Annotated in this window: 56 protein-coding genes (1 of these 56 running past the window's edge); 14 read left to right on the top strand and 42 right to left on the bottom strand. The window is 67.4% G+C overall.

Annotated features, from left to right (window positions below; all coding sequences use genetic code 11):
• Positions 1-665: the 5' portion of a glutamate racemase gene (locus tag ACGFNJ_RS39220; protein WP_393460712.1), read on the bottom strand. Its footprint begins 124 nt before the window's first position; 665 of the gene's 789 nt are visible here — the first part of the coding sequence; its start codon is at positions 663-665; its stop codon lies off the left edge, out of view.
• Positions 666-777: 112 nt separating this feature from the next.
• On the opposite strand from ACGFNJ_RS39220, the gene ACGFNJ_RS39215 reads away from it, so the two are divergent.
• The 3 genes from ACGFNJ_RS39215 (at position 778) to ACGFNJ_RS39205 (ending at position 2,894) form a co-directional block, all read left to right on the top strand.
• Complete coding sequence (locus ACGFNJ_RS39215) at positions 778-1,443, top strand: class I SAM-dependent methyltransferase (RefSeq protein WP_393460709.1); 666 nt, start codon at positions 778-780, stop codon at positions 1,441-1,443.
• A gap of 414 nt (positions 1,444-1,857) precedes the next feature.
• Positions 1,858-2,100 carry a hypothetical protein gene (locus ACGFNJ_RS39210; protein ID WP_393460706.1) on the top strand — a complete coding sequence of 81 codons (243 nt, stop codon included), beginning with the start codon at positions 1,858-1,860 and terminating at the stop codon, positions 2,098-2,100.
• A 149-nt stretch (positions 2,101-2,249) separates the two neighbouring features.
• Positions 2,250-2,894 (top strand): histone deacetylase, encoded by a 645-nt coding sequence (locus tag ACGFNJ_RS39205; protein ID WP_393460703.1) that lies wholly within the window; start codon positions 2,250-2,252, stop codon positions 2,892-2,894.
• A gap of 1,374 nt (positions 2,895-4,268) precedes the next feature.
• Here ACGFNJ_RS39205 and ACGFNJ_RS39200 read toward each other — a convergent pair.
• Positions 4,269-6,896, bottom strand: coding sequence for an MFS transporter (locus ACGFNJ_RS39200; protein WP_393460700.1), 2,628 nt, complete (start codon positions 6,894-6,896; stop codon positions 4,269-4,271).
• 459 nt (positions 6,897-7,355) lie between these two features.
• On the opposite strand from ACGFNJ_RS39200, the gene ACGFNJ_RS39195 reads away from it, so the two are divergent.
• Genes ACGFNJ_RS39195 through ACGFNJ_RS39185 form a run of 3 tightly spaced genes read left to right on the top strand, consistent with a single transcriptional unit; the run spans position 7,356 to position 10,698 of the window.
• Positions 7,356-8,612, top strand: coding sequence for a PP2C family protein-serine/threonine phosphatase (locus tag ACGFNJ_RS39195; RefSeq protein WP_393460697.1), 1,257 nt, complete (start codon positions 7,356-7,358; stop codon positions 8,610-8,612).
• Positions 8,609-10,258: a CHASE3 domain-containing protein gene (locus tag ACGFNJ_RS39190; protein ID WP_393460694.1), complete on the top strand. Its 1,650-nt coding sequence runs from the start codon at positions 8,609-8,611 to the stop codon at positions 10,256-10,258. Before ACGFNJ_RS39195 ends, ACGFNJ_RS39190 begins: the two co-directional genes overlap by 4 nt.
• Positions 10,255-10,698 carry a response regulator gene (locus ACGFNJ_RS39185; RefSeq protein WP_393460691.1) on the top strand — a complete coding sequence of 148 codons (444 nt, stop codon included), beginning with the start codon at positions 10,255-10,257 and terminating at the stop codon, positions 10,696-10,698. The genes ACGFNJ_RS39190 and ACGFNJ_RS39185 overlap by 4 nt, the downstream gene beginning before the upstream one ends.
• A 1-nt stretch (position 10,699) precedes the next feature.
• On the opposite strand, the gene ACGFNJ_RS39180 is transcribed toward ACGFNJ_RS39185, so the two are convergent.
• The 10 genes from ACGFNJ_RS39180 to ACGFNJ_RS39135 form a co-directional block, all read right to left on the bottom strand.
• Positions 10,700-11,068: an STAS domain-containing protein gene (locus ACGFNJ_RS39180; RefSeq protein WP_393460688.1), complete on the bottom strand. Its 369-nt coding sequence runs from the start codon at positions 11,066-11,068 to the stop codon at positions 10,700-10,702.
• 253 nt (positions 11,069-11,321) lie between these two features.
• The gene (locus ACGFNJ_RS39175; protein WP_393460685.1) at positions 11,322-11,897 is read right to left on the bottom strand and encodes an alkaline shock response membrane anchor protein AmaP; all 576 of its coding nucleotides are present in this window, start codon (positions 11,895-11,897) and stop codon (positions 11,322-11,324) included.
• On the bottom strand, positions 11,894-12,433 hold the full coding sequence (locus ACGFNJ_RS39170) for a DUF6286 domain-containing protein (protein WP_393460682.1): 540 nt from the start codon (positions 12,431-12,433) through the stop codon (positions 11,894-11,896). Before ACGFNJ_RS39170 ends, ACGFNJ_RS39175 begins: the two co-directional genes overlap by 4 nt.
• Positions 12,430-12,750 carry an Asp23/Gls24 family envelope stress response protein gene (locus ACGFNJ_RS39165; protein ID WP_393460679.1) on the bottom strand — a complete coding sequence of 107 codons (321 nt, stop codon included), beginning with the start codon at positions 12,748-12,750 and terminating at the stop codon, positions 12,430-12,432. The genes ACGFNJ_RS39170 and ACGFNJ_RS39165 overlap by 4 nt, the downstream gene beginning before the upstream one ends.
• A complete protein-coding gene (locus ACGFNJ_RS39160; RefSeq protein ID WP_393460676.1) occupies positions 12,747-12,935 on the bottom strand; it encodes a hypothetical protein in 189 nt (62 codons plus the stop codon). The genes ACGFNJ_RS39165 and ACGFNJ_RS39160 overlap by 4 nt, the downstream gene beginning before the upstream one ends.
• Complete coding sequence (locus ACGFNJ_RS39155) at positions 12,936-13,415, bottom strand: Asp23/Gls24 family envelope stress response protein (protein ID WP_393460673.1); 480 nt, start codon at positions 13,413-13,415, stop codon at positions 12,936-12,938. It lies immediately after the preceding gene.
• A 91-nt stretch (positions 13,416-13,506) separates the two neighbouring features.
• On the bottom strand, positions 13,507-13,821 hold the full coding sequence (locus tag ACGFNJ_RS39150; protein ID WP_393460670.1) for a hypothetical protein: 315 nt from the start codon (positions 13,819-13,821) through the stop codon (positions 13,507-13,509).
• Positions 13,818-14,195: an Asp23/Gls24 family envelope stress response protein gene (locus ACGFNJ_RS39145; RefSeq protein WP_393460667.1), complete on the bottom strand. Its 378-nt coding sequence runs from the start codon at positions 14,193-14,195 to the stop codon at positions 13,818-13,820. Before ACGFNJ_RS39145 ends, ACGFNJ_RS39150 begins: the two co-directional genes overlap by 4 nt.
• Positions 14,192-14,788, bottom strand: coding sequence for an Asp23/Gls24 family envelope stress response protein (locus tag ACGFNJ_RS39140; protein WP_393460664.1), 597 nt, complete (start codon positions 14,786-14,788; stop codon positions 14,192-14,194). The genes ACGFNJ_RS39145 and ACGFNJ_RS39140 overlap by 4 nt, the downstream gene beginning before the upstream one ends.
• Positions 14,779-15,345, bottom strand: coding sequence for an RNA polymerase sigma factor (locus ACGFNJ_RS39135; RefSeq protein WP_393460661.1), 567 nt, complete (start codon positions 15,343-15,345; stop codon positions 14,779-14,781). The genes ACGFNJ_RS39140 and ACGFNJ_RS39135 overlap by 10 nt, the downstream gene beginning before the upstream one ends.
• 168 nt (positions 15,346-15,513) lie before the next feature.
• Between ACGFNJ_RS39135 and ACGFNJ_RS39130 the strand changes: the two genes are divergently transcribed.
• Together ACGFNJ_RS39130 and ACGFNJ_RS39125 are read left to right on the top strand one after the other, a co-directional pair.
• Positions 15,514-15,720: a CsbD family protein gene (locus ACGFNJ_RS39130; protein WP_393460658.1), complete on the top strand. Its 207-nt coding sequence runs from the start codon at positions 15,514-15,516 to the stop codon at positions 15,718-15,720.
• A 63-nt stretch (positions 15,721-15,783) separates the two neighbouring features.
• The gene (locus ACGFNJ_RS39125; protein ID WP_393460655.1) at positions 15,784-15,975 is read left to right on the top strand and encodes a hypothetical protein; all 192 of its coding nucleotides are present in this window, start codon (positions 15,784-15,786) and stop codon (positions 15,973-15,975) included.
• Positions 15,976-16,096: 121 nt separating this feature from the next.
• On the opposite strand, the gene ACGFNJ_RS39120 is transcribed toward ACGFNJ_RS39125, so the two are convergent.
• Positions 16,097-16,918 (bottom strand): hypothetical protein, encoded by an 822-nt coding sequence (locus ACGFNJ_RS39120; protein ID WP_393460652.1) that lies wholly within the window; start codon positions 16,916-16,918, stop codon positions 16,097-16,099.
• A 302-nt stretch (positions 16,919-17,220) separates the two neighbouring features.
• On the opposite strand from ACGFNJ_RS39120, the gene ACGFNJ_RS39115 reads away from it, so the two are divergent.
• On the top strand, positions 17,221-17,973 hold the full coding sequence (locus tag ACGFNJ_RS39115) for an IclR family transcriptional regulator (RefSeq protein WP_393460649.1): 753 nt from the start codon (positions 17,221-17,223) through the stop codon (positions 17,971-17,973).
• A gap of 132 nt (positions 17,974-18,105) precedes the next feature.
• Here ACGFNJ_RS39115 and ACGFNJ_RS39110 read toward each other — a convergent pair whose 3' ends face one another.
• The 6 genes from ACGFNJ_RS39110 to ACGFNJ_RS39085 form a co-directional block, all read right to left on the bottom strand.
• Positions 18,106-19,197: an amidohydrolase family protein gene (locus ACGFNJ_RS39110; protein ID WP_393460646.1), complete on the bottom strand. Its 1,092-nt coding sequence runs from the start codon at positions 19,195-19,197 to the stop codon at positions 18,106-18,108.
• 66 nt (positions 19,198-19,263) lie between these two features.
• Positions 19,264-20,400, bottom strand: a complete 1,137-nt coding sequence (locus tag ACGFNJ_RS39105) for an ABC transporter ATP-binding protein (protein ID WP_393460643.1) — start codon at positions 20,398-20,400, stop codon at positions 19,264-19,266.
• A gap of 10 nt (positions 20,401-20,410) precedes the next feature.
• Entirely contained in the window at positions 20,411-21,205 is a 795-nt protein-coding gene (locus tag ACGFNJ_RS39100) for a carbohydrate ABC transporter permease (protein WP_393461112.1), read from the bottom strand.
• Positions 21,206-21,279: 74 nt separating this feature from the next.
• Complete coding sequence (locus ACGFNJ_RS39095) at positions 21,280-22,245, bottom strand: carbohydrate ABC transporter permease (protein ID WP_393460640.1); 966 nt, start codon at positions 22,243-22,245, stop codon at positions 21,280-21,282.
• A gap of 2 nt (positions 22,246-22,247) precedes the next feature.
• Positions 22,248-23,609, bottom strand: a complete 1,362-nt coding sequence (locus tag ACGFNJ_RS39090) for an ABC transporter substrate-binding protein (protein ID WP_393460637.1) — start codon at positions 23,607-23,609, stop codon at positions 22,248-22,250.
• Positions 23,596-24,597 carry a sugar-binding transcriptional regulator gene (locus ACGFNJ_RS39085; protein ID WP_393460634.1) on the bottom strand — a complete coding sequence of 334 codons (1,002 nt, stop codon included), beginning with the start codon at positions 24,595-24,597 and terminating at the stop codon, positions 23,596-23,598. The genes ACGFNJ_RS39090 and ACGFNJ_RS39085 overlap by 14 nt, the downstream gene beginning before the upstream one ends.
• A gap of 130 nt (positions 24,598-24,727) precedes the next feature.
• Between ACGFNJ_RS39085 and ACGFNJ_RS39080 the strand changes: the two genes are divergently transcribed.
• Complete coding sequence (locus ACGFNJ_RS39080; RefSeq protein WP_393461110.1) at positions 24,728-26,197, top strand: mannitol dehydrogenase family protein; 1,470 nt, start codon at positions 24,728-24,730, stop codon at positions 26,195-26,197.
• Positions 26,198-26,201: 4 nt separating this feature from the next.
• Here ACGFNJ_RS39080 and ACGFNJ_RS39075 read toward each other — a convergent pair whose 3' ends face one another.
• The 13 genes from ACGFNJ_RS39075 to steA form a co-directional block, all read right to left on the bottom strand.
• Positions 26,202-26,948: an acyl-[acyl-carrier-protein] thioesterase gene (locus tag ACGFNJ_RS39075; protein ID WP_393460631.1), complete on the bottom strand. Its 747-nt coding sequence runs from the start codon at positions 26,946-26,948 to the stop codon at positions 26,202-26,204.
• A gap of 203 nt (positions 26,949-27,151) precedes the next feature.
• Entirely contained in the window at positions 27,152-28,570 is a 1,419-nt protein-coding gene (gene der / locus ACGFNJ_RS39070) for a ribosome biogenesis GTPase Der (protein WP_393460628.1), read from the bottom strand.
• On the bottom strand, positions 28,567-29,310 hold the full coding sequence (cmk, locus tag ACGFNJ_RS39065; RefSeq protein WP_393460625.1) for a (d)CMP kinase: 744 nt from the start codon (positions 29,308-29,310) through the stop codon (positions 28,567-28,569). The genes der and cmk overlap by 4 nt, the downstream gene beginning before the upstream one ends.
• A complete protein-coding gene (locus ACGFNJ_RS39060; RefSeq protein WP_393460622.1) occupies positions 29,310-30,737 on the bottom strand; it encodes a pseudouridine synthase in 1,428 nt (475 codons plus the stop codon). The genes cmk and ACGFNJ_RS39060 overlap by 1 nt, the downstream gene beginning before the upstream one ends.
• Positions 30,738-30,746: 9 nt before the next feature.
• Positions 30,747-31,472, bottom strand: a complete 726-nt coding sequence (scpB, locus tag ACGFNJ_RS39055; RefSeq protein ID WP_393461108.1) for an SMC-Scp complex subunit ScpB — start codon at positions 31,470-31,472, stop codon at positions 30,747-30,749.
• Between the two features lie 707 nt (positions 31,473-32,179).
• Positions 32,180-32,998: a segregation and condensation protein A gene (locus ACGFNJ_RS39050; RefSeq protein ID WP_393461106.1), complete on the bottom strand. Its 819-nt coding sequence runs from the start codon at positions 32,996-32,998 to the stop codon at positions 32,180-32,182.
• Positions 32,999-33,957: 959 nt separating this feature from the next.
• Positions 33,958-34,890, bottom strand: coding sequence for a ParA family protein (locus ACGFNJ_RS39045; RefSeq protein WP_393461104.1), 933 nt, complete (start codon positions 34,888-34,890; stop codon positions 33,958-33,960).
• Between the two features lie 224 nt (positions 34,891-35,114).
• Positions 35,115-35,579 carry a cupin domain-containing protein gene (locus ACGFNJ_RS39040; RefSeq protein ID WP_393460619.1) on the bottom strand — a complete coding sequence of 155 codons (465 nt, stop codon included), beginning with the start codon at positions 35,577-35,579 and terminating at the stop codon, positions 35,115-35,117.
• A 243-nt stretch (positions 35,580-35,822) separates the two neighbouring features.
• Positions 35,823-36,782 carry a site-specific tyrosine recombinase XerD gene (gene xerD / locus ACGFNJ_RS39035; protein ID WP_393460616.1) on the bottom strand — a complete coding sequence of 320 codons (960 nt, stop codon included), beginning with the start codon at positions 36,780-36,782 and terminating at the stop codon, positions 35,823-35,825.
• Between the two features lie 6 nt (positions 36,783-36,788).
• Positions 36,789-37,448: an NUDIX domain-containing protein gene (locus ACGFNJ_RS39030; RefSeq protein ID WP_393460613.1), complete on the bottom strand. Its 660-nt coding sequence runs from the start codon at positions 37,446-37,448 to the stop codon at positions 36,789-36,791.
• Between the two features lie 4 nt (positions 37,449-37,452).
• On the bottom strand, positions 37,453-39,174 hold the full coding sequence (locus tag ACGFNJ_RS39025; RefSeq protein WP_393460610.1) for a CTP synthase: 1,722 nt from the start codon (positions 39,172-39,174) through the stop codon (positions 37,453-37,455).
• Between the two features lie 77 nt (positions 39,175-39,251).
• A complete protein-coding gene (locus tag ACGFNJ_RS39020) occupies positions 39,252-40,196 on the bottom strand; it encodes a copper transporter (RefSeq protein WP_393460607.1) in 945 nt (314 codons plus the stop codon).
• Between the two features lie 13 nt (positions 40,197-40,209).
• Positions 40,210-41,424, bottom strand: coding sequence for a putative cytokinetic ring protein SteA (steA, locus tag ACGFNJ_RS39015; protein WP_393460604.1), 1,215 nt, complete (start codon positions 41,422-41,424; stop codon positions 40,210-40,212).
• Positions 41,425-42,527: 1,103 nt separating this feature from the next.
• Between steA and ACGFNJ_RS39010 the strand changes: the two genes are divergently transcribed.
• Positions 42,528-43,445, top strand: a complete 918-nt coding sequence (locus ACGFNJ_RS39010; protein ID WP_393461102.1) for a M23 family metallopeptidase — start codon at positions 42,528-42,530, stop codon at positions 43,443-43,445.
• A gap of 159 nt (positions 43,446-43,604) precedes the next feature.
• On the opposite strand, the gene ACGFNJ_RS39005 is transcribed toward ACGFNJ_RS39010, so the two are convergent.
• The 3 genes from ACGFNJ_RS39005 to ACGFNJ_RS38995 form a co-directional block, all read right to left on the bottom strand.
• Positions 43,605-44,984, bottom strand: a complete 1,380-nt coding sequence (locus ACGFNJ_RS39005) for a DHA2 family efflux MFS transporter permease subunit (RefSeq protein WP_393460601.1) — start codon at positions 44,982-44,984, stop codon at positions 43,605-43,607.
• A complete protein-coding gene (locus tag ACGFNJ_RS39000) occupies positions 44,981-45,286 on the bottom strand; it encodes a hypothetical protein (RefSeq protein ID WP_393460598.1) in 306 nt (101 codons plus the stop codon). Before ACGFNJ_RS39000 ends, ACGFNJ_RS39005 begins: the two co-directional genes overlap by 4 nt.
• 64 nt (positions 45,287-45,350) lie before the next feature.
• Positions 45,351-46,757: an amidase gene (locus ACGFNJ_RS38995; RefSeq protein WP_393460595.1), complete on the bottom strand. Its 1,407-nt coding sequence runs from the start codon at positions 46,755-46,757 to the stop codon at positions 45,351-45,353.
• A 77-nt stretch (positions 46,758-46,834) separates the two neighbouring features.
• On the opposite strand from ACGFNJ_RS38995, the gene ACGFNJ_RS38990 reads away from it, so the two are divergent.
• Entirely contained in the window at positions 46,835-47,236 is a 402-nt protein-coding gene (locus ACGFNJ_RS38990) for a MerR family transcriptional regulator (protein WP_393460592.1), read from the top strand.
• Between the two features lie 118 nt (positions 47,237-47,354).
• Positions 47,355-47,774: an SRPBCC family protein gene (locus ACGFNJ_RS38985; RefSeq protein ID WP_069166376.1), complete on the top strand. Its 420-nt coding sequence runs from the start codon at positions 47,355-47,357 to the stop codon at positions 47,772-47,774.
• 88 nt (positions 47,775-47,862) lie between these two features.
• Here ACGFNJ_RS38985 and recN read toward each other — a convergent pair whose 3' ends face one another.
• The 5 genes from recN to ACGFNJ_RS38960 are packed head-to-tail and all read right to left on the bottom strand — an operon-like array spanning position 47,863 to position 52,688.
• Complete coding sequence (gene recN, locus ACGFNJ_RS38980) at positions 47,863-49,638, bottom strand: DNA repair protein RecN (protein ID WP_393460589.1); 1,776 nt, start codon at positions 49,636-49,638, stop codon at positions 47,863-47,865.
• A complete protein-coding gene (locus ACGFNJ_RS38975; RefSeq protein ID WP_069166374.1) occupies positions 49,616-50,650 on the bottom strand; it encodes an NAD kinase in 1,035 nt (344 codons plus the stop codon). The genes recN and ACGFNJ_RS38975 overlap by 23 nt, the downstream gene beginning before the upstream one ends.
• Positions 50,647-51,468: a TlyA family RNA methyltransferase gene (locus tag ACGFNJ_RS38970; protein WP_393460585.1), complete on the bottom strand. Its 822-nt coding sequence runs from the start codon at positions 51,466-51,468 to the stop codon at positions 50,647-50,649. The genes ACGFNJ_RS38975 and ACGFNJ_RS38970 overlap by 4 nt, the downstream gene beginning before the upstream one ends.
• A 1-nt stretch (position 51,469) precedes the next feature.
• On the bottom strand, positions 51,470-51,772 hold the full coding sequence (locus tag ACGFNJ_RS38965) for a hypothetical protein (protein WP_393460582.1): 303 nt from the start codon (positions 51,770-51,772) through the stop codon (positions 51,470-51,472).
• A 25-nt stretch (positions 51,773-51,797) separates the two neighbouring features.
• Positions 51,798-52,688, bottom strand: a complete 891-nt coding sequence (locus tag ACGFNJ_RS38960; protein ID WP_393460580.1) for an HAD-IIA family hydrolase — start codon at positions 52,686-52,688, stop codon at positions 51,798-51,800.
• Positions 52,689-52,998: 310 nt separating this feature from the next.
• Here ACGFNJ_RS38960 and ACGFNJ_RS38955 point away from each other — a divergent pair, with 310 nt between their 5' ends.
• On the top strand, positions 52,999-53,931 hold the full coding sequence (locus tag ACGFNJ_RS38955) for a hypothetical protein (RefSeq protein ID WP_393460577.1): 933 nt from the start codon (positions 52,999-53,001) through the stop codon (positions 53,929-53,931).
• 222 nt (positions 53,932-54,153) lie between these two features.
• Here ACGFNJ_RS38955 and ACGFNJ_RS38950 read toward each other — a convergent pair whose 3' ends face one another.
• Together ACGFNJ_RS38950 and ACGFNJ_RS38945 are read right to left on the bottom strand one after the other, a co-directional pair.
• On the bottom strand, positions 54,154-55,065 hold the full coding sequence (locus ACGFNJ_RS38950) for a tetratricopeptide repeat protein (protein ID WP_393460574.1): 912 nt from the start codon (positions 55,063-55,065) through the stop codon (positions 54,154-54,156).
• Positions 55,062-55,967 (bottom strand): hypothetical protein, encoded by a 906-nt coding sequence (locus ACGFNJ_RS38945; protein WP_393460571.1) that lies wholly within the window; start codon positions 55,965-55,967, stop codon positions 55,062-55,064. The genes ACGFNJ_RS38950 and ACGFNJ_RS38945 overlap by 4 nt, the downstream gene beginning before the upstream one ends.
• Between the last annotated feature and the right edge of the window lie 456 nt (positions 55,968-56,423).

Raw genomic sequence — 56,423 nt, 5'->3', positions numbered from 1 at the left:
GTTGAGAGCGGACGGATTTGGTCTACCACTCCTTCGATGGGGTCGAACAATTGGAGTTCGGGTCGTGCGCGTTCGATGTAGTCGCGCAACCAGGGCAGGTGGGTGCTGGAGAGAGTCACTGCGTTGATCTCGGGGTGGGTCTCGAGCAGCGTGTCGAGGAAGTCGCCGATCACCTGCGCGGTGTGCTCTCGGCGGAACAGGAAATCACCGCTCTCCACCAGTTCCACCAGGGCCGACGCGTTCACCGCGTGCACCCGGCCGAGCTCCGAACCTGCCTCTTGCCGCAGGAATTCGGTCAGCTCCGCGCTCTCGACCAGCGAGCGGACCCCGAGCACCGCGACCTCGCGCGCCACCGCCAACGCTGCCTGCACCGGCGGGCGCACTCCGAAGATCGGCACCGGGCTGCGCAGGTCGTCCAGGATGGTCACCGACGGCGCGTTGGACGCCAACAGGATCGCGCTCGGCTCGTATCCGGCGAGAAAGCGCACCGCACGACCGACCACGGCCAACAGCTCTGCCCGGTCCTTCGCGCCGTAGGGGAAGCTCGCGCGATCGGCCAGGTACACGATGTCGCGGTCGGGCAGTCTCCGATGCAGCAGTTCCACCGCCGAGTAGCTGCCGAGCCCGGCATCGAACACCGCGATCGGGCGACGTACTGAAGTCATGCCGAGGATCATGCCTGGTGCGCTCAGGCGCCAGTATTCGGGCGTGCTCCCCCACAGCGACGTTCCTGACACCGACTGTCCGAACCCGGGGTGCGGCTGACAGACTCGCCGAGTGACCGATTCTCGTGATGCGGACGCGAAGCGACTGTCCGCCGATTCGCTGGCGCAGGGTGATCCGACCGGGTGGTTCGAGCGACTGTATGCGGCGGCCGCCGACGGCGGCGCGGTGGTGCCGTGGGATATCCCCGAACCGAACGCGCTGCTGGTCGACTGGCTCGAGCGGCACGAACGCGCCGACGGTGGAATGCGAGCGCTGGTGGTCGGGTGCGGTTTGGGGCGCGATGCCGAGCACCTGGCGACCCTCGGATTCGAAACGACCGCCTTCGATGTGTCCGAGACCGCGATACGAACTGCGCGAGAACGTTTCCCGACATCCAACGTGGACTACGTGGTCGCCGATCTACTCGCTCCACCCACCGAGTGGGACGGCACCTTCGACCTGGTCGTCGAGTCGATCACAGTGCAGTCTCTCCCAGTCTCGCTGCGCGCCGAGGCAACCGCCCACGTCGCACAAATGGTCGCACCCGGCGGCGACCTACTGGTGATCGCAGGTATCCGCGCAGACGGCGAGGAGGTCGACGGTCCACCGTGGCCACTGACCCGCACCGAGATCGACGCATTCGCAAACAACGGCCTGCACTCAGTGCGAGTCGAGCAGGTGGCGCCAGCAGGCGCGCCCGACTCGGTCCGCTGGCGAGCGGTGTTCCAGCGAAGCTGACAGTGCCGCTGCGCGCCTGGCGTCGGCGGACGATGTTCCCGCGAAGCTGATTGACGCGTTCACAAACAACGACCTCCGCTCAGCGCAGATCGAGCAGGTGCCACCAACGAGCGCGCCCGACTCGGTCCGCTAGCGAGCGGTGTTCCAGCGAAGCTGATCGACGCGTTCATAGACAACGGCCGCCACTCGGTGCAGGTCGAGCAGATGACGCCGGCGAGCGCGCCCGACTCGGTCCGCTGGCAAGCGGTGTTCCAGCGAAGCTGACAGTGCCGCTGCGCGCCTGGTGTCGGAGTCGGCACGCGGCGATGTCGGCGGCACACTCGCGACGTTGTCGGCGCACGCCCGGCGCTATCGGGCACGCGGGCGGTATTGCCGGCACACGCCCGGCGTTATCGGCACACGCTCGGTGTTCCAGTGAAGCCGATCGACGCGTTCCGACTCGGTCCGCTGGCGGGCGGTTTTCCAGCGAAGCTGACGGTGCCGCTGCGCGCCCGGTGTCGGCGGGCGGTGTTCAGCGAAGCTGACGGTGCCGCTGCGCGCCAAGCATCGGCGGACGATGTTCCCGCGAAGCTGATTGACGCGTTCGCAAACAACGACCTCCGCTCAGCGCAGATCGAGCAGGTGCCACCAACGAGCGCGCCCGACTCGGTCCGCTAGCGGGCGGTGTTCCAGCGGAACTGACTGTGTCGCTGCGCGCCCGGTGTCGGCGACAGCACGCGGGCGGCGGCGTCGGCACGCGGGCGGCGTTTCCAGTGAACTGACAGGTGTCGCGGCGCGCCTGGTGTGGTGGCGGCACGATGGTGGGTATGACCGAGAACGGCGAAGACCGCCGCGGCGCGGATCTGGTCTGGTATGCGGCGTACGGGTCGAATATGCATGCGAGCAGGCTGAGGTGTTATCTCACGGGCGGCACGCCGGAGGGTGGCGCGCGATCGGTGCCCGGTTGCCGCGATCGGGCCGAGCCTGCGCGTTCGATGCCGATGATGCTGCCTGGCATCCTGTATTTCGCGACCGAATCGCTGGTGTGGACCGGTGGGCGGGCGTTCTACGATCCGGACGGGCCTGGCGAGACCGCGGCACGCGCCTACCTGCTCACCGTCGCACAGTTTTCCGATATCGCAGCCCAGGAGATGTATCGGGAGCCGGGCGTTGATCTCGATCTGACCGAGGTGATCGCCTGCGGGCGCGTCCCGCTCGGCCCTGGCCGTTACGAAACCCTCTCGTGCGCAGGTTCTTTCGACGGCTACCCGATCCTCACCTGCACCGCACCGTGGAAACACGGCGACCTCCCCGGAAACGCGCCCTCCCCCATCTACTTACGCCACTTGGCCGCCGGACTGATGGAGTCACACGGCTGGTCCATCGACACCACAGCCACCTACCTGGCCACCCGCCCAGGAGCCGAGCTCGGCTGGACCCCGGAAACCGTAGCCGCACTCATCTTCCCGTAACCCGAACCTGCTCTCAGCCAAGCACTTCGGCTACGACCCCCAACACACCGAAATCCGCACCTCTTCCCTGGATCCGCGCTGACTCCGAGGCCCCGCACAGAGCATCGAACAGGCCGAAACCACCGCCACGTCCCACTCGGTGAGATGCGCCCGCACGAGTGGTACATGGTGGAGGCGACACGCCGTAAACGCCTCCACCATGTACCACTCGTGAACCGCTATCCGCGCGAACGGGACATGGCTGCACCAACTCTCGCGCTGGAACCACTTTGAGGTGGTGAGCCTCGCATTGGCGTGAGAGAAGTGGTTGCTGGGCCCGTCGGCGTGAGAGATGTGGTCGCTGGGCCCGTCGGCGTGAGAGAACTGGTCGCTGGGCCCGTCGGCGTGAGAGAACTGGTCGCTGAGCCTGTCGGCGTGAGAGAAGTGGTTGCTGAGCCGCCTTGAGCGGTAGTCGAATGGTTGCCGAGCTTTATTGGCGTGAGAGATGTGGTTGCTGAACCTGATTGGCGTGAGTGAAGGGGTTGCGACGCGTGTCGCGACACGCGCCTTTTCTCTCAGGTCAACGCTTCAAGATCGCTGTGATGTTCGCTGAGCCGGACCAGTGTCCGATGACCGGGGCGGTTGCTGCCCGTGTTGACGGGAGTGGAGTGGTTGTTGACCCGTTGACGGGAGTGAAATGGTTGCTGACCGTCGTTGGCGGGAGTCCTATGGTTGCCGTGCGCCTGAAAACGGCCACCATAGGACTCCCGTCAACCTCCCTCGAGATCACTTCCCCGAAAAGATCTTTGGACCGGACCACAGCCAAGTAACCCGGCTGGGACGAGAGAACGCGTGAGCGACTGCGGAAGGTCAGCCGGGTACGGCACACGACGCCACCACGCTATCCAGTGCAAACCCCGGGACCGTCCCGCTCGCCAGGAAACCGTTCAACCCGCGGATAAACCACCACCCCAAACGCAACACGCCCTACAAAACCCGCACCAACCCCCAAAGCCGCGCCCCTCCAAAGCCGCGCCCGTCCGAGACCGCGCCCCTCCAAAGCCGCGCCCGTCCGAGACCGCGCCCCTCCAAAGCCGCGCCCCTCCAAAGCCGCGCCCGTCCGAGACCGCGCCCGTCCGAGATCGCGCCCGTCCGAGACCGCACCCGCCCAAGACCGCACCCCACGGGCCGGGTTAGATTGCAGCCGTGCCGCTTTGGGCTCGGCGAAGGCAAAGCTCCTTCGGGTCTACGGTCTCCTGACGAGTACGGCAGCCAAGGGTTTGCACCGGATTAGCGTGGTGGCGTCGTCTGCCGTACCCGGCTGACCTCCGCAGTCGATCACGCGTTCTCTCGCCCAGCCGGGTCACTTGGCTGTGCTCCCGTTTCAAGAGTCTTTCAAAGTGAATCGTTGGGCTGGTAGCCGAGTTTCACGTCGTGATTGACCTCGCCGCCTGCGACGGTGACCTGGCTGGTGGCCGGCGGATAGCCGCGGGCGACGACCGTGTATCGGCCTTCAGGAAGGTCGGTGACAACGTAGTGGCCGTTGTCGTCCGTCCGCGCTGACGCCGTCAGGTCGCCGGTCGCGTCCAGGACGCTGATCTGAGCGTCGGGGACCGCGCGTCCGCCGTCGGCCAGCGCCCACCCTGCGAGCACCGCCATCGGCGCCAATTCGATGTCCTGGCGCAATAATCCGCTGTCGGGGACGGTGAGGGTGATCGCACCGGGACGCATGTGCTCGGCCACCGCCACCAGGGTGTAGGTGCCGGAGACGATGCCGTGGCAGGTGTACGCGCCGTCGGCGACCGCGGTCGCGGTGCCGACCACATCGCCATCCGAATCGGTCAGCGTGATCCTCGCACCGGGCAGCGGCGTGCCGCGCACGGACGACCGAACCACACCGGACAACTCACCGGAACCCAACAGCGCCACATCTATTCGGTGCGTCTGCTGTCCAACGGTGACCGTGATGGCTGCCGGTTGGTGGCCCGTCGCCGAGACGATCAGGACATAGCTGCCGGTCTCCGGCACGCGAATGACGTAGCCGCCGTCGGCATCTCCGCCAGACCGTGACACCTGATGCCCGCGCTGGTCGATCAATGTGAGCGCCGCGCCAGGCACCGGATGCCCGTCCTCGCGACGGATGTACCCGCCGATCGAGCGGTCCTCGAGTTCAGCCAAGGCGTCGGGTTCGGCGAAGGTGTCGGGGTCGGCAAAGGCGTCCGTATCGAGCACGGCTACCGCGGAACCGGCTTCCGCCGTAGCGAATTGATACGAACCGTTGCCATGATGCTCGGCCATCCCCTGCCTACTACCCGCGCCGACCAATTCCGGTTCCGGCTCGGAAATCACCTGCGCGGCACCCTCCCAGATCTGGTCCTCGTCCCAGCCCGACTCGGCAGGCGCCTCGTCCGTGGGCGCCGCCGCCTGCGGAACATCCTGCAGCGGAATCTCTTTCATGAACATCAGCACCACACCCGCCAGCACCGCAATCCCGGCGGCGACATAGAACACCCACGCCATCGAGTCGGTGAAACCGGTCAGGATCGGTATCTTCAGCTCCTCGGGCATAGCGGCGACACCGCTCGTATTGCTCTGCATGGCACTGAGCTGCGCCGCATCGAACCCGGCAGGCAACTGCCCGCCGAACGCATCGATGATCTTGCGCGGCAACAGGTTGAACAGGATCGTCAGGAACACCGCGACCCCGAGCGTGCCACCCATCTGCCGGAAGAACGTCGCCGACGCGGTCGACACACCCATGTCCGAGCGTGGACCCGCGTTCTGCGCCGCGATGATCAGCGTCTGCATGCAGCCACCGAGGCCGAGCCCGATGACGCCGCCGTACACCAGCGGCTGCCACAGCGGGCTGTCGTACTGCACCTGCGCGTGCAGCGCCGAGCCTGCCGCGATGATGAACGAGCCTGCCACCGGCAGGATCTTGTAGCGCCCTGTCCATTTGGTGATCCGACCGGCGAGCTGCGAGCCGATCGTGATGCCGACGACGAGCGGCAGCATCAGCAAGCCCGCTTTCGTCGGCGAGAACCCGCGAACCACCTGGAGGTACTGCGGCACCATGGTGATCGCACCGAACATGGCGACACCGATGATGAAGCCGCCGAGAATGGTGACGCTGAACGTCGAACTCTTGAACAGCCGCAACGGAATCAGCGCCGCGTCCTTCATCAGGAATTCGACGAGCAGGAACAACAGCAACCCGCCCGCGCCGATCCCGTAGCAGAGCAGCGACCGATCGGAGCTCCATCCCCAATGCCTGCCCTGCTCGGCAACGATCAGCAACGGCACAACGCAGAGGGTCATGGTTGCCGCGCCGAACCAGTCGATGCGATGGCGTTGCCGCTGGTGCGGCACATTGAGCACCTTGCCGACGACGAGCACCGCGAGCGCCCCGACCGGCACGTTCACCAGGAACACCCACCGCCACCCGTCGATGCCGCCGAGGGTGTCGTAGTCGGAGAAGAATCCGCCGAGCACCGGGCCGAGCACGGTCGCCCCGCCGAAGACCACCATGAAATAGCCCTGGTAGCGCACCCGTTCCCTGGCAGGCACGATGTCGCCGATGATGGTGAACGCCAACGACATCAGTCCACCCGCACCGAGCCCCTGGAACGCGCGGAAACCGGCGAGCTGATACATCGACGTGGCGAACGTGCATGCCACCGAGCCGACGAGGAAGAGCCCGATCGCGATCAGGTAGAACGGCTTTCGCCCGTAGATGTCGGCGAGCTTGCCGTACAGCGGCGTGGTGATGGTCGCGGTGATCAGGTAGGCCGTTGTGGCCCACGCCTGTTCGTCGAATCCGTGCAGGCTGTTGGCGATCCGCACGATCGCGACGCTGACGATGTTCTGGTCGAGGGCGGCCAGGAACATGCCGAGCATCAGCCCGGACAGGATGGTCAGAATCTGCCGGTGCGACAGGGTGGCGGCAGCCTGCGGGGTGGGTGGTCGCAGTGCCTCGCCCGCATCCACGCCCGGCACCGCTGCCTGGGTGGTCGAATTCGTCATGTGCGCCTTATTTCTGGTCGGCTAGCTCTTGTGGAGTTGTCTCGAAGCGGTGTGCACCCCTTCGGCGGTGGCCGCCGGCACCGATGCGGCCGTCGATCGGATCGGCCCGGCGCTCGGCCCGGCCATGTGCCACAAGCGAACTGCTGTCTACTGCTGGTCGATATCTCAGCGTGCAACAGTGCGGCGAGCCTACCGCTGCACCGTAGGCGGTCAGTCCCGAGGCATAACGACGCCGGCCGGACCCACCCACAGACTTAATTGACCCGCGCAACTAGTTGCTGAAGCAAAATATACAGAGCTGGTACGACATTCCCGTGCGCGGGCTGGTGAGGAAGGCGACACCGGTATGGCATCGTGAGACCGACAGATGTCAGGGTGCTCTCCGGAATTCTGGGTATTCCGCGTAAGTCGTGCGTCGCGACAACGAGTAGCTAACGCGGACGAAAGGAGACCGGGTCGATGCTTTCCGGGCAGAGTTGGCCTGCGGGCCTGCTTGGCGGTGGCGCCCATCCGCGCACCAACGCGGTATGGAACTGGCAGGAACTATCGGTCCTGCTCGTCGAGGACGACCAGGCCGACGCGCTGCTCGTCGAGGAACTGATCGCCGACGGCGCCCCCGGTCTGCCGATGCGCTGGGTCCGTTCCGCCGCCGAGGCACGCGAACGACTGGCAACCGGCCTGCCCGACTGTGTGCTGCTCGACCTGCACCTGCCCGACGCGCAAGGCTTGGAGGCGCTCGCACGAGTCCAGGAATACACCGATCAGGTCGCGGTGGTCGTGCTCACCGGCCTCGACCAGGAGCAGACCGGGCTGGCCGCCGTGGCAGCTGGCGCCCAGGACTATCTGGTGAAGGGCCGGGTCGAGCCCGAGTTGTTCGGCCGCGCACTGCGTTACGCGATCCAGCGTAAGCAGGCAGAGCGGGCTGCCGCTGCGCTGCGCGCGAGTCAGATGCGCGCCCAGGAGAACGCCCGCCTCGAACGCGGTCTGCTGCCCACTCCGCTGATGCGCGGTGAGCGCGCCGTCGACATCGTGGCGCGCTACCGCCCAGGCCGCACCAATGCCCTGCTCGGCGGTGACTTCTACGACGTGGTGCAACAGGCCGACGGCACCGTGCACGCATTGATCGGCGACGTCTCTGGCCACGGACCGGACGAGGCCGCGACCGGCGTCGCCTTGCGTCTGGCCTGGCGCACGCTGGTGCTCAGCGACATCTCCGGGGTCCGGCAACTATCGCTGCTGGAAGAGGTGCTGCTCGCCGAACGCAGCGGCAACCAGACCTTCGCCACCCTCACCAGCATGACCTTGCACCCCGACGACCGTCGGGTACTGGTCACCAGGGCCGGGCATCCCGGCATGCTGCTGCGCACCGGTACCAGCGTGGAGTGGGTCGAGGTGCCCGGCGGTCCCGCGCTCGGCTTCTTTCCCGGCCGCGCCGAATGGTCCGCCCACAAGATGACGCTCCCGCTCGACTCCGGGCTGATGCTGTTCACCGACGGCCTGTTCGAAGGGCACACCGCCGAAGGGCCCGACCGTCTCGGCGAAGAGGGCCTGCTCGAGCTGGCCCGCACGATCACGACCCCCACACCGGCGCTGTTCGTCGACGAATTGATCCAGCGCGCCGAGGAACTCGCCGAGGCGCACGGCGGGCTGGCCGACGATGTCGCGGTCATGTATCTGCAGTGGCATCACCGGAACCCCAACCAGGACAACCGATGACGACGTTGCCTCGACGACAGTCCGTGGCCGGTCGGCTGACCGTACAGGGTTGGTTCCTGCTGGTGCTCGCCCTCATGGTGATCCTGGTGCTCGTCGGCGCCCTGCTCGGCGCACACCAGCTCAGCAAGACCAACAGCGTCGCCGACCGGTTGACCGACCGCCTCCAGCCTGCCGTCGCCGAAACCTTCCGGCTGCAAAGCGCGCTGCTCAGCCAGGAGACCGGCATCCGCGGCTACGCGATCAGCGCCGATTCCCAGTTCCTCGCACCGTATTTCGACGGGCAGCAGGACGAGGCGAAGTCCGTGGCCGCGATCCGCGCGCTGCTCGCCGATCGCCCGCCGCTGATCGCCGAGCTGGACGCGGTGGAGCGGGCGGCCGCCGAGTGGCGCAACGGCTATGCCGAGCCGCTGATCGCCGCGGTCTCGGCGCGCGGGACCACCGCCGTCGACGCGGCGGCCGCCGAGCGCGGCAAGACGACCTTCGACCGGCTGCGCACCCTGTTCACCACCCAGAACACCGAACTCGCCGACACGGTCGCCCGGGACCGAGCCGAGCTGAACGATGTTCGCGCGGTGCGCGATTGGGTGCTCGGCAGCATGGTCGCCGCCTTCCTGCTCGCCGCAGTCGCGCTGACCATCCTGGTGCGCAAGCTGGTGGCGCGCCCGCTCGACTACCTGGAGGCCGCCTCCAAGCAGGTGGCCGACGGCGATTTCGACCATCACATCACCGCGCGCGGCCCGACCGATCTGGCCACCGTGGCCGAGGCGGTAGAGGCCATGCGCCGCCGCGTCGTCGCCGAACTGGCGTCCTCCCGAGTCCAGGAGGCGGCACTCGAACAGCAGGCGGCAGAACTGGACGCCCAGACCGTCGAACTGCGCCGCTCCAACGCCGAGCTGGAGCAGTTCGCCTACGTGGCCTCGCACGACCTGCAGGAACCGCTGCGCAAGATCGCCGCGTTCTGCCAGCTGCTGGAGAAGCGCTACGGCGACCAATTGGACGAGCGCGCAGGCCAATACATCGCCTACGCGGTGGACGGCGCCAAGCGCATGCAGGTCCTCATCAACGATCTGCTCACCTTCTCCCGGGTCGGCAGGGTCATCGACGGCAACGTGCCGATCGGCCTCGACCAGACGCTGGACAAGGCGATGGCCAACCTCGCGGCCGCCGCCGAGGACACCGATCTGCGGCTCGAACGTCCCGACACGTTGCCGGAGATCACCGGCGACCCGACGCTGCTGACCATGCTGTGGCAGAACCTGATCGGCAATGCGATCAAGTTCCGTGCCCCCGATCGGGCGCCGATCGTCCGGCTGGACTGCACACCGGACGGCGACACCGGCGGCTGGCGATTCTCGGTGTCCGACAACGGCATCGGCATCGCGCCGGAGTTCGCGGAGAAGGTGTTCGTGATCTTCCAGCGACTGCACAGCCGCGAGGAGTACAGCGGAACCGGGATCGGGCTCGCGCTCTGCAAGAAGATCGTCGAACATCACGGCGGCAAGATCTGGCTTGACACCGAGTACACCGGTGGCACCCGCTTCGTCTTCACTCTCAACGCGCCCGTGGACGATTCACCCGCGGAATCGGACGAGCCGGTCCGCGCATCTCAGCAAAACGAACCACCATCACAAGGAGATCCGGCGTGAGTAATTCTGGTCAGCCCATCGACATCCTGCTCGTGGAGGACGACCCCGGCGACGAGTTGATGACCAGAGAGGCGTTCGAGGACAACAAGATCGGCAACACTTTGCATGTCGCCCACGACGGGCAGGAGGCGCTCGATTTCCTGTACCGGCACGGCGAGCACGCGGACGCGCCGCGGCCGGATCTGATCCTGCTCGACCTGAACCTGCCGAAATACGATGGCCGTCAAGTGCTGGAGAAGATCAAGGCCGATGCGGACCTCGCCCACATTCCCGTAGTCGTGCTCACCACCTCGGCGGCCGAGGAGGACATCCTGCGCAGCTACAAGCTGCATGCCAACGCGTACGTGACCAAGCCGGTCGACCTGGACCAATTCGTCGCCGCCATCAAGCACATCGACGACTTCTTCGTCCAGGTCGTGCGGCTACCTCGGCAGCACTGAATCAGGCAGGCCTGCGCGGCTCCTCGACCGCGAGCGCGTCTGCCAGGCTGTTGAATACGGTGAGCAACTTGTCCAAGCCGGTCACCTCGATCGGCCGCCGCACCGGCGGCGACGCCACCACGCGCAGGCTGCCCGCTGGCACCGACTCCGCGGCGACGAGCAGCACGCTCAGACCGGCGGAGCCGAAGAACTCCACTTGGGACAGGTCGACCACCAGGATCTCCGGCCGATCCTCTGCTGCTTGCGCCACCGCGGCCTGGAACTGCGGGGCCGATGCCATGTCGATCTCGCCGGTGATGGACAGGATGCGGGTGGCGTCCACCGAGCGCACCTCGGCCTCCAACGCCCTTGCCTTCCCCTCCGCGCTCATCGGGCACCCGCCCGAACGCCGATGCCATTCACTGCCAACTCAGGGCTCGGCCGAACCGAGCCCGCTCCACCAAACAGGTTGCCTGGCATCGCCACTTCGCTACCTCCGACGCGTCGACTTCGCCGCACATCCGAGCATTGTCTGCTCGAATCCGGCCACGTTGCTCGAGCCGGCGCGGAGATTCTCCATCGCGACAAACTACCGTAGGCCGCCGACCATTGCCGCGTCCGCCTCCACGCGCGGCGGGTCCGGCTCAGCGCACCCGGGCCGGTCGACGATCCTCGGCGAAATCGAGTTCGAGGGTCACCGGAATGGCATCGACCGCCAAAGCCTCGCGTAGGCGGGGCACGGCGTGGCCGAGGATGCGCCGACGCAGGTCGGCGATGTCGGCGCTCGGTTCGGCGGTGACAACCAGGTGTAGCTCGGGCGCGGTGCGTTCGCCCGACAACCAGGCGGCCGCGGAGCGCACGCCGGGATAGCTCTCGATATCGGCGGCCACCGGTGCGGCGGCGGTGGACGACGCCAACACCGTTGTCCCCGCGGGTTCGCTGCCGCCGGTGCGCCAGGTGCGCGATTTCGGCATCCGGTACACCTGTGCCAGCAGCCAGCGCAGGCACAGCACACCGATCAGCACGGCGGCCGCGACCGCGACCACCAGCACCCAGGTCGGCGGCGCCGCGGTGCCGGGAACCAGGGTGTCGCCTGCGTGGACCCACCGCAGTCGGCCGTAGTGCGCGGCAACGGCAAGCCCGCCTGCTGCGAGCAGCAGCAGTCCGGTCAGACCGAGCACGGTCCGGTTCAGTCCAGCGGGACGGTTGACGCGACTCATGAGGCCTGTCCTGTCTTCGGGCCGTGCAACTTCGCGCGCACATGGCGGACGGGCTGCGGGCCGATCTCCTGCACGCGACGGGTCAGCGTGTCGCAGATCGCCTCGGGCATGCCATCAGCAACGGTTCGATCGGTGCGCGCCGACACCTTGACCGCATTGCGCCGCAGCCGGATTCGAGCCGATCCGACACCGTCCACCGAGCGCGCGGTGCTGTGCAGCGCCGTGCGAAGGCCGCCACGGGTGACCCCTGCGGTCAACCCGTCTTCGGCGGTGAGCGGCAGCACGGCGGGCCTGCCCGGCCACAGCGCGAGGCCGAGCAACGCGAAACCGAGCACCATCGCGGCGATCCCGACAACGAGCACCGGTACCTCGTTCCAGGTCATGCCGTGTAGGTCGGTCGCGACGGTGTCGTAGGCGAGGAACTCGTGTGCCCCGACCAAACGCTGGATCAGCGACACCGCCACCGCGACACACAGCGCCAGGACAAGCACCGCGACCACGATCGCCGGAATCACCCGGCGCGGCCTGCGTTTCATCGAATCCTCCTGCCCGCAACGGTTTCCGCGGTCAGCTCGGTCACCACGATGTCGATCGCGGTGACCGCGAGCCCGGTCAGCTCGCCGGTGCGGCGGACCAGATGCGCGCGACACGCGTTGGCCACCCGATCGACCGGCGACGGATAGGTGATCGGCAGCCGAACCTCCAGTGCCGCACGGTCCCCGAACATCTGGGCGTCGACGCGCACGTCGGCACCGACGCCCGCCACCTCACGGGCCGCCTGCGCCACGATCCGCCGGACCGCGCGCGGCGCGACCGTGGTGGCGCCGGGACAGTCGACCGCGACGGCGGTCATCGCCTGCCCCTGCGCTGCGCCGACTGCAGCAGTCCGGCCAGGTCGAGCTCACCGTCGAGCCATCGGCCGACCACCAAGCCGAGGATCGCGAACAGCAGCACGATGGTGAACGCGCCGAATCCACCGAAGGCGCCCGCGAATCCCAGGGCAATGCCGATCGCGAGGCAGATCGCAGTGGAGTTCATCTACTGCACCCGACTGCTCGGCGCCGGTTCGTCGTCGTCGCCGGGGATGTAGACGTCATTGATGTTGATGTTCACCTCGACCACCACCAGACCGGTCATCTGCTCGATCGCGGTGAGCACGTTGCGGCGCACCGCACGTGCCAATTCGGCGATGGCGACGCCGTATTCGACGACCAGTTCCAGGTCGACGGCCGCCTGTGTCTCGCCGACCTCGACCGAAACCCCCTGGCCGATACTGGCCGACGCGCCGGGAATGCGATCCCGGATAGCGCCGAACGCCCTGGCCGCGCCGCCGCCGAGATCGTGCACGCCACGCACCTCGCGGGCCGCGAGCCCGGCCACCTTCTGCACGACGATATCGGCGATCGTGGTGGTGCCCTGATCACTGGCCAGCTTGCTGTCCTTGTCGACCGCCGCGGTCCCGTTCTTCGGCTGGGTTTTGGTGTCGGTCGTCTTCTCCGTGGTGGTCGTCGCGTTCATCGGCTTCCTCCTGGTTTCCCTTGGGGTACAGCGGATATCTGATGGATAGACACCCGGTCGTGGCAGATCGGCACGGACCGGACGGTGTGAGTCAGGTAACCTCCTCGCCACCGAAGGCGATGGCGTCGAGTTCGACGACCACCAGTCGCAGGCGGGCGTCGGCCCATTCGGTCCCGGCCAACGCGGCACGGACGGCGGCCGTTGCCTTTTCGACCAGCGGCGCCAACGGCAGCGCCGCGGCGGCGACCCGCACCTCGACCAGACCTGATCGCAGGTCGACCGCGAATCCTCGTGCGTCCCACGGAAACCAGGACGCGCTCTCCACACCGAGTGAGGTGGCGGGGCGGATACCGTCGATAGCGTCCAGCGCGCCGAGAATCGCGGCGGTGACGTCGACAGCACTCACCGCCGCTCCGGCTCGATATCGAGAATGGACACCGACACCTCATCGACCTGCTGCCCGGTCTGCTCGAAAACCACCCGCGAAACCTCCTGTTGCACTGCATGACCGACCACCGCCGCCGCGCGGGCGGCCGAAATCACCACATCCACCTGCACACTCAGCTCGCCCGCTGCGTTCTTTCGCACCCGGACGCCCTCCGATGCGGCCGGATCCGCGTTGGTCAGGCGCTGCTTGCCGACCCGCACGAGCGTCGAGACCAGCCCGCGCACACCGGGTTCCAGCCGCACCACCCCCGGCGTCGCGCGCGCCGCCTGTGCGGCCACCGCGGCGATGACCGGGGCCTCGATCACCACCTCGGAGATGGCCTCGGTTGTCATCGGCCGGCGTCCTCCTCGGTGTCGTAAACATCGGCGACTACCAGGTCGAGCGTCGCCAGCTCCAGTCCGGTCTGCGCGTCGAGTGCGGCCATGACCCGTTCCCGCACGATCGGCAGCGCTGCACCGATCGTGGTGTGCCCGAATCCGATCGCGACCGACATCTCGACCTCGACCCGGTTCTCCCCGTCCATGCCCATGCCGACGCTGCGTACTCGGCAGTGCCTGGCGCGGACGCCGGGCACCGAATCCGCGGCATAGCGCAGCACCGCGGCGATGGCCTGTTCGCTGACCTCGACGGTGCCAGGCGCGGCGGTCGGCAGTCGCAAGGTCCGGCCGCGCCTGGCCTCGGCGCGGACCGCGGACATGATCCGGCTGGTCAGATCGAGCGGCGCCGGATCCGGTTCGTCGATCAGCTCCTTGGTCGCATCGCGCAGGGCGAGCAGGCTGCCTCTGGCGGAACGGCAGTGCGGGCAGGTCTTCTCGTGTTCGTCGCCCAGGCCCGCCTCGACGGCGTCGAGCCGATCCCAGACCTGTTCGATTTCGCGGCCGCAGGGCAGCCGGTAGTCCTCTTCGGTCGTGCCGTTCACCGCCATGGATTCATCACCTCGGACAAATGAGCTCGTGCTCGGGCAATGCGGCCGCGCACCGCTGTCGTGTTCACCTCGACGATGTCGCCGATCTCCTCGTAGGACAGCCCGTGCACTTCGCGCAGCAGCCAGCAGGCGCGTTGTTCGGGCGTGAGCAGCTGCAGCGCCGCGGTCAGCGCGGCCAATTGCGTGCTCACCTGCACTGCTTGCTCGGGCTGGGTGTCCGAGCGTCGCGATTCGGTGATCTCGGGATCTACCTCGACCGTCGGGCGGCGGCCCCGGATCACGTTCAAACAGCGATTGGTCGTCATGCGATACAGCCAGCCGACAAAGGCGGCGTCATCGTTGAGCTGAGGTAGTCGGCGCCACGCACCGAGGAACACCTCCTGGACCACATCCTCGGCATCCGCGCGGTCGGCGAGCATCTTGACCGCGAGCCGAAACATCCTCGCCTGATAGCGCAGCACTAGCTGTTCGTAGGCCCTCATGTCGCCGTCACGCGCCCTGCTCACCAGGGTCGCATCGTCCGGCGCGGTCTCGGCAACCGCTTCTTGTGTGGTCACAGCACCTCCTCCACCGCTCATCTGGATAGACACCGGGGATCGGAAACCGTCACGTTCAGTATGACGTGACCGTTGTCTCAGCGGTTGCTGCGTGCCCTTTCCTCGGCCGCCGTGTCCTTACAACGTGTGCATCCGACCCGGATGTGCCACGACATAACGGAGGTTTCGATGTCTCTGCGCGACAAGATCGGCAACAAGGTCGACGAGTTCTCCGGCAAAGCCAAGGAGGCCGCGGGCGCCGCGACCGGTGACGACGAGCTGCGCGCCGAAGGCAAGGCCGATCAGGCCGAAGCTGGGATCAAGGGCGCCGTCACCGAGGTCAAGGACGCCATCGGTGACGCGGTGGACAAGGCGAAGAGCGCGCTGGGCAAGTAGCCCGCTCGTGCGGCGTGCGGGTCTCGATGACCGCACGCCGCCCTGCGCGAAGGAGGTACGGCAATGACGAATCACCAACCGACCAAAATCGCCGGTGTCGAACACGGCACCGCATGGCTGGCCGCCGCCACCTGTCTGGCATTGATCGTCGGGGTCGCGGCGCTTACCGCGTCCGTCGCCGCGACGTCCGTCGCGGCCGTCAGCATCGTGGCCGGGCTCGCACTCGTTCTGACAATCCTGCCGCGCCAGGCTTGAGGGACCCACAGCTGCGGTGGCGGTGTCGACCCCATTGCCGAGGGCACCTGCCTGCTCGGCCGTGACGAGAACACGGTGCCGGCAACGGATCACGTCACCGGCACCGCAGCGTTTCGCACGTCTACTTCCGCTGGTCTTCCAGCGCGTCGTCGATCGCCGCGAGCGCGTCGACGGGGGTGCGGTTCTTGCCGTGCTCGTCCTTGCCGAGCTGCGGCCAGCCTTCGCCCTCCGGCCCGCGCAGCTGGATCCAGATATCGCGGGTCTTGTCCAGCAGCTCGCGCTGCTCGAACTCGTTCAGTGCGGACATGAATTCCTCCTCTATTCCGACGCCGCACGCCGCGGCGAAATCCTGGGGCGACATGGCGTAGGCGATGTTCATGTCGCAGTCGCCGAACGGTGGGCAGCCCTCGGGCAGGCCGCCGCCGTAGCCCTGGCCGTCGGTGTACTGGTGCGCGAGCTGACCGGGCAGGTTCGGGTTGCGGCCGTATCCGGCCCCGACCATGCGCAGTCCGTCCGGGCGTTCTGGCCACATGTCGAAGAAATCGCCCTGGTTCGCATAGCCGATCACGCGACGGCGGTCACCGAGCCAGTCGGTTAGCTGCCAGTACGCTCCGTTGATGCCGTCGGACTGGTTGCCCCGCGGATTCCCCCCGGACTCGAGGTCGATCATGGTGATCATGCGCCGGTGTGGGCCGCCGGCCCGTTCCACCATCTCGCGATGCACGGCGACGGTCTCCAACCAGTTCGGCCGCCAGTAGAAGTAGACGATGAAACATGCCAACCGGCCGGAATCCACAGCCTGGCATGCCCATGCGTAATTGGCGGCGAAGTTCGGATCGCGAAAGTCACCATCGTTGGAGCGGAAACTCAGGATTCCGAACGGATAGGAATCGTCTACCGGCACCTGAAAATATGACACGTCCGCGAAAAGACTGTCGACCATCTGATCTCCCTCGATTTCGTTTGCCCGAAATTTCCCCCGAGTCGTTTCCGTCGCGCCGAACTGCACACCGCACGCCCATGAGACGTCGATGAAACGCGGGTGAAGGGCGGGGGATGAAGACTCTTCGATGTACAGGAACTCCCCTCGCCAATTCGGCGCGACGGACCCATGTTGTCGCTGGTCCACCGCTCGGAGGAAGGTGTCGGTCGAATGAGCGAACCGGGCGTTCCATTTGTTGGACCACGAGCGATAAACAACGCACGTGCTCGGTTCGTTGCGTTATCTGCATGGGAGGACAGAGAGTGAGCGAAGCGACGATGGAGAAGGCGTCGGCCATGGGGGGCCGTGGTGTGCTCGAAGGGGCGTTCGCCCTATTGGAAGTACTCGCGCACGGTGATGAGAAGGGACTGACCGAGCTGGCGTCGGACGCCGGACTACCGAAAGCAACCGCATATCGGCTGCTCAATCAGTTGGTCGTCGAGGGGGCGGTGCAACGGCGGAGCGGGCGGTATCAGATCGGTCCCCGGGTCTATCGACTCGGCCAGACCTGGCAGCCTGCCCGACTGCTGCGGGCAGCGTCGGCACGACCGCTCGGCCAACTGACGGCGGCCTCGGATCGAGGCGGGTTCAGCCTGTCGGTCACCGACCGGGGAAACACGATGCTCATCGGCGGGATCGGGCGCGAGATCGATGAGATCTTTCCGCTGCGCGCCGGGGTGCTGCTGCCCTCGGGCACTGCGGCCGAGCAGGTGCTCGCGATCGGCTACCCGACGACGATCGCGCCTGAGGGGTTTTCGTTGCGCGAGTGGAATCGTCAGGTCACCCTGGTGCGCGAACGCGGGCTTGCCTTCGACACCGACATGAGTCGCTTCGGGTTGGCGTGCGTCGCGGCGCCGGTGCGTGGGCCCTCCGGTGAGGTGGTCGCCGCGCTGGCGGGGACGCTGAGCGAGATGCAACGCATCCCGGCGTTGGCGGAAGCGGTGTTGCGTGCGGCCGGCGTGGTGAGCGCGAATCTCACCAGGCTCTTGCGCTCACACGGAGCCATGTCGCTCTGAAGAGCACCCCGAACGGCGCCTGAGTAGCGGACTACTCAGGCGCCGTTCGCGTTTCCGCGTACTTGGTGCGTACGGGCATACGCGGTGGAGACGCGTGAAATCTGACATGACACACGTCTGCGAGGTCACGTGTTATCGACCTGCCGGGGTGATCGATGTGCCCGCGCACCAGACGGCGGTGATGCGGCGGGTGGCGCGGATGTCGGCGAGCGGATTGCCGTCCAGGAGGACGAGATCGGCGCGCTTGCCCGGCGCGATGACGCCGCGGTCGGTGAGGCCGAAATGCTCGGCGGGCAGGATGGTCGCGGCGCGTAGTGCCTCCGCCGGGGGTAGGCCCGCGGTGACGAGCAGCTCCAGTTCGCGATGCAGGGAGGCACCGTATTGCGGCTGAAACGGTACGCCCGGTGTGCTGTTGGCGTCGGTGCCCGCGAGGATCGGGACACCGCGACTGTGCAGCGACGCGACGGTGGCCAGGCAGTCGGCGAACCCGAGGCGGCCCAAAGCCGTTGCGATGCCTTGCATCATGACCAGGGTGGGGATGGCGACGCGGCCCTCGGCGGCCATCCGGCGGACATGCTCAGCCGGGAGTTGCCCGTCTCCCGGCACGTGCGTGACGAAGTCGACGCCGACATCCAACGCGAGCGCGTACGCGCCCAAAGATGCGGCGTGCGCGACGATTCGGCGGTTCATGGCGTGCGCGGCCGCCACCACCGCCTTGGCGGTCGCCTCGTCGGGGCCGCCGTCGCCTGGCGCCTCGAGCACGAGCTTGAGATAGTCCGAGCCCGCCGCGACGCGCTCGGCGACCATCGCCTCGGCCTCCTCGGGGCCGCGGATGACGGCGGCCTCGGCTAAGCCGGGCATCTTGGCGTGCATGCCGCCAGCGCCGATGATCGGCGGGCCCGCGCTGCGAATGTCGGTGGCGCCCTGGCGGTTACGCAGTTCGGTGAGTTGTCCCGCAGGCCAGGTGGCCATGTCCAGCGCGGTGGTCACGCCGTGCGCGGCGAACGCGTCGAGCGACTCCGGACCGGACAGGTGCACGTGGGCGTCGATGAGACCTGGCAGCAGGACCGCACCGCGCGCGTCGACCGGTTCGGCGCCGCCTGGATCGGTGCCGAGCACGGCGCCGTCGATCACCACCGTCGTCGGCTGGGTCAGGCCGTAGCCGTCGAAGACGCGAACATTGTGCAGGGCGGTTTTACCGGCCGCTGGGGAGTCGACAGTCACGCAAAGCCTCCGGTGCGGTAGTCATGCCGAAGCGGGGCGGTTCGTCCCGCCAGAGCACGGTATCGCCTAATCGGCGATTCGGGCACCGGTCACCGGGTGGAACAAGTGGACTGTGCCTGGATTCGTGACCTCCAAGTTGATCGACTCGGCCAGTTTGGCCGGTGCCCGCATCCCCGACCGCGCGACGAAGGTGAATGCTTCGCCGTCAAGGCCGGTGACCTGGGTGCCGGGAGTCCTGGCGTAGACATAGGACTCGCTGCCGAGCTCCTCGATCAGTTCGACGGTGACGGTGAAACCGGCGCCGTCGCGGCGCTCCGAGACGGGAGCCAGTGGGCGCAGTGCGAGTTGCTCGGGGCGGATGCCGACGGTCACGGTGTCCAGGCCCGCATCGGCCAGCGCGGTGATCCGGTCCCGCGGCAGTTCGACTGTGCTGCCGCCGATCTCGACGCCGCCCGCGACGATCGGGACCGTGAGCAGGTTCATCGACGGCGAGCCGATGAAGCCCGCGACGAACGCGGTGGCAGGCCGGTCGTAGAGCTCGGCGGGCGTGCTGAACTGCTGCAGCCTGCCGTCGCGCAGCACTGCGACGCGATCGCCCATGGTCATCGCCTCGACCTGATCGTGGGTGACGTACACCGTGGTGGTGCCGAGCCTGCGCTGCAGTGCGGCGATCTGGGTGCGGGTCTGCACCCGCAGCTTCGCGTCGAGGTTGCTCAGCGGCTCGTCCATGCAGAACACGCGCGGCTCCCGCACGATCGCGCGGCCCATCGCGACCCGTTGCCGTTGGCCGCCCGACAGTTTCGCGGGTTTACGGTCGAGAAACGGCGTGAGACCGAGCAGCTCCGCGGTCTCGGCCACCCGCTGCTTGCGTTCGGCCAGCGGCACTTTGAGCATCTTGAGGGCGAAACCCATGTTCTCGCCGACGGTCTTGTTCGGATAGAGCGCATAGTTCTGGAAGACCATGGCGATGTCGCGATCCTTGGACGGCACACCGACCATGTCCGCGCCGTCGATGCGGATCGTTCCGGCATCGATCTCCTCCAGGCCGGCGAGCATGCGCAGCGCCGTCGACTTCCCCGAGCCGGAAGGCCCGACCAGGACGATGAATTCGCCGTCGGCGATGTCCAGGTCGAGCGAGTCGACCGCGAGGGTGTCCGCGCCGGGATATACGCAGGACGCCGAGTCGTAACGAATGGTGGCCATGGATCTTTCCTTACTTGATGGCGCCGAACGAGAGACCGCGCACCAGCTTGTTCTGCGCGATCCACCCGGCAAGGACAACAGGCAGCGCGGCGAGCACCGCTGCCGCGGACAACCGGGCCCAGTACAGGCCCTCCCCCGTGATGAAGCCGACCAGGAACACCGGAATCGTCTGTGCCTGAACGGCGGTCAGGTTGACCGCGAAAAAGAATTCGTTCCACGAGAAGATGACACAGATCAACGCGGTCGCGGCGATGCCTGGCGAGACGAGCGGCAGGATCACCTCGCGCACCGCGGTCCACAGACCAGCCCCGTCCATGCTCGCGGCCTCGAGCAGTTCACTCGGCACTTCGAGGAAGAACGAGCGCATCATCCAGACCGCGATCGGGAGGTTCATCGCGGTGTAGAGGATGACGAGCGCCCAAATGTTGTCCAGCAGACCGATATCGCCGACGATCACGTACAGCGGGACGATCGCCGCGACCACCGGCAGCATCTTGGTGCCGATGAAGAAGAACAGCGCGTCCTGGGTGCGGCGCACCGGGCGCAGCGAGAGCGCGAACGCGGCGGGCAGGCCGAGCAGCAGCACCAGAATCGTCGACATCGCGGTGGCGAAGGTGGAATTCAGCAGGGTGGTGCCGATGCCGCTGTCCAGGACCGCCGAGAACTGGTCGAGGGTCGGGGTGAAGATCAGCTTCGGCGGGTCGGTGTAGGCGTCGCCCTCCTGTTTGAACGCCGTCAGCACCATCCACAGCACCGGGAAGAAGAAGCCGATGCCGACCAGCCAGGCCAGCGCACTCCAGACCATGCCGGTCCGGTTGCGTCGCTTGCGCACCGGAACACCGTCCGCCACAGTGGGTTTCCCGACGAGGGCATGGGAAGTCATGCCGCCTCCTCTTTTCCGGTGAACGACTTGAACAGCAGGCGCAATGCCAAGGTCGCGACGATGGTGGTGGCGATGACGGTGACCACACCCATCGCGGCCGCCTGGCCGATGTCGAAGCCGAGAAAGGCGCGCTGATAGATGTAGAAGGGCAGGTTCGAGCTCGCGATGCCGGGTCCGCCCGAGGTCATCATGTACACCGCGTCGAAGGTGTTCACCAGGTAGATGGCGCCGAGCACGGCTCCGAGTTCGATGAAGCGGCGCAGGTGCGGCAGCGTGAGTTCCCGGAACACCGCGAACGAGGTGGCGCCGTCGACCCGCGCGGCCTCCACGATGTCGCGCGGCATCGACTGCAGCCCGGCCAGGATCAGCAACATCATGAACGGGGTCCACTGCCACACCAGGTCGGCCATCACCGCGGGCAGCGGATATCTGCTCACCCAGTCGATCTGGCCGACGCCGAACGGTTTCAGCACAAAATTGACCAGGCCGAAGACCGGGTCGAGCATGGTCGTCTTCCAGATCAGTGCTGCCGCAACGGGAGTCACCAGGAACGGCGTGATCAGCAGGGTGCGCACCACGCCGCGGCCGAAGAACGCCCGATCCAGCAGCAACGCGAGCAGCAGTCCGAGGATCACCGAGATGATGACGGTGCCGACGATCATGAGCACGGTGTTGAGCGCGACCTGCCGGAACTGACTGTCCCGGAACACATCCGCATAGTTCTGCAGACCGGTGAAATGTCGCGAGCCCGGTCGCACCAGGTTCCACGACTGCGTCGAGTAGTACAGCGTGAACACGAACGGCAACTGGGTGACCACGAGCATGAAGATCAGCGCGGGCAGCAGCGGACCTCGGCGGCGCCAGCCTTCGGCACGGGAAATCCGATCCCGGCGAGAGACGAGGCGCGGCGGCGCGGCGGCCGGTGCGGCTTGGGTGGTGCGCGCGGTGGTGGTTTCAGACATGACTACTGACTCTCTCGATACGACCGACCGACCACCTCGGCGTACTGCTGGGCCTGGTCGAGTGCGGCGCGGACGCTGATCCGGCCCGCGACCGCTGCGCTGATCTGCTGGCTCACCCTGGTACCGAGATCCTGGAACTCCGGGATGGTGAGGAACTGGATGCCCGTGTACGGAACCGGCCGGGTCCCTGGGTGTTCCGGGTCGACGCCCTCCATTGCCGACAACGTGAGCGGCCCGTACGCCTTCGAAGCCTCCCGATATTCGGGGATCTGATAGGTGGACTGGCGGCTGCCCGGCGGCACATGCGACCAGCCGAGCCGCTCGCCGACCATCCTGATGTAGGGCTTGCCGGTCATCCACGAGACGAATTTCCATGCGGCGTCGGGCTTGTCGCTGGTCTTCGGGATGCCGAGCGACCAGGTGTAGAGCCACCCGGAGTTCGGCTTCTCGCGCACCGGGGCGAGCGCGTAGCCGATCTTGCCGACCACCTTGCTCGACGCGGGATCCTCCAACACCGAGACGGCAGAGGTCGCGTCGTACCACATCGCGGTGTTGCCCTGGGCGAGCTGCGTGGCGCATTCGCCGAAGCCGCTGGTCGCCGCGCCGGGCTGGCCGTGCGTGCGCACCAGGTCGACGTAGAACTCCACGGCCCGAACAACTTCGGGGCTGGTGAGCTGAGCGTGCCAGTTCTCGTCGAACCAGCGGCCGCCGAAGGTGTTGATCACCGTGTTGAGCGGGGCGAGGGATTCGCCCCAGCCCGGCTTGCCGCGCAGGCAGATGCCGGAGCGCCCGCCCGCCGGGTCGTCGAGTTTCGCCGCCGCGGCAGCCACCTGATCCCAGGCCGGCTCGGCAGGCATGGTGAGCCCGGCCTGTTCGAGCAGGTCCTTGCGGTACATCAGGAACGACGACTCGCCGTAGAACGGCACCGAATACATAGAACCCTGATAGGACAACGACTTTCGCAGCGACGGGATGAAATCCTGCTCGTCGTAGCCCGGCGTGTTCCGCGCGTAGGCGGACAGATCGGTCAGCCAACCGTTTTCAGCCCACTGCGGCGTCTCGTAGTTGCTGATCATCACCACGTCGAATTCACCGCCGCCGGTCGCGACCGACGCGGTGATCTTGGCGCGAGCTTCGTTCTCCGACAGCGAAACGAACTTCAGTGTGGTGCCTGGGTTTTCGCGCTCGAACGCGCTCGACAGCGTGATCGCGTCGCGCATCTGCGAGTTCGACACGATGGCGATGGTGACCGGATCGCCGCCACCGGAGGTGAAGGTGCCTGCGCCCGCGCAACCACCCGCGGCGAGGACGGCCGAAACGGCCAGTGCCAGTGTGCGTTTTCTCCTTGGGCTATGCCTGCTCATCGGCCGCGCCCTCCTTCTGTTCCAGCAGCCACCGCGCGCATTCGAGGTCGGTGACGAGGATCTTGGCCAGCCCGCCGCGCAGTGCGCCGAGCGTGGCGTGATGTTTGGCCGCACCGCCGGAGATCAGCACCGTCGAGCGACAGGCGCGCACGGCGTCGAGACCGACCGAAACGGTGCGTGCGGCAAGCGATCCCGCGATGTCACTGCCGTCGGCGTGGAAGAACCGGCCGCCGATCTCGCCGACCGCGCCGAGGCCGTGCAGTTCGTCGAGGATCGCGGTGTCGAGGTAGCTGCCCTCGAACAGCGTGGTCGCGGTGGAGACCGTGCCGACGCCGAACATCATCACGTCGGCGGCGCGCCCGAGCGCCATCGCGCGGCCGAGCACCGAATCCTGCGCCAGCGCGGTGACGGTCGCGGAATCGGCGTAGAGCGGGGCGAGCAGCCGGACCGGCGTGGCCTGCAGGACGGTGGCGCAGCGGCCGAGGGTGTAGTCGACGCCGGTCTGGTAGTCGATCGAGGTCATCGATCCGTCCAGCTGCACGACGGTGGCGCAGCGCGCGGACTTCGTGCGCAGTTCGTGTGCGACGGCGATGGTCTCCGGGCCCCAGGTGAATCCGAGGGTGTCGTCGGGTTGCAGCCTGCGGGCCAGCACGCCGACCGCCGCACGGGCCAACGGCACCAGGCCGGACGGCGAGCCGTCGGGTATTTCGCCGAGCACGACGGCCTCGGTGAGGCCGAACGCGGCCTCCAGCTCCGACTCGACGTCGGTGTGCACGGCCGCGCGCAGGTCGTCGGGGACGCTGATCTCGATGCGCACCAATCCCTGCGCGCGGGCTCGTGCGATGAGCCTGCCCGCTGTCGGTCGCGAAACACCCAGTTTGGCCGCGATTTCGGCTTGCGTGGCGCCCTCGAGGTGATAGAGCTGCGCGGCCCGCAACGCGAGCCTGACGTCATCCGAGGCGCTCGGCCGGGATGGGACGGTGGCCACATGGCCTCCTCATCGAGTCCAGGCAGTGACTGAGCATCTGCTCAGCATGTGATCTACTGCTCATAGAGGGTAGCATCCGATTTGTGACGTACACAACATTTGTGGGGTGAGCATGACTTGGGACACAGCTGTGCCGCTGCGCGCCGCTACCCTGCGGGAGCTCGACTCCCGCATCGCGACACCGGCCTACGACCGAACCGGAATCAGCACCGGCATCGTGCATTTCGGGGTCGGCGGGTTTCATCGGGCACATCAGGCGATGTACCTCGACCGGCTGCTCAGCGCGGGCGACGCCAGGGAGTGGGGCATCTGCGGAGTCGGCGTCCTGCCTGCCGACCAGCGGATGCGGGACGCGCTGCGGGCGCAGGACGATCTGTACACGCTGTCCGTCCTCGCGCCGGACGGCTCGTGGACCACGCGGGTGATCGGCTCGATCGTCGAATACCTGTACGCGCCAGACGATCCCGAGGCGGTGCTGGCGAAGCTCGCCGACCCGGCCACCCGCATCGTTTCACTCACCGTGACCGAAGGCGGGTACCACTTCTCGGCGACCACCGGCGCGTTCGACCCCGACGATCCGGCGATCCAGGCCGACCTCGCGCCGAATGCGGTGCCCGCCACCATCTTCGGTCTGATCACCGAGGGGCTGGCCAGGCGCAGAGCACGCGGCATCGCACCGTTCACGGTGCTGTCGTGCGACAACATCGAGGGGAACGGGCACGTGGCACGCACCACGTTCGGCACGTTCGCCCGGCTGCGCAATCCCGATCTCGGCGAGTGGGTGGCGCAGGAGGTGTGCTTCCCGAACTCGATGGTGGATCGGATCACGCCGGTGACGCCGCCCAGTGCCGCGGCCGAGGTCGAGCGGCGCTACGGGGTGCTCGACCGGTGGCCGGTGGTCACCGAGCCGTTCACCCAATGGGTGCTGGAGGATTCGTTCACCCTCGGCCGTCCCGACTACGGCGCGGTCGGCGTGCAGCTGGTCGCGGATGTGGCGCCCTACGAGCTGATGAAGCTGCGACTGCTGAACGCGAGCCACCAGGCGCTGGCCTACTTCGGGTATCTCAGCGGGTATCGACTGGTGCACGACGCGGCACAGGATCCGGCATTTCGCCGATTCCTGTTGCGGTACATGGATATCGAGGCGACACCTACCCTGTTGCCGGTGCCCGGCGTCGATCTCGATCAGTACAAGCAGACGCTCATCGAGCGCTTCGCCAACCCGGCGATCGGCGATACCGTGGCGCGGCTGTGCGCGGAATCATCGGACCGGATTCCGAAATGGGTGCTGCCGGTGATTCGCCACCGGCTCGCCGACGACGGCGAGATCACCTGTGCGGCAGCGATCGTCGCCAGCTGGGCCCGCTATGCCGAGGGCATCGACGAGCAGGGCCAGCCGATCGACATCGTCGACCGGCTGCACGCGCGGCTCACCCCCCTGGCGCGCCGACAGCGCGAGGATCGCACCGCATTCCTCAGTGACCGTTCGGTATTCGGCGATCTCATCGACGAACCGCGGTTCGTGCGCGCCTACGTCGCGGCGCTGGATTCGTTGTATGCCAACGGAGCTCACGCCACGGTGGCGAAACTGGCCGGCTGACCGCTCAGCGCGGCATGATCCGGGCGACGGCGTGCGGTTCGTCGGCGACGGTGAACCAGATGTCGAGTGCCGAGCCGCTGCGCGTGGCGACCAGATGCACGCTGTCGCCGGTGCGCAACGGTTTCGCGTACTCGATGACGGCGCGATGCGGACCCGACTTCAGGTCGGCGTGGTCGGCCAGCACCTCCTCGACGCCGCTCAGGTAGACCGCGTTGTTGACATGATCGAGCATGTCGATGTCGGTGACGCGCAACGGGAAGGGCCGCACGTCCCCGTCGACCGGCGGCGGATCGCTCAAGGCGGCCTTCCAGCGCAGCCGGTGCTCGGTCGTGTGGGCCAGCATCGGCTCCAGGAAGCGGTCGCTCATCCGCGCGGGCACGCCGGATTCGGTGCCGAAATGGATGATGAAGGCCTCGGTCTCGATGAGCCCGCCGCTGCTGCCACAGATCTGCACCCGCATGTTGCACCAGCGGGTGGACAAGCCGGAACACCAGCGGCGCAGGGTGACCCGCTCGCCGAACTGGATCGGCTTCAGCACGTCGATCGCGGTGCGGCGCACCACCCAGCCGCGGTGGGTATCGCCATCCGGCACCGCGTCGAGGTGTTCGAACCCGATGTCCTGCAGATAGCGGGCGATGGCGTCGAGCCGAAGGCGTTGGTTGCCGTCGGTGTCGGCGAGGCGCACCGGCCACCCGGTTTCGAACGGGCTCACGGTGGTCGGACGTTCCGGCAGCACGCTGGGAATGACCATGTGCGGATACTGCCAGGTCGGCCCCGCCGCACGCACGGCGGCACGGTCAGAGTGTTGTGCAACACACACTGCGCCGGAGGTGCGACGCGGATCACTCGACGGGTTGATTCCGACCCGGGTGTGCGGCCGTTGGCTGGACGATCGGCACGAAAAACCCCGGGCGGCAATGCTCGATTGCCGCCCGGGGCTCGTGATCTCTCGACCTACTTCTTGTTGCGTTCCCGCTTCTCCCGGACGCGCACCGAGATACGCACCGGCGAACCGTCGAAGTTGAATTCCTCACGGAGCCTGCGCTCCAGGAACCGGCGGTAGCCCGCCTCCAGGAATCCGGTGGTGAACAAGACGAACGTCGGCGGACGGGTCGACGCCTGAGTCGCGAACATGACGCGGGGCAGTCGCCCGCCACGCATCGGCGGCGGCGTCGCCGCGACGACCTCTTTGAGCCAGTTGTTCAGGCGGCCGGTGGAGATGCGCTTGTCCCACGATTCGAGCGCGGTTTCCATGGCGGGCACCAACTTCTGCACCGCGCGGCCGGTGTGCGCGGAGATGTTCACCCGCTGCGCCCACGGCACCCGGACCAGATCCCGGTCGACCTCACGATCCAGCTGCAGCCGACGGTCCTCGTCGACCAGGTCCCACTTGTTGAAGGCAAGCACCAGCGCGCGACCGGAGTCGGCCACCATGCTGATCACCCGCAGATCCTGCTCGGTGATCGGCTCGGCGGCATCGACAAGCATGATCGCGACCTCGGACGCCTCCAGCGCCGCCTTGGTGCGCAGCGAGGCATAGAACTCGGTGCCGCTGGCATGGGAGACCTTGCGCCGCAAACCGGCGGTATCGACGAATTTCCAGATCTTGCCGCCCAATTCGACGAGCGAGTCGACCGGGTCGACGGTGGTGCCCGCGACATCGTGCACCACCGAGCGCTCGTCGCCCGCCAGCTTGTTCAACAGGCTCGACTTGCCCACATTGGGCTTGCCGACCAGGGCAACGCGGCGCGGGCCCCGCCCACCGGTGCCCTCGCGCGGGGTCTCCGGCAGCGCCGCGAGCACGTCGTCGAGCAGATCGCCGGTGCCGCGGCCGTGCGCGGCGCTGACCATCCTCGGCTCGCCGAGGCCGAGCGACCACAGTGCGGCAGCCTCGGATTCGACGCGCTCGTCGTCAACCTTGTTGGCCACCAAGATGACCGGGATCTTGGAGCGGCGCAGCTTGCGCACCGCCGCCTCGTCGGTGGCGGTGGCGCCGACCACGGCGTCGACCACGAGCAGAATCGCGTCCGCGGTCTCCATGGCCACCTCGGCCTGCCTGGCCACCGACTGCTGCAGGCCTTTGGCGTCGGGCTCCCAGCCGCCGGTGTCCTGCACAAGGAAACGACGACCGGACCAGTTGGCCTCGTAGGAAATTCGGTCGCGGGTCACCCCGGGGATGTCCTCGACGACGGCCTCGCGGCGGCCGATGATGCGGTTCACCAACGTCGACTTGCCGACATTCGGCCGCCCGACCACGGCGAGCGTCGGCATCGCCAGCTGCTCGTCACCGTCGAACTCGCTGTCGAAATCGACGAGCTCCCACTCGGTTTCGTCACTCCAGATGCCGTCGCCGGCCATCACGTCTTCCGTCATTGCGCGCCTCCCGGCCTACTCGTCGAGATCTGCTGCGCGACAACGCGATACAGCTCGTCGATGACCTCATCCATGTTCAGGTCGCTGGTGTCGACCAGCACCGCGTCGTCGGCCGGACGCAGTGGGGACACCTTGCGGGTGGAATCGAGGGTGTCGCGACGCTGCACGTCGGCGAGCACGGCCTCGTAATCGTCGCCGCGGCCCTCGGCGATGTTCTGCTGGTTGCGCCGGTGCGCACGGGCCTCCGCCGAAGCGGTCAGGTAGATCTTGGCGTCCGCGTCGGTCAGCACCACGGTGCCGATATCGCGCCCCTCGACCACGATGCGCTGTGCGGCCGTGGTGAGTTCGCGTTGCAGCGCGACCAGCAGATCACGGACCTCAGGCACTGCGGACACCGCGGAAACGGCCTTGGTGACCGCGTCGCCACGAATCTCCGAGGACACGTCCTCGCCGTCGAGCTGGATCACCTCACGACGCGGATCAGTGCCGATGGACAGCGGCAGCTCCTTGACCGCGGCACCGATGGCGGCCGCATCGGTCAGCTCGACGCCTGCCCGCAGCACGCGCAGCGTCGCCACCCGATACATGGCGCCGGTGTCGAGATAGCGGGCGCCGAGTCGAGTGGCAAGACGGCGCGAGACGCTGGACTTGCCGGTACCGGACGGGCCGTCCATCGCGACGACGAGCGGACTCGTCCCCGACAACAGACGCGGGGCCTCGACCGGAATCTCCACACCCATCACAACGACACCGCCTCGTAGAGTTTGCCGATTTCCGAGCGACCGAGCACGCGCAACGTGCCAGGGCGCTGGTCGCCGAGCGCGACCGGACCGATATTCGTGCGCACCAGCCGGGTCACCGGATGGCCGACCGCGTCGAGCAGCCTGCGCACGATGTGCTTACGCCCTTCGTGCAACACGAGTTTCACCAAAGAACGTCCCTCGCCCAATTCGAGCACCTGGAAGCTGTCCACCTTCGCGGGACCGTCTTCGAGTTCGATGCCGTCTTTGAGCTTCTTGCCGATCGACTTGTGCACCTCGCCGTTCACCGTCGCGAGATAGGTCTTGGACACCTGGAAAGACGGGTGCATGAGCCGGTGCGCGAGATCACCGTCGTTGGTGAGCAGCAGCAGGCCCTCGGTGTCGGCGTCGAGACGCCCGACATGGAACAGGCGCTGGCCCGCCGCGATGCGCTCGGCGACGATATCGCCGACACAGGGGCGGCCGAGATCGTCGGACATGGTGGACTGCCAGCCCTTCGGCTTGTTCAGCACCACATGCACCAGTTCTTCGCGCACCATCACGCGGGTGCCGTCCACGCGGACGACAGCGACCTGGGGATCGATACGCAAGCCCTGCTCGACGACGATGGCGCCGTCGACCTCGACGCGGCCCTGGGCGATCATCTCCTCGGCGGCGCGGCGAGACGCCACGCCGGCCTTGGCGAGGACCTTCTGCAAACGCTCGCCCTCGCCCCACGGCATCTTGACGTGGCCTTCCGAAGCGGCAGGCTCGGTGTGCTGGCGCTTGGCAGGCTTGGCGTTGCTAAGGTGCGGTGCCGAGGTGGTCTGGCGCTGCGGCTTGGGGTTCTTCTTCTTGCCGGTCGGCGCCGACTGAGTGGCGCGGCGCTGCGGGATGCCGCCACCCCACTGGGTCGCGCCCGGTGCCGGGCCGCGACCGGAGCCGCGAGAAGTGTTGCCGCCCTGCGAGTTTCCGCGCTGAGCGGTGCCGCCCTTGGGGGTGTCGGTGCGGCCGCGGTAGGAGTCGCCTTCGGTGCGACCGCGATAAGCGTTGCCGCCCTGCGCATCAGCGTTGCGCGAGCCGCCACGATAGGCGTTGTCGCGAGCGTCGCCGCGATAAGCGTTGCCGCCCTGCGCGTCAGCGTTGCGCGAGCCGCCGCGATAAGCGTTGCCGTCCTGCGAGTTTCCGCGGTAGGCGGCGCCGCGCGAGGTGGCTGACGAGGCGCTGCCCCGGTAACCGGGCGCGCTCTGCGTGCCGCGCTGGGCACTGCCCTGGGCGGACCCGCGGTAGTCGCCGCGCGAAGCGCCGCGTTCTGTTCCTCGAGCCGCACCGCGGGTGCCTGCGTCTCGGGCTGCGCCGCCCCTGACGGGCTGGTCGCTGCGTTTCCTACGATCCGGTGTGCCATCTCGGCGAGCGGGCGTATTCATTTTGTCCTGTCATTCTTCGGATCCGAGGTCCAAATCGGCCTCGGCGGGTTTCTTCAGCCTGGTGTAGCGGGGGTCCGTATCCAGGCTCTCGTTGATCTCGTCGATCAGGTCGACGCCGGGGAGCAGCGGCGCCAGTGGCGGCAGGTCGGTCAGCGACGCGAGACCGATCCGTTCCAGGAACAGTTCGGTCGTGGCGTACATCGTCCCGTTGGTTTCCGAGTCGATGCCTGCCTCGGCGATCAAGCCCCTGGCCAGCAGCGTGCGCATCACCCCGTCGACATTCACGCCGCGCACCGCGCTGACCCTGGTCCGGGTCACCGGCTGACGATATGCCACCACCGCCAGCGTTTCCAACGCCGCCCGCGTCAACTTGGTGCGGGCGCCATCGAGCAGCACCCGCTCCACATATGGCGCGTACTCGCTGCGAGTATAGAAGCGCCACCCGTCCCCCACGAAACGCAGATCGATCCCGCTACCCCGCGCGGACAGCTCAGCGGACACCTCCCGCAACACGCCGTCCACCCGCTCGGCGGTGTCGTCGAGGGCCGCCGCCAGCTGCTCTACCGGGGCCGGAGCGTCCACCACGAGCAACATCGCCTCCAGCGCGGAGCGGAACTCGTCGTCCTCGAGACGCTCAGGGGTGAACTCCGACACTGTGTCGTCGGCAACGTCGGATGAGTCGTCGGTGGCACCCGGAACCTCAGCCGAGTCATCGGCGGCTGGGGCATCGGACAAGCCGATGACAGCCGGCGCATCGGCCGAGTCGGCGGCGGCGGTGTGCTCGGCACTATCTGCAGGACGATCAGAAGCGTCCGCAGCGTCGAAGTCTCCGGACGCCGAGCGGGCATCGGACGAGTCAGCTGTGTTGCGTTGAGTCGAGTCGTCGTCAGTTCGGTCCACGGACAACGGGGCGTCCTCGGACTGTTCGCCAGCGGCACCCTGGCCGCGGCTCGGCACCACATTGTCAGCCGCGTCCCCGAGTTCGGCAGACGTTCCCGCAGCGTCATCCAACTCCGCTGCCTCGCGCGCGGTGGTGCTGCTGTTGTCGTTCGGTGCGACCGACAATTCGGTATCGGACGCTGCTGCTGAGTCGACGAAACCGGCGGCTTCTTGCTCGGCGTCGCCAGATTCGGCTACTTCATTGCGAGCAGTCGTGTCGCCGTCGCTGGGCTGCGTCGACGAGGCGGCAGCCGCCGACTGCTCGGCGGCCTGCGTCCGATCGGTGCCGGGCGCCGATCGCACCTTGCCGCTCGACGCGGTCGCGACCCGTCCGCTCGACGCGGTGGCGACGCGGCCACTCGACGCGGCCTGGCTCGCGGACGCGGCTCGCTCGGTGTCGGACTCGGCGGCGCCTTCCGACTCGATGGTGTCGGACTCGCGTGGTTCGTCGAGTGCGGCGTCGACGGTCTCGTCGTTGACGACCGCACCTTCGCTGCGCTCGGTCACCCGTAGTCCTCCTCGATTGTCACGACTTCGGTGGGTTCGCCCGGTGCTTCCTCGCCGATCCAGCTGATCGACAGCTGGCCGAGCGGGTCGGGCTGGTCGAACTCGATCGTCTTGCCTCGGTACAGCTCTAGCAGTGCCAGGAAGCGGGCGACGATCTCGATCGGCACGTCGCAGTCGGCGACCAGTTCGCCGAACGTCGTCCAGCCGCCTCTGCCGCGCAGCTTCAGCCGTTCGAGCACGAGCGCGGCCTGGTCGGCGACCGAGATGGCGTGCGCGTGCAGATGGTCGAGGCCGACCTTGGGCACCGGGCGAGGCCGGAAGGCCGCCGCGGCGATCGCGGCCAACTCATGCGCGTCAACTCCCAGCGTAACCTCGGGCAGCAGGTCGGCGAAGCGCTCCTCCAGGCCGACCGCGCGCGGGTATCGCCGCAGCGCAACGGCCTCCAGTTCGCCGAGCAACTCGGCAACCTGCTTGAACGCCCGATACTGCAGCAGCCGGGCGAACAGCAGGTCGCGCGCCTCGAGCAGTTCGAGATCGTCGGCGTCGGTCACCTCGCCCGACGGCAGCAACCGCGCCGCCTTCAAATCGAGCAACGTGGCTGCGACCACCAGGAATTCGGTCGTCTGGTCCAGAATCTTGTCTGCCCGCAACGCCTGCGTCGCCGCATTGTCGGACAGCGCCGCAGTCAACGCCTTCGTATAAGCAATGAACTCATCGGTGACCTGATGCAACGCCACCTCGGTGACGTCCAACTTCCGCGAACTGATCAACGTCAACAACAGATCAAACGGCCCCTGAAAATTACTGAGCCGCAGATGAAACCCAGACTTCTCCTTACCTGCCTCCCCCGCCCCATCACCAGCGGCACCCGAATCCCCGGCCGCGGCACCATCGCCCGCGCCCGCACCATTACCAGCCGCGTCGGCGCCATCGCCTACAACAGAAGTCTCGTCGGCGGCTTCACCCGCCACGACCGCGGCGGCATCACCCGCAGCGTCAGCAGATTCGCCCGCGACGGAAGCATCGTCGACGCCATCGCCTGCCACGCCAGCAGCGTCATGCCCCACAGGGGCCGCCTCGCCCGTGGCAGTCGAATCCCCGGTCACAGCAACATCGCCCACGCTCGCGACATCACGCTCGGCCGCCACGATCGCGGCGGCACCATCACCAGCGGCGACAGCAGCATCACCAGCCACGTCAGCAGCGTCGTGCCCTGCGGCGGCTACCTCGCCCACCGCAGCGGCAGCGGCCAACCCAGCCTCGGCAGCGCCTGCTACACCGGCGGCGTCATGCCCGTCGGAGTCCGCACTGTTCGCGGTAGCCATATCCTCGAACGTAGCAACCTCATCCGGCGCGAACGCGGCACCGGCCACGGCGTCAACGGCATCGCCAGCAGCATCGCCTGCCACGCCAGCGGCGGCGTGCCCGCCAGAGACCGGACGATTCGCGGCGACCGAATCCTCGGACACAGCAGCCTCGTCCACCGCAATCGCGGCATCAGGCTCGGCCTCGGCTGCCACGGCGGCGGCGTCGAACTCGGCGGGAACCGCGCGGTTCGCGGCGAACGTGTCGGGTACGTCGGGGTTGGCGTCGGTGGGGGTTGCCGCGGCAGCCGATTCACCATCGCTCGAAGTCACCGCATCGGCCTCGTCCGAATCGTCGGGGCGGGCGGCGGCCCGCTCGAGCAGGTCGCCCGGTGCGAGGTCGTCGCCGATGGCGAACCCCGAGCCGGGCGTATGGGTGGTGGAGGATGGCGCGGGTTCGTTGCTGCCGATCACCGGCCGGACCGGTGGATGACTTCCCGCGCCATCGCCCGATATGCTTCGGCCCCACCGGATTTCGGTGCCCAGGTGGTGATCGGTTCGCCTGCGACGCTGGCGTCGGGGAATCGGACGGTCCGTGAGATCGCCGCGTCGTAGACCAGGTCGCCGAACACCTCGACGACGCGCGCCATCACTTGGCGCGAGTGGAGTAGTCGGGCATCGAACATGGTGACCACTATCCCGTAGAGGCTCAGCCGCGGGTTGAGCCGGTCGCGCACCTTCTCCACGGTGTCATTGAGCAGCGCTAGCCCGCGCAGCGAGAAGTACTCGCATTCCATCGGAATGATCACACCGTCGGAGCAGGCCAGCGCGTTGACGGTCAGCAATCCGAGCGACGGCTGACAGTCGATGATGATGTAGTCGTACTGGTCGCGCACGGGTTCCAGTGCCCTGCCGAGGGACTGCTCCCTACCGACCTCGTTGACCAGCTGGATTTCCGCGGCCGACAGGTCGATGTTGCTTGGCAGCAGGTCCAGGTTCTCGACCCGGGTCTGCATCAGCACATCGTCGATCGATCCTTTGGAGCCGACCAGCAGGTTGTGCACGGTCAGGTCCAGATCGTGGTGCGCAACACCCAATCCCGCCGACAGCGCACCCTGCGGGTCGAGGTCGACGAGCAGCACCTTGCGCCCGTATTCGGCCAGCGCGGCACCGAGATTGATGGTGGAGGTCGTCTTGCCGACGCCGCCCTTCTGATTGCACATGGCGACGATGAGGGCATCGCCGTGCCGCTCGACCGGTGGCGGGTCCGGTACCAAGCGCAGTGGACGCCCGGTCGGGCCGAGCGCCGCGTCCTCGGTGGGGAGATCGGCGCCTAAGCCCCATAGGGTTTCGGCCGCCGGTACCGATTTCGGACCCGGATGCGGCTCCGCCCCAGCACCCATCGGCGGCTCTGCCGCTCCGGCTGATGTCACGATCCGCTGCTCCTTATACGTTCCTGCCCGTTGCCTCGCCGAGCGTAGCGGGGCCGATCAGGCCCGACCTCGCTTTCGTACGGTCCAGCTCTCGATAGACGCTACCGCTTACGAGCGCGCAAGTGCCGCGACGCGCGCGGCGTGTTCGCGGCACCACGCCGGGCCGCGAACAGCAGAACGCTACCGCGTTTCGGTCAGCGCCACTCCGCGTCACCGTCGAAGTGCACGTCGAAGCGGTCGTGCAAGTCGTCCATGCTGTCCCATTCCGCCTCCCCGCGGGCAATCCGGCCCAGCTGCCGGAAGTACTCGAATCGGACGATACCCGGTGTCAGCACTGCCAAAAACTCGGCGGGTCCGTCCGCCGACGCGCCGAAGGCGTGCACGACGCCCGGCGGCACGACGACCAGTCCGCCTTTGTGCACCGAGCTCAGTTCGCCGTCGACGAGAAACTCCATGGTGCCGTCGAGGATGTAGAAGATTTCGGTCGACTGCGTGTGGTGGTGCGGCCGTGTGCCATTCGCGCCTGCGGCGAGCACGAGACGATTGGCCCCGAACAGCCCCTCGGACTTCTCACTGTCCTCCAGCAGCTGGAAGGACCCGCCCCCGGGCAACTGCACCGTTTCGACATCGGCCGCCTGAACGATGAAAGACTTTGCCATTCAACTCACCTCACTCATGCCGGCCACACAGCGCAGCCCTCAGCACAGCAATCCAACCGGACCTCAGTCCGATTTCTTCCGCGCCCTGAACAAGCGACAGATAGGGCGCAGACCACAGACCGTCCGTACCGTTCACAGAGGCTGTACGCCCTGTGAACCGTATGCAAGGCCTGTGAGACTCGTTGGCCCGCAGCGGGTCAGGGGCGCGTCAGAACGGGAGGGGGTGGGGATCGAGCGCGGCGGCTAGCGGGCGCGGGGGTGGGCGGTGGCCCAGACCTCGCGGAGGGTGTTGACGGTGACCAGGGTGTAGATCTGGGTGGTCGTCACCGAGGCGTGGCCGAGGAGTTCCTGGACGACGCGGACGTCGGCGCCGCCTTCGAGGAGGTGGGTGGCGAAGGAATGCCGCAAGGTGTGCGGTGAGACAGTGGCGGCGATGCCTGCGCGTTCGGCCGCGGTCTGCAGCACCTGCCATGCGCTCTGCCGCGACAGCCGTCCGCCGCGCGCATTGAGAAACAGCGCGCCCGCGTTGCCTTTTCCGCTCGCGGCAAGCACCGGCCTGCCGCGCACCAGATACGCGTCGACCGCGGCGAGCGCGGGCCTGCCGATCGGCACCATGCGCTGCTTTCCACCCTTGCCGCGGAGCACGACGGCACGATCGTCGGTGTCGATGTCGTCGACGTCGAGGCCGACCATCTCCGAGATGCGGGCACCGGTGGAATAGAGCAGTTCCAGCAGGGCACGGTCGCGCAATCCGCGCGGACCGCCGTCGTTGCCCGGCGTTACCGCCGAATCGTCCACCGCGGCACCGCCCGCCGCCTCCAGCAACTTCAGCACCTCGGCGTACGGCAAGGCCTTGGGCAGCCTGCGTCCCGGGGCGGGCGGCTTCACCGCATGCGCGACATCGGTCACGGTCATGCCTTCGGCCGCGGCGAAACGATGCAACCCACGTACCGCGATCAGCGCGCGGGCAACCGAACTCGCGGCCAGCGGCGGATGCTCGGCGCCACCAGCCCGCAACGCCATGGTGAACTCGGCGACATCACCCTCGGCGACCTGATCGAGCGCGGTGATGCCGCGCCCGGTCAGGAAGTCGAGATACCGTCCGAGGTCACGCCGGTACGCACCGAGGGTGTTGCGCGCGACACCACGCTCGACCGTCAAATGGTCGAGATAGGCGTCCAACTCCCGCGGGAGCACCGGCATCCGGCGTCAGTCCGCGGACCGCTGAGCCGCCTTGCGGCGCAGGAACGCGGTGGGCTGCCCGGGCCACGGCGCGTCGGCCGCCCGTAGCTCGAGACCATTCGCACGCGCCGCGGCGAGCGCGAGCACCCCGGCAACGGCGGTCGCATTGACGATCTCCCCGGCCAGCGCCGCACGCACCGCCTCGGCGACCGGCATCCGCACGATCTGCAGGTCGGCTTCCTCGAATTCAGGCTCGGGCTGGTCGGTTTCGTATAGCCCACGCGCGACATACACCCGCAGTGCCTCATCGGTGAACCCGGGCGACAACGCCACATCCACCAGCACCGCCCATTCCCTGGCGGCCAGCCCGGTCTCCTCGGCCAGCTCGCGCTGCGCGGCGACGAGCGGATCCTCGCCGGGCAGATCGAGCAAGCCCGCGGGCAGCTCGAGCAGCCGCCTGCCGATCGGGTGGCGGTACTGATTGATCAGCACCACGTTGTCGTCATCATCGATGGCGGCGACAGCGACGGCGCCGTGGTGCTCGATCACCTCGCGCTCGGCGATCTTGCCGCCGGGCATCCGGACCTGATCGAGCCGCAGCGCGAGAATCGCGCCGCTGTATACGGTCTCGCTGGAGACCGTCTCGAAAGCGTGGCCGCCCGGTTGGGCGGGTCCCTCGTCGCTCATCGCCCTACGCCTGCTCGGTCGCGCCCGCGAATTCCTCGTCCGGAATGTCGACCGGAAGGCGTTCGGCCAGTTTGTAGGTCAACGCCGCCGCCACCAATGCCGCGAACAGCGGATGCGGACGAGTCGGCCTGCTCTTCAACTCGGGATGCGCCTGGGTGGCGACGAAGAACGGGTGCACATCGGCGGGCAACTCGACGAACTCCACCAGGTGCCCGTCCGGCGAGGTGCCGCTGAACCGCAGACCGCTCTCGGCGATCTTGTCGCGGTAGGCGTTGTTCACCTCGTAGCGATGCCGGTGCCGCTCGGACACCTGCTCGCTGCCGTACGCCCGCGCCACCACCGAACCCTTCGCCAAGGTGGCCGGGTAGGCGCCGAGCCGCATGGTGCCGCCCAGATCCGCCTCGCCCGCCACGGCCTGCTCCTGATCGGCCATGGTGGAAATGACGGGATGCGGGGTGTCCGGCTCGAATTCGGCCGAGTTGGCCTCGACCAGACCGACCGACCGCGCCGCCTCGATGACCACGCACTGTAAGCCGAGGCACAAGCCGAGCAGCGGAATCCCGCGGGCGCGGGCATAGCGGATGGCGCCGACCTTGCCCTCGATGCCGCGGATGCCGAAGCCGCCGGGGATCAGCACCGCGTCCACGTCACGCAACGCGGCCTGCGCGCCCGCCGGAGTCTCACATTCATCCGAAGGCACCCAGCGAATCTGGACCTTGGCCCGCGAAGCGAACCCGCCCGCGCGCAGCGCCTCGGTGACCGACAGGTAGGCGTCAGGCAGATCGACATACTTGCCGACCAGCGCGACCTCGACCGTTTCGCGCGGCGAATGCACCCGATCGAGCAGGTCGCCCCACACGGTCCAGTCCACGTCGCGGAACGGCAGGCCGAGCTTGCGCACCACGTAGGCGTCGAGGCCCTCCCGGTGCAGCACGCGCGGGATGTCGTAGATCGACGGCGCGTCCGGCGTGGAAATGCAGGCGTCGACATCGACGTCACACATGAGCGCGATCTTGCTCTTCAACGCCTGCGGCACCTCACGGTCGCAGCGCAAGATCAGCGCATCGGGCTGGATGCCGATATTGCGCAACGCCGCCACCGAATGCTGCGTCGGCTTCGTCTTGAGCTCGCCGGACGGCGCCAGATACGGCACCAGCGACACATGCAGGAAGAAGACGTTGTCCCGGCCGACGTCGTGGCGGATCTGGCGAGCCGCTTCGAGAAACGGCTGCGACTCGATGTCGCCGACGGTGCCACCGATCTCGGTGATCACCACGTCCGGAGTCTGACCCTGCGGGTCAGGAGCGCTCATGGCGAGCACCCTGCTCTTGATCTCGTCGGTGATGTGCGGGATCACCTGCACCGTGTCGCCGAGGTATTCGCCGCGACGCTCCTTGGCGATCACGGTCGAATAGATTTGCCCGGTAGTCACATTCGCGTCCCGGGTCAGGTCCCTGTCGAGGAACCGCTCGTAGTGACCGACATCCAGATCGGTCTCGGCCCCGTCTTCCGTCACGAAGACCTCACCATGCTGGAAGGGATTCATGGTGCCGGGATCGACGTTCAAGTAAGGGTCGAGTTTCTGCATCGTGACGCGCAGTCCACGCGCCGTCAACAGCTGACCGAGGCTGGAGGCGGTAAGACCTTTACCCAATGAGGAGGCGACTCCACCGCTGACGAAGATGTGCTTCGTGGCCGTTCGCGCCTGATTCCGTGTATGACCCACGGGTCTTCACGGTAACACGGATCAGTCGTCCAGATCGAACGCCACGCTCGTTTGCTGTGAGATGGCCGCGGCGCCGCCTAACGCGGAGCTGAGGCGAGAGTGAGGGAGGTCGCTTTGTTGCCGGTTCCGTATCGGCCGGTGCCGCCGTTCAGCTGTTCGGTCAGGGCGAGGACGGTGGTGACCCGGCCGATTTCCCGGTCGAGGTTGTCGACGGTGCTGACCGTGGTGGCGAGTGCGCCGTCGGAGCGGACGACGGCGAGGGGGCCGGGGGTTTCGGCGGCGCCGGAACGGCCGGCGAGGACGACGCCCGCGCCGCGGCCGCGGAGGGCACCTGCAAAGCGCGCGACGTTGGCGCCTTGGCTGTTCTCGGCGGACTTGGCGCCGTTGCCGGTGATCACCACCGCGAGTTGGGCCGGGCGCACGGGGGTGTCGCCGTAGGCGAGGAAGCCGCCGCCGCGCAAGGTCTCCAGGACGAGGCCCAATTCCTGTGGGGTGCCGCGGGTTTGCCCGTTGGCCGGATCGAGCAGCAACACCAGGCCGAGAAGGTCGCCTGCCATGCTGCCCTGATCGACTGCGCCGGTGCGCAATTGGGCGCCAGCGGGGATCACGTTGGTGACCGTGGTGCGCATCCGGTCGCCCTCGGTGGCGTCGGTGAAGGCATCGGTGAGCGCGATGCGGCCGGTGATCGCCGCGCCCGAAGTCTCCAGCGACTTCGTCACGCCATCGATGTCGGCGGGGTCGGCGTCAGGGGTGGTGAACACGACGGCGGTGCGCTCGGCGAGTGTCCCGCCGAGGATGCGGCCCGCGGAGCCCGCGATGAAGCGGTCGGCCGCGTTCAACTCGTCGGTGAGGCGCCGGTTCTGCTCGGACACCGTGTCGACCTGATGACGCAGATCCGACTTGTCCGCGCGCAAACCGGACAGCAGATCCGCGGCCAGCGTCTGCGAGCCGAGCACGACGCCGATGGCGAGCGCCAAGAAGATCGCCACGATCGAGACGGCGTGCTGGCGTAACGAAATCATCGTTCTCCCTTGGTCATTGAGTGCCGGCGCCGACTAAGCCCTGCGCCCACAGTGCAAAACGATTCCAGGTGTCTGCAGCCCAGCCGATGGCGTCGGTGCCGGTGTTCGAGGCGAGCAGCACGACGATCACCGCGACCAGGGCGGCGAGCACCACCAGCGCGACACCGATGCCGGACACCCGATTCCGATACAGCGTGGCGACGGCCTTGGCGTCCATCAACTTGGTGCCGAGCTTGAGCCTGGTCAGGAAGGTGGCCGGGTTGCTCTCGCGGCGGCTCCGGTCGAAGAAGTCGTCGAGGGTGGCGGCCGCGCCCGCGGTGACGATCAGCGACGCGCCGTGATGGTGCGCGAGCAGCAGCGCCAAGTCGGCGGGCGAGCCGGAGGACGGGAAGGTGGTCGCGCCGATGCCGAGGTCCTGGATGCGTTCCAGGCCCTTGGCGTGGCCGTCGGTGTCGGCGGGCAGGATCACCTCGGCGCCGCATTTCAGTGTGGCGGTGCTGATCTCGTCCGGGTCGCCGACCACCAGGTCGGGCCGGTAGCTGTGCTTCATCAGGGTGTCCGCGCCGCGGCCGACGCCGACCATGATCGGCACGTACTCCTTGATGAACGGCTTGAGCTTCTTCAGATCCTCGACGTGATCGGGACCATCGGCCACCACGACCACATGCCGGTGCTTCATCGTCAGCTGCAGCTCCGGCACGCCGATGCCGTCGATGAGCAACGCGCTCTCGGTGCGGATGAACTCGATGGTGTTGCCCGCGAACGCCTCCAGGTGATCGGCCAGCCCGTTGCGCGCCTCGATCATCCGCTCCGCGATATCGGCTGCGGTGAGCTCGATGCCCTTGACCAGGGCTTCCGGCTCCTTCTTCGTCACCTTGTCCGCGTAAACGACGCCTTCGTCGATGCGGACCTTGACGCCGTCCTTGATCCGGCTGAACGCGTCCGAGCTCACCGTGTCCAGCAGCAGAATCCCGTTGGCCACCAGCACTTCCGGGCCCAGGTTGGGGTAGCGGCCGGAAATCGACGGCGAGGTGTTGATCACCGCGACCACCCCCGCCTCGACCAGGCGATCGGCGGTGAGCCGGTCCAGATCCATCTCGTCGAGAATGACGACGTCCCCCGGTCCGACGCGCTTCAGCAGGCGCCGGGTATTGCGATCCACCCGGGCGATCCCGGTGAGGCCGGGCAGCGTTTCGGTGTTCCGCGACAACAGCGCCAGCATCTTCATGGCCCCGATGCTGCACGCAAACCCTCAACCGTTGGTGGAGGCGCGCCGTACCGCCTACCACATTCGTCACTGTGACCACAACGACACGACGCGTGACACGCTGGGAAAACTCGGCCGAGAGAGCGGTGCGTGCGGCGTTTCCGACACCAAACTATGGCGACCATCACAGTTCTGTGCCTATTTCGCGTGCCTAACGAGCGAGACCGCTACCGTTTCGTTACCGTCGACCGATATCCACGAACCCCTCGATGTGACGCCGTAAAGGACGACTGCGTGATGCTCCCCGGAAACACCACACATATCGGACGGTTGCGTCAGAGACCAGACGTTTCCCCCATATGGGCGGGTTCTGGACATTCCCGACAAACGCGGTCGGCTCGATGAGTCGATACGAGCAGCTGAAGTTCGATCAGCAACTCGCATTCGAGCGGCGCACCTCCGGCGACGCTCAGCAAAGTCATGGCTATCACGCGCGGAGGGCCAATCCGCTGGCGGCCGAAGATCAGTGGCCAGCGGCGGGCGATCGGTGGGGTTTTGCCGATGATCAGTGGGCGGCGGGGGATCAATGGGGCCTGTCGGAGGGGTATCAGTCGCTAGACGACCAGTGGACATCGGCGAATGACCGCGAGGCGATAGACGATCAGCGGCCATCGGCGAACGATCGCCAGGCGGCAGGCCAATGGACATCGGCGAATGATCGCCGGGCGGCAGACCAAAGGACACCGGCGAACGATCGCCAGTTAGTAGACGATCAGCGGCCACCGGCTGCTCGGCGGCCGAAGGATAATCAGCACGCGTCCAGCGCTCGCCGTTCGACGGACAATCAACGAGCCTCGTCGAGTGATCGCTGGCCGCAGTCGGCTGCTCGGCGAGCCTCGTCCGACGATCGGCGGCCATCCACCGACAACCAGCGGTCGTCATCGAACAATCGCTGGCCATCCACCAACCCGGCTTCGTCGGACCGGCGATGGCCGACATCCGACTACCCGCGAGCATCATCCAGTGATCGGCGGCCGTCCGCCGACAACCCCCGGCCGTCACCAGATGATCGGTGGCCGTTGTCCAACGACCCACGGCCATCACGAGATGACGGCAAGCAGGCGTTGTCGAATGCCAACCAGCCGTCAGCGGACGATCATTGGGCCTCGGGTGATGGCCGGTGGGCATCGTTCGATGACGAGTGGCCGTCGGCAGATGATCAGTGGCTGTCCTCGAATGATCCGTGGCCGTCGCCGCGTGACGCGGAGTCCGGGTCGAATGATCCTGCGCATTGGTCGAATACGGATCGGCCGGTGCAGCGCACACGCCGCGGCGGCAGGCATCGAATGCCGCCACCGCCGTCCGCGCTGAAGGGTCGGGCCGCCGTCGTCGCGGTGGCCGCGGGAGCTTTCGTCGCCGCGATCCAAACTGCCGCGGCCAGCACGGACCACCAAGCACCGGCGCAGAGCGTCGAACCGATGGCGATGGGACAACGGCAAGTCGCCGACACCGCACCGGACAGCGTCGACCCTGGCTTGCTCGACGAAGGTCCGGTCGGCCTCGGACAATTCGCCGACATGCTGCACAACGGCGACAAGGTCGCCGAGGACATCTCCGCGGCGGCCGACGCGAAGCTGCGCCCGCTGTTCACCAAGTTCACCACCGGCGTCTTCACCTCGGGTTACGGAATGCGCTGGGGCGCACTACATGCCGGCGTCGACGTGGCCGCACCGATCGGCACCCCGATCGTCGCCGTCGAGGACGGCACCGTCATCAGCGCGGGCCCGGCCAGCGGGTTCGGTATGTGGGTGCGCCTGCTCGGCGACGACGGCACCATCACCGTCTACGGCCACATCAACACCGCACTGGTGTCGATCGGCCAGCACGTCATGGCGGGCGACCAGATCGCCACCGTCGGCAACCGCGGCGAAACCACCGGCCCGCACTGCCATTTCGAGGTCTGGCTGAACGGCACCGACCGCGTCGATCCCCTCCCCTGGCTGGCCACCCGCGGCATCAGCCTCGGCCCCGAACGCGACTGACCGCAGAATCCCGCCCCTTCCGGAGTTGGTCAAGCGATCATGGGGAACTGGTGTAGGCATCGCCCAAGCCACCTGCACCAGTACCCCCTCGATACGAACCCCGCCCCTGCACACGGCCGCGTGCCTTTCAGGATCTGTATCCGCTGCGGCGCGTTTCACTCAGTGCGGCATGAGGATTCGGGCAACCACACCGGCGGCGACGAGGCATGCGGCACAGACGGCGAAAGCGGTTGCGTAGCCGGCGTTCAACGCGACCGCGCTGAGTGCGGCGAGGCCGACCGCGCCGCTGGTCTGGCGGACTGTGTTGAGGACGCCCGCGGCCAGGCCGTTGCGTTCGGGCGGTACTCCGTCGGTCGCGGCGACGGTGAGCGGGGTGAACGCGGCAGCGGTGCCGAAGCCGAAGATCATGCCTGCCACCAGGACCGACCAGAAGTACGGTGCGTTGAGCGCGATTCCGACTGCGGTGCATGCGAACCCGGTACCGCCGATCGCACAGCACAGCGCGGCGGCGCGGCGCGGTCCCAACCGGACGGTGAGCCATCCGGCCGAGCGGGAACCGCAGATCATCGCCACCCCGGATGGCAGGTAGCCCACTCCGGCCAGCAGTGGCGAATAGCCGTACACGTCTTGCATGTACAGCGATAGCAGAACCGGGCTGCCGAGGAAGCCGACGCCGAGAAGGAAGATCACCACGTTGGCGCTTGTCACCGAACGCAGCCGGAAGATACTCAACGGCACCAGCGGCTCTGCCGACCAGAAGGCCTGGTGCACAGCGAACATCGCGATCAACGCAACACCAGCGAGCATGGCGACATACACCGTGGGATCACCAAAACCCGCTGCCGCCGAACGCATGATCGCCAAAACCACGCCGGTGATCCCCGCGGTAACCAGCACCGCGCCGAGGACGTCCAGCCGCGGCCGCACGACCGCGGTGTCCCGAGGCGGCAGCACCACCATCGCACCGATCATGCCGATCACCCCCAATGGCGCGATGACGAAGAAGACCCAGCGCCACCCCGCCACCTGAGTGAGCACACCGCCGAGCACCGGTCCCGCCGCGGCGCCCGCTGCTCCCACCGCACTCCATATGGCCAGCGCGCGGGCTCTAGCCGCAGGCTCGACGAATGCGGCGGTCAGCATCGACAACGTCACCGGCATCAGCAGCGCACCGCCGAGCCCCTGCACCGCACGGGCGATCAGCAGGAACACGGGCGAGTCGGCGAACCCCACCGCGACACGCGCCACGGTGAATATCCCCAACCCCACCAACAGAATTCGCCGACGGCCGAACACGTCCGCGCACCGGCCGCCGAACAACAGACCCCCGGCGAACGCCAACATGTACGCGTTGACCGCCCACGGCAGCGTCGCAGGCGTGAAGCCGAGATCGGCACGCAGGTCGGGCAACGTGATCGAAACGATGGTGGCGTCGATAATCACGGAAAACGATCCGAGGCAAGCCAGCGCAAGCACCAGCTGCGACTGCCGCGCACTGCCCTGTCGTCTGTCGACGTGCTTCGTCGTCAACGCGCTCACCGGCCCCGCTCCTCATCACACGGGGGCGCATCAAGTCCCGCCGTCGCCCACGAGTCGCCCCACCCCTCACGGGTTGGACGCACGTCGAAGCGCAGCGCCGGATCCGCGTATCGCACTGCGGGAATCGCGTAGAGCGCGTCGACTGCCGCGCGGAAGTCGTGGTATTTGGCTGCCTGGCCGCGTATTTCGGCCGCATCGGCCGGTAAGCCTGCGGCGGCGAGCAGGGTTCGGACGGGGTCCTCTGCACCACGGATCACTGCCATGTCCGGCAGTTCGGTGCCGCGCTTCTCGGAGGTACTCACGATTGCACCTCGCTGAAGCTCGGGTCGGTCGCGCGCACTGGCACGTTCACTCGCTGATGCTTGATCACGCCACCACCGCCGTCCGGATGGGCGGCACCTGAGTGTGCCAATCGGTGTGCTGTTGAAACACTTCTCCGACGCGCAGGATCGTCGCATCACCGAACGCAGGTCCGGCGATCTGTAGCGACAGTGGTAGCCCGTCTGCGCCGAAACCCATGGGCAGCGCCAAGACTGGCGTGCCGAGAGCGTTCCAGTACGCGGTGTCGAGCATCCCGAACACGCCGGCGTCGTCCTGATGGCCTGCCGCATCGACCAATTGGTCGAAACGCGGCGCAGTGATAGCGGCGGTGGGACAGACGATCACATCGATCCGGTCGAACAGCTCGCTCATCGCCGTCTGAGCGACCCGACGGACCCGTTGCGCCTGAACATAATCCGCACCGGATATCAGGGCACCTTTGGCCAGCAGCCCGCGTGCCGCAACGAAGTAGTCGTCCCAGCGTTGCCTCAGATCGGTCCGGTGATAGGCAAGCCCCTCGGCAACGGCGGTGACGAAGGTCGCGGTGGTGGTTTCACGCCGGTAAGGCAGCGCGATCTCGTCGACGTCCGCACCGCAGGCGACGAGTACCCCTATCGCACGGTCGAATACGCCCGACAGCTCAGGATCGGCGGGCAACGGGAGGTCCTCCTGTCGCGCCACCCCGACCCGCAACCCGACCAGGTCGGGCATCGGCGGACCCGAAGTGAAGGCACCGTCCACGCTGTCCGGGTCGCTCGGATGCGCACCCGCGATCACCTCCAGCACTGCGGCGCAGTCGGCCGCGGTGCGCGCCAGCGGACCGACCCGATCAAGACTGTAACCCAGTGGCACACAACCTGATTTCGGCACCCGGCCGAAGGTCGGCAGCAGACCGGTGATGCCGCAGAAGGCGGCGGGCATCCGAATACTGCCCGCTGTGTCGGAGCCGAGGCCCGCCGGAAACAGCCCGGCGGCAATGCCGCTCGCCGTACCGGAGCTGGAACCGCCTGCCCACCTGGTCGGCTCCCACGGATTGCGCGGCAACGGAAACGGCTTGCCGGAATCCGGTACACCACAACCGAATTCCATTGTCGTGGTCTTCCCGGTGATGATCGCACCGGCCGCCTTCATCCTGGCGACCACCGGTGCGTCCAGTCCCATACCCCAGGCACGGTCGTGCACCAGGCTCTGTGCCGTGGTCGGCCCGTCGGCCGCCGCGATGTTGTCCTTCACGGCGATCGGAATGCCGTGCAAGATCCCGCGATCGAGCCCGCGCGCCCGCTCGTCGTCGGCCTGCCTGGCCTGTCGTCGCGCGGCCTCGTCGAAACGGGTCAGATAGACGCCGAGGTCGGCGTCGTGCCGGTCGGCGAGCGCGATCGCGGACTCGATCAGCGCCGCGCTCGTCGTTTCGCCCGCACGCAGTGCGCGAGCAGCGTCGGCAATGGAATACATCGTCCACCCTCCGGAATTGATCAAATAAGGTAAGGGTTACCTTGCCCGTTCAACCCGAGTTGAGGTCAACTGGTGATATGCCCGAGCTGACCGAGATCTCCACCGTGGTCGACCACTTCCACATCCCGCTGTCCACGCTGCACTACTGGGAACGCCGCGGCCTGCTCACGCCGCACCGCCGCGGCGGCCGTCGCTGCTACGACGAGGACCAGCTCTACCGGATCGCCCTGATCAAGCAGTGGCAGAGCACCGGTCTGATGAGCCTCGACGAGATCGCATCCCTGCTTACCGCGCGCAGCACCGACCCGGACTGGCGCGGCACGGTGACCAACCACCTCGCCTCGATCGACCGGAAGATGGCCGAACTCGACATCGCCCGCGCCTATTTGGACTACCTGCTCACCTGTCCGCGCGACGGCGAACTGGAGCACTGCCCCGCCTACCGCGCCACCGTCACCCTGCCGAAGCAAGCGGGCTGACGCGCGACGCCACGATGCGACAATCGAACTGTCTGTGACGCCGATAACACACCCGCACGGGCAGCCCCGGTGATACCTATATGCTGCGGGTCACAGGTAACTCGAAGAGGAGACCCCCATGGCCAGCACAACCGTCGACGCCGTCATCGCCGCCCCGCGTGAGGTCGTGTACCGGCTCTTCGCCGACCGCGAGAGCATCAACCCCTACCTCCCGATCCAGGTCAAGCTGACCAAGCCGGGCCTGACCGAGCGCGAAGGGGTCGGCGCGCAGCATCTGCTCGGCGTCGGACCGGTCGGCGTCACCGAGGAGATCACCAAGCTGGTGCCCGGCGAGCGGATGGAATACAAGATCGTCAAGGGCGCGCCGGTGAAGCGGCACGTCGGCGTCGTCACGTTCAGCGACGCGGACAACGGGACGCTGGTGTCCTACACGATGGAATCCGACCCGAGCCTGCCCGTGCCCGCCAAGGTGCTCGAATTCGGGTTGAAGAACCTGATCACCCAGTTCATCAAGGCCGCGCAGAAGGCCGTCAAGTAGCCGAGATCGCCGACGAGTGGCACACCACCGTGTGTGCTACTCGCACTTTCCCGCAGCCATGTGCCACTCGTGGTCGGCGCTTGCCGAGTTAGACGGTGGCTTCGGTCTTTTCGGAGCGGGCGGTTTCGAGGAGTTCCTCGGCGTGCGCCCTGCCGGTTTCGGTGTCGTCCAAACCGGCCAGCATGCGGGCCAATTCCTTTACTCGTTCGTCCTTGGTCAGCGCACGGACCCCGCTGTTGACGGTGCCCTTGCCGTCGTCGGACTTGTCGACCACCAGGTGGGTGTCCGCGAAGGCCGCGACCTGCGGCAAGTGCGTCACCACGATCACCTGATGGGTTCGCGCCAGCCGGGCCAGCCTCCGGCCGATCTCCACCGCGGCCCGGCCGCCGACACCCGCGTCGACCTCGTCGAACACCATGGTCGCCCCGTGATCGGAGCGGGCGAGCACCACCTCGAGCGCGAGCATCACCCGGGAGAGCTCACCGCCGGATGCGCTCTTGCTCAACGGAAGTGACTGCGCACCCGAATGCGCGGACAGCCGAAATTCCACCTCGTCGATGCCAGACGACCCGGCATGCACGTCTTTGCCGTCGATGGTCAGCGGCGCCGAATCCTGCGGTCCCGCAGGCACCGGACGCACCTCGACCTCGAGCTTGGCCTTCCCCATCGCCAAACCACCCAGCTCGGCGCTCACCGCGGAGGCGAGCTTGCCCGCCGCCTTCGTGCGCGCGGTGCTCAACTTGCGCGCCGCCTCCCTGACCCGCTCGGCCGCGATATCGACCTCAGCGGCCAAGGCCGCCAACGCTTCCTCGGAGACATCGAGCGAACCGAGCCGGGAGCGCGCCTCGTCGGCCCAGGCGATCACGCCGTCGATATCGGGTGCGTACTTGCGGGTCAACGACTTCAACTCGGCCTGCCTGGTGAGCAGCGAGTCGAGCGCACCGGGATCCGACGGCAGATCCGACAGATAGCCGCTGAGCTCGGTGGTCAGATCTACCACCGCCTCGATGGCCTCGACGAGTCGCGGCGTCAAGCCGATCAGCGCCGGATCGTCGGCCGACTCGATGCGAGACCGGGCGACGCCGAGCAATTCCAGTGCGCCGGAACCGTCTTCGGGCGCATCGGCCGGACCCGCAAGCGCGTCATGCGCGGTCGCCGCCGCCTCACGCAGCGAATCGAGGTCGCTGAGCCTGCGCACCTCGTCCACGATGCGCACATCCTCACCGGGTTCCGGTGCGATGGCGTCGATCTCGGACAGCGAATGCTGCAGCCGATCCGCCTCCTGCGCCAATTCCCTGCTGCGCGCAGTCCGTTCGAGCAGTTCGGTGCGCGCGTCCAGCCAGGAACGCCGCTGCACACCGTATTTGCGCAGCAGCGGCGCGATCGTGTCGGCGGCGAACTGGTCCAGCGCGGACAGCTGTTGATCGGGGCGCTGCAACCGCAGCTGATCGTTCTGGCCGTGCACCGTCAGCAGCGGCGCGGTGAAATCGGCGAGGACCGAGGCGGGCACGCCGCGCCCGCCCAGGTGCGCACGCGAGCGGCCATCGCTGCCGACCGTGCGGATCGCGATGATGCTGCCGTCGTCATCCTGTTCGGCCGCAGCCGATTCCAGCACCTGCGTCACCTCGGCCCGTGCCGCGTCGTTCACGTCGTCGACAGTGAACCGGCCCTCGACGACAGCGCGCGCGGCGCCGAGCCGGACCCGGCCCGCATCCGCCCGCGCACCGCTCAACAGGTGCAGGCTGGTGACCACCATGGTCTTGCCCGCGCCGGTCTCGCCGGTGAGGACGGTGAGACCCTCGTGGAATTGCGCGGTGGCCGTGGAAATGACGCCAAGGCCGTCAATCCTGATCTCTGTCAGCATGCGTGCTCTCCGTTCGGCGGTATTCAATCTCGCCTGCGCTCGGGCGCTCCGTGGTTACGCGCGCTGCCGCCTCCGCGCCTGATCGCACAGACGGGCGGCCACGCCAGCCTGTCACGGGCAATTGGAACTTGCGCACCATCCGGTCCGCGAACGGCGCGGAATCCAACCGCACCCACCGCACCGGCTTGGCGCCACGCACCGCCTCCAACCGGCCGCCGCGCGGCAGCTCGAGGGTGCGCCTGCCATCCAGGAAAACTATCGCATCATGACCCGTCGCCACCGACTCCACCGCGATCCGCGATTCCGGGCTGGTCACCAGCGGCCGCGCGAACAAAGCATGCGCGTTGCTCGGAATCACCAGCAGCGCTTCGAGTTCCGGCCACACCACCGGGCCGCCCGCGGAGAACGCGTACGCGGTCGAACCGGTGGGCGTCGAGATCAGGATGCCGTCGCAGCCGAACGCCGACACCGGGCGCCCGTCCACCTCCAGCACCAACTCCAATACGCCCATCCGCGAAGCGTTTTCGATGCTGGCCTCGTTCAACGCCCAGCCGGTCTGCACCACCTCGTCGTCCACGCGGACGGAAACGTCGATGGTCATCCGATGTTCGATGTTGTAGTCGCGCCGAACCACATGGGCCAGCGCGTCATCCAGATGCTCGGCCTCGGCCTCGGTCAGAAAGCCGATGCGGCCCAGGTTGATTCCCAGCACCGGCACCCCGGCCGGACGGGCCAGCTCCGCGGCGCGCAGGAAAGTGCCGTCGCCGCCGAGGACAAGCACCATCTCGCAGCCGACCGCCGCGTCCGGGCCGTGTTCGACAACGTTCACCGGATAACCACCCGGCTCGGCCTCGAATCGGGTGCTGTCCGCCTCATCCGCCAGGACGCGCAGGCAGATGCCCGCGTCCGCGAAGATCTTCGCCACCCGGTGCGCGGTCTCGATGATCTCCGCCCGGCCCGGATGCGAGACCAGCAGAATCTCCCGGCCCTCAGAGCTGGTCGGCGCGTTCACTGTGGACCCTCCTCAACCGCACGCTCGACGAGAGCCGTTACCCGCTCTTCGTCGTATTCGGACTGCCCGTCCTTGCGCAGCCACAAAAAGTATTCGACATTGCCGGAGGGACCGGGCAGCGGGCTGGCCACCACGCCCTGCGTGTGCAGTCCGAGGTCGGCCGCCGCGGCGGCAACAGTGCGGACCGTCTCGGCGCGGAGTCCGGGATCGCGGACGACGCCGCCCGCGCCGACGCGTTCCTTACCGACTTCGAACTGGGGTTTCACCATCGGCAGCAGATCTGCGCCCGGCGCGCTGCATGCGGCAAGCGCAGGCAAGACCAAGTTGAGCGAGATGAACGACAAGTCACCGACCACCACGTCGACGGGTTCGCCGATCATCTCGAGGTCGACCGAACGCACATTGGTGCGATCGAGCACCTCGACCCGGTCGTCGTTCTGCAGGCGCCAAATCAGTTGGCCGTAACCGACATCCACCGCGACCACATGGCGAGCGCCCCGCGACAACAGCACATCGGTGAAGCCGCCGGTCGACGCGCCCGCGTCGAGGCAGCGTTTGCCCGCAATGGAGAGCCCGGCCGGTTCGAACGCGGCCAGCGCACCGAGCAGCTTGTGCGCGCCGCGGGAAGCCCACGACACCTCATCCGGTTGCGCGCGCACCAGCAGCGGGGTGCCCGCTTCGACCGCGGTCGCCGGTTTCACGGCGACCGTTCCAGCAATCAGGACGCGACCCGCGCCGATCAGCTCGACCGCGTGTTCCCGCGATCTCGCCAGTCCGCGGCGGACCAGTTCGGCGTCCACGCGTGCGCGTCTGGCCACCTCAGATCTTGTCCACCGTGGCCAAGGCCTGCACGAGCACGTCGTGGGCCTGCTCGAGGATGCGGGCCCGGCGGGTGATGTCGGCGCCTGCTTCGGCATCGCCGGTGTGCGCTGGGCCGCCCGGCCAGTTGGTGCGGGTGGCGAGTTCGCTGAGCAGACCGTCGATCTCGCTGCGGATGCGCTCCGGGTCGGCCGGCTCCGGACGCCCTGGCGCGCCCGGCAGATGCTGGCCGGGCAGCGGAACCCCTGGACGAGGCTCGTTCGCGGCTGCCTGGTGCATTCCGGGGCCGGTTGGGCGGGGCATGGGAGTAGTCATCGTGGCGTCAACGCTATCGGATTTCCGATGCGGACGCCCGCACCCTTACGGCTCTGCCTTGGTTGCGTCGCAACCGGTCGGCCAGGTCTGCGACATCGTTGCCGGGCTCGGCGGGGACCGGCGGATGATTCAGTGCGTCCAGCGAGTCGGCCACGTAGGTCGGAATGGACTCGGCGCTCGCACCTTTCAGCTCGTCGAGGGTGCTCACGCCGGTCAACACCAGCAGCGATTCCAGGCCGACGGTGTTCGCGCCCTCGATGTCGGTGTCGAGCCGGTCGCCGACCACCAGCGCACTGCGGGTGCCCGCGCGGACGAGGGCGTCTTCGAGCAGCGGTGCGTAGGGCTTGCCCGCCACGATCGGTTCCCGCTCGGACGCCGTGCGCAACGCCGCAACCATCGAGCCGTTACCCGGCGCGAGGCCGCGTTCGTTCGGCAAAGTCTTGTCCGTGTTTGCCGCGACCCACAGTGCGTCCTTGCGCAGCGCATAGGCGGCTTCGGCGAGATCGGCCCAGCAGGTCTGGGGCGAATGTCCTTGCACCACAGCGGCAGGCACATCGCCGTCGAAGCGGCGCACCGGGCGCAAGCCGACCGCGGTGACCTCGGCGGCCAGGTCATCGGTGCCGACCACCAGGACGGTCGCGCCGGTCTCCAGCCGCTCGGCCAGCAGTCGAGCCGCCGCCTGCGCGCTCGTCACGACCGTATCGACGGTCGCGGGAAAGCCGAGTTCCACCAGATGCGCGGCCACCGTCTCCGGACTGCGGCTGGCATTGTTCGTGACGTACATCAGCCGCTGCTCCACCCCGGCCAACGCCTCCGGCGCACCCTCGATCACCGCATGCCCGCGATACAGGGTGCCGTCCAGATCAAGCAGCAAGGCTTCGTAGCGATCTCGTAGCCGCTTCACACCACTCTCCGTGTCACCGATCGGCGCCGTGCCGAACCTTCCGTCCATCGCCGTTCGGATCGCACCGTCGGCTCAGGACATCCGAACACTACGCCAGCGGACCGACAGGAATCGCACGGCGTCAACCGGCTCCCGCCCTACCGCGCCAACTGGACCATTCCAGTTAGGAACGTTCCAGTTCTGCTTTCGTAATCTGTTACAGGACAACACTTCCTGTCACCACCCTTCGCGATTTCTTGTACCAACGTCCAGCTCCACAGAGGTTCGCGCGACACCCGCCACGGCGTGTCCAAAGCCACGCCGAGCAAACATGATCAATCAACAACCCTCGAACGAATTTTCGATTTTCGTGCGTACGGTGGCGCCCATGGTCAGCTCCCAACACGAGGCGATGCACCGCCTCTTCCAGCACGACCCGGGCACCTTCGCCCGCGCTTTTCGCGCCCTCCACCTCCCCTTCCCCGACCCGACCGAGGTGATCCTCCTATCGACCGACCTGACCGAACCCACCCCCGTCGAACGCCGAGCCGACACCATCCTCCGCATCGAAACCGCAACCGGCCCATTCCTATTGCTCGTCGAAGCACAAAGCAAAGAAGACGCAACCCGGCCGCCAGCCTGGGCCTACTACCTGTCCCACCTCTACGCGAAATACACGCTGCCGGTAGTCCTGCTCGTCGTCTGCCAAGACAAGACAACCGCCGAATGGGCAACCGGCCCACTGCGCATCGGCATGGAGCAATGGCCAAGTCTCATTGTGTGCCCGTTGATCCTCGGCCCCCACAACGTCCCGTCGATCACCGACATCGACACGGCCAAATCCGACATCCCGTTGGCCACCCTCTCCGCCATCACCCACGCCAAAGACCCCGACGTCAATGCGATACTGAGGACGCTGGCGGCCGCCCTCCGCAGCATCGGCGACCACCGCGAACACGCCATCTTCGCCGAACTCACCGAGCAAGGCCTGGCCAATAGCCCAGCTCTCAAATACTGGAGGACACTGATGACCATGGACCTCTCGTTCTTCCGCTCCGAAACGTCCAACGCATTGCGCGCCGAGGGCGGTGTCGCCACCCGCGCGAAGTGCGTCGTGGAGATTTTGGAACTCCGCGAAGTCCACGTGCCCGACGATGCCCGCGAACGCATCCTGGCCTGCCGAGACAGCGATACCCTTGACCGCTGGTTCAAGCGCCTCCTGACGATCGCCACCGTCGACGAACTGTTTATAGACCAGTCCTGAGCGTTGCTCCGTCCAACGGCCCGCAAGGCGATTTGCTCCGCAGCTCGGGCGGCCCGGATTGCGTTGCAGTAGAACGTAATCCGGGTAGGCGGTTCGGGGCCGTCTCCCTGCCACGGCGCAGCGTTCTGGTTGTCGGACCCATAGTGGCGAACGCAAACTAGCCCTCTGCTCCAGCTTTGGCTGGGGTAGAGGGCTAGCGCTAAAGGCAGGTCTGCGAGTGGGCTAGGGGTTGGGGTTGTCGCCGGTTAATTCGTCGGCGCGTTCTTCGGCGTCGGTTTCGCCGTCGAGGTCGGCGGAGGCTGCGTTGAGGAACCAGGTGAGGCCCTCGTCGGTGCGGCCTGCGGCTACCAGGGCGTCGGCGTAGGCGTAGAAGAGGCGGGCGGCGGCGGAGCCGGTGCGGGCAGGGTCCAGGTCGGAGGTTTGCAAAGTGACGACGGCCTGGTCGTACTCGCCGAGATCCATGCGGGCGCCTGCGACGACGATGCGGAGTTCGGTGGCTTCGTCGCCGCTGAGGGCACGGGCCTCGTCACTGCGGCCGAGTTCGATGGCGCGTTCGGGGCGGCCGAGACCGCGTTCGCAGTCGGCCATCACAGCGAGCAGGCCGGAGCCGCCGGACATGCGGCGGGCGGTGCGCAGCTCGGAGAGGGCCTCGGCCCATTCGCCCGCGTGATAGGCGGTGACGCCTGCGGTTTCGCGGACCACAGCGATACGGCCTGCACGTTGGCGGGCAGCGCGGGCATGGGCGAGAGCCAGGCGCGGATCGTCGTCGATGAGGCGCACAGCCATCACCAGGTGACGGGCCACGGCCTCCGCGTTCGTCTTGTCCAGGCTCAGCAGGTCGCGGCGGACCGTGGGATCCAGGTCCGCTGCCTGCACGTCATCGGGAAGGTCTGGCTCTTCCGGGCGCGCTGCGCGTCGATCCTGCGACCGATCGCCGCCGGCGCCGGTACGCGCGCCTTCACCTCCACGACGCCGATCATCCGGTCCGTCGCCGCGCGAATCGCGGCGATCGAATCCACCACGACCGCCCGAGTCGCCGCCACGCTTGAAGCCACGGTCACCCGAGTCGCTGCGGTTGAAGCCGCCGCGATCATCGGAGTCACCGGAACGATTAGAACCACCGCGATTGCTCAAGTCACCGCCACGGTTGAAACCACCGCGATCGCTCGAACCACCGCGCTGGCTGGAATCACCAGACCGGTTGAAACTGCCGCGATCACCAGAGCCGCCACGATTGAAACCACCGCGATCGCTGGAATCACCAGAGCGGTTGAAACCACCACGGTCACCGGAGCCACCGCGATTGAAGCCACCACGGCTATCGGAATCACCACCGCGGCTTGAGCCGCTACGGTCGCTCGAACCACTGCGATTGAATCCGCCGCGGTCACTCGAGCCGCCGCGATTGAAGCCACCGCGATCGCTCGAACCACCGCGCTGGCTGGAATCACCACGACCGCTGGAATCACCAGATCGGTTGAAACCACCGCGGCCACCTGAGTCACCACTGCGGTTGAAACCACCGCGGCTATCGGAATCACCAGAACGGTTGAAACCACCGCGCTCGCCGGAACCGCCACGCCCGCCAGAGTCACCACTGCGGTTGAAACCGCCGCGATCGCCGGAACCTCGGCCTGTCGAATCGCCGCCGCGGTTGTATCCGCCGCGCTCGCCGGAGCCACTGTCGCGGTTGAAACCACCGCGGGCTGAGTCGCCGCTGCGCTTGAAGCCGCCACGGCTATCGGAATCTCCGCCGCGGTTCGAGCCGCCGCGGTCGCTAGAACCGCCGCTACGGTTGAAACCACCGCGCTCGTTCGAGTCGCCGCCACGGTTGAAACCGCCGCGGCTACCTGAATCACCGCCACGGTTGAAACCACCGGAGCCGCCGCGATTGCTGTATCCGCCGCTGCCACGCGAGTCGCTGCCACGGTCGGAACCCTCGCGACGCTGGTATCCACCACGGTCATCGGAGCTACGTTGGCCGAAACCGCCGCGACCTCCGGAATCGCCGCGGCGATCGGATCCGCCACGGTCACTGGAACTTCCGCGCTGGCCGGAGCCGCTGCGGTCATCGGAGTCGTTGTTTCGCTTGAAACCACCACTGCGCTGGCTGGAATCACCGCGTTTGAAGCCGCCGCGCGGGCCGTCACCGCGGTCGGCGCGGTCCTTGGGATCGCCGCTGCCCTGGGAGGGGCGATCGGATCCCTCGCCGCGCCGGAAGGACTTCCGGTCGTCGTTCTGTTCCGACACGGTGATTCCTTTCTGAGGTCCGCAAGAGGTGGTCGGGGGCCCCACAAATTCAATCACGTGTCGTGGTGGGGGCCGACACGGCGACGTCGTCCGGGCACGGCAAGGTGCCTGAAACGACGATAGGGGACCCAGAATCTGGGTCCCCTATCGTGAATGATTGTCCGGCGGTGTCCTACTCTCCCACACCCTGTCGAGTGCAGTACCATCGGCGCAGGTGGCCTTAGCTTCCGGGTTCGGAATGG

Origin of the sequence: Nocardia sp. NPDC049149, assembly GCF_043197455.1 — a bacterium.
In the GTDB taxonomy this organism is placed as follows: Bacteria; Actinomycetota; Actinomycetes; order Mycobacteriales; family Mycobacteriaceae; genus Nocardia.
Note: the sequence above shows the minus strand (reverse complement) of the source record. Positions and strands in the feature narration are given on the sequence as shown.

What these genes read in the sequence shown, in the direction of transcription:
- ACGFNJ_RS39205 (WP_393460703.1), top strand. Translation starts at nt 2,250, where the DNA reads ATGACCGAGAACGGCGAAGACCGCCGCGGCGCGGATCTGGTCTGGTAT.
- ACGFNJ_RS39200 (WP_393460700.1), bottom strand. Translation starts at nt 6,896, where the DNA reads ATGACGAATTCGACCACCCAGGCAGCGGTGCCGGGCGTGGATGCGGGC.
- ACGFNJ_RS39195 (WP_393460697.1), top strand. Translation starts at nt 7,356, where the DNA reads ATGCTTTCCGGGCAGAGTTGGCCTGCGGGCCTGCTTGGCGGTGGCGCC.
- ACGFNJ_RS39190 (WP_393460694.1), top strand. Translation starts at nt 8,609, where the DNA reads ATGACGACGTTGCCTCGACGACAGTCCGTGGCCGGTCGGCTGACCGTA.
- ACGFNJ_RS39180 (WP_393460688.1), bottom strand. Translation starts at nt 11,068, where the DNA reads ATGAGCGCGGAGGGGAAGGCAAGGGCGTTGGAGGCCGAGGTGCGCTCG.
- ACGFNJ_RS39175 (WP_393460685.1), bottom strand. Translation starts at nt 11,897, where the DNA reads ATGAGTCGCGTCAACCGTCCCGCTGGACTGAACCGGACCGTGCTCGGT.
- ACGFNJ_RS39170 (WP_393460682.1), bottom strand. Translation starts at nt 12,433, where the DNA reads ATGAAACGCAGGCCGCGCCGGGTGATTCCGGCGATCGTGGTCGCGGTG.
- ACGFNJ_RS39165 (WP_393460679.1), bottom strand. Translation starts at nt 12,750, where the DNA reads ATGACCGCCGTCGCGGTCGACTGTCCCGGCGCCACCACGGTCGCGCCG.
- ACGFNJ_RS39160 (WP_393460676.1), bottom strand. Translation starts at nt 12,935, where the DNA reads ATGAACTCCACTGCGATCTGCCTCGCGATCGGCATTGCCCTGGGATTC.
- ACGFNJ_RS39155 (WP_393460673.1), bottom strand. Translation starts at nt 13,415, where the DNA reads ATGAACGCGACGACCACCACGGAGAAGACGACCGACACCAAAACCCAG.
- ACGFNJ_RS39145 (WP_393460667.1), bottom strand. Translation starts at nt 14,195, where the DNA reads ATGACAACCGAGGCCATCTCCGAGGTGGTGATCGAGGCCCCGGTCATC.
- ACGFNJ_RS39140 (WP_393460664.1), bottom strand. Translation starts at nt 14,788, where the DNA reads ATGGCGGTGAACGGCACGACCGAAGAGGACTACCGGCTGCCCTGCGGC.
- ACGFNJ_RS39130 (WP_393460658.1), top strand. Translation starts at nt 15,514, where the DNA reads ATGTCTCTGCGCGACAAGATCGGCAACAAGGTCGACGAGTTCTCCGGC.
- ACGFNJ_RS39125 (WP_393460655.1), top strand. Translation starts at nt 15,784, where the DNA reads ATGACGAATCACCAACCGACCAAAATCGCCGGTGTCGAACACGGCACC.
- ACGFNJ_RS39120 (WP_393460652.1), bottom strand. Translation starts at nt 16,918, where the DNA reads ATGGTCGACAGTCTTTTCGCGGACGTGTCATATTTTCAGGTGCCGGTA.
- ACGFNJ_RS39105 (WP_393460643.1), bottom strand. Translation starts at nt 20,400, where the DNA reads ATGGCCACCATTCGTTACGACTCGGCGTCCTGCGTATATCCCGGCGCG.
- ACGFNJ_RS39100 (WP_393461112.1), bottom strand. Translation starts at nt 21,205, where the DNA reads ATGGTCTGGAGTGCGCTGGCCTGGCTGGTCGGCATCGGCTTCTTCTTC.
- ACGFNJ_RS39095 (WP_393460640.1), bottom strand. Translation starts at nt 22,245, where the DNA reads ATGTCTGAAACCACCACCGCGCGCACCACCCAAGCCGCACCGGCCGCC.
- ACGFNJ_RS39090 (WP_393460637.1), bottom strand. Translation starts at nt 23,609, where the DNA reads ATGAGCAGGCATAGCCCAAGGAGAAAACGCACACTGGCACTGGCCGTT.
- ACGFNJ_RS39075 (WP_393460631.1), bottom strand. Translation starts at nt 26,948, where the DNA reads ATGGTCATTCCCAGCGTGCTGCCGGAACGTCCGACCACCGTGAGCCCG.
- der (WP_393460628.1), bottom strand. Translation starts at nt 28,570, where the DNA reads ATGACGGAAGACGTGATGGCCGGCGACGGCATCTGGAGTGACGAAACC.
- cmk (WP_393460625.1), bottom strand. Translation starts at nt 29,310, where the DNA reads ATGGGTGTGGAGATTCCGGTCGAGGCCCCGCGTCTGTTGTCGGGGACG.
- ACGFNJ_RS39060 (WP_393460622.1), bottom strand. Translation starts at nt 30,737, where the DNA reads ATGAATACGCCCGCTCGCCGAGATGGCACACCGGATCGTAGGAAACGC.
- ACGFNJ_RS39045 (WP_393461104.1), bottom strand. Translation starts at nt 34,890, where the DNA reads ATGGGTGCTGGGGCGGAGCCGCATCCGGGTCCGAAATCGGTACCGGCG.
- ACGFNJ_RS39040 (WP_393460619.1), bottom strand. Translation starts at nt 35,579, where the DNA reads ATGGCAAAGTCTTTCATCGTTCAGGCGGCCGATGTCGAAACGGTGCAG.
- xerD (WP_393460616.1), bottom strand. Translation starts at nt 36,782, where the DNA reads ATGCCGGTGCTCCCGCGGGAGTTGGACGCCTATCTCGACCATTTGACG.
- ACGFNJ_RS39030 (WP_393460613.1), bottom strand. Translation starts at nt 37,448, where the DNA reads ATGAGCGACGAGGGACCCGCCCAACCGGGCGGCCACGCTTTCGAGACG.
- ACGFNJ_RS39020 (WP_393460607.1), bottom strand. Translation starts at nt 40,196, where the DNA reads ATGATTTCGTTACGCCAGCACGCCGTCTCGATCGTGGCGATCTTCTTG.
- steA (WP_393460604.1), bottom strand. Translation starts at nt 41,424, where the DNA reads ATGAAGATGCTGGCGCTGTTGTCGCGGAACACCGAAACGCTGCCCGGC.
- ACGFNJ_RS38995 (WP_393460595.1), bottom strand. Translation starts at nt 46,757, where the DNA reads ATGTATTCCATTGCCGACGCTGCTCGCGCACTGCGTGCGGGCGAAACG.
- ACGFNJ_RS38990 (WP_393460592.1), top strand. Translation starts at nt 46,835, where the DNA reads ATGCCCGAGCTGACCGAGATCTCCACCGTGGTCGACCACTTCCACATC.
- ACGFNJ_RS38985 (WP_069166376.1), top strand. Translation starts at nt 47,355, where the DNA reads ATGGCCAGCACAACCGTCGACGCCGTCATCGCCGCCCCGCGTGAGGTC.
- recN (WP_393460589.1), bottom strand. Translation starts at nt 49,638, where the DNA reads ATGCTGACAGAGATCAGGATTGACGGCCTTGGCGTCATTTCCACGGCC.
- ACGFNJ_RS38965 (WP_393460582.1), bottom strand. Translation starts at nt 51,772, where the DNA reads ATGCCCCGCCCAACCGGCCCCGGAATGCACCAGGCAGCCGCGAACGAG.
- ACGFNJ_RS38955 (WP_393460577.1), top strand. Translation starts at nt 52,999, where the DNA reads ATGATCAATCAACAACCCTCGAACGAATTTTCGATTTTCGTGCGTACG.